A 57,671-nucleotide genomic window follows, 5' to 3' on the forward strand; every position below is an offset into this window, starting at 1 on the left:
TGTGGGTGCCGCACGTGAGCCTGGCCCGGCGGGTCCGCCCGGCCGACCGGGCCCGGGTGACGGACTTCCTGTCGGGACTGCGGGCCCGGCGCGGATGGCTGGTCGCGGCCCGCAGCTACGACACCGAAAGCCGTACCGTCACTCGTCTGTGACGGCCGGCAGTTCCTTCTCCACCGGCTCCAGGTCGGGTACCGGCGCGGGCAGCTCGATCGGACCGGGCCGGTCCTGACCGGGGTCCCGGCCGGATTCCTTCGCCGGCTCGCCGGGTGTCCCATGGCCCGGCGGTGCCGGTGGGCGGACGACCGGCGGCACCACCGCGCCGGCCGCCGGTTCCGAGGGTTGGGGCTCCGGCTCGATGCCCGGCGCCGCCGGCGGGCCGGACACGGCGGCGCTCGGACGGGTCCGCGCGGCGGGTGGTGCGGTGCGCACGACGATCGGGGTACCGGCGGCGCCCGGCAGGATGGTCGCCCCGGCGATCGCGATCGGCACGGGTACGCCGGGCGTCTCGACCATCCGGCTGGGTTCGCTGGCCGGCCCCACCCAGGACGGACCGTAGGTGGCGGCCACCGTGTACGTGGCGCGGTACCCGGCCGGCGCGTGGACGTCGGTGCACCGCGGTCCCGCGGCGGCCGGCACGTTGCAGGCGAGCTGGGCGACCGATCCGAGATGGCGGGTCACCAGGTACCGCTGGGCCGGCCGGTCCGGGGCGATCTCGACGGACGTCCAGGAGATGCGCGGCTGGGTGTGGCGGTACACCCGGGGCTTGGCGACCCGGGGAACCTTCCCGGCGTACACCGTGAAGGTTTCGGGCGGCGACCCGGTCGCCCAGCCGGTCAACCGGCCGACGCCGCCGCCGGCCGCCAGCGCCACCGCGACACCCAGCGCGAGCAGGAGCGGCTGCAGGAACCGGCGCCGCCCCGCCGGCCCGGCGGACCGGCCCCTCACCGGGCGTCCCGGGTGGCGTCGGCGTGCACGGCGAACGTGAAACCGGCCCGCTGGCAGTCGTCCACCACGGTGTTCGGCATGTGCAGGGCGACCGCTCCGGTCTCCCGTTCGGCCCCGGCCCCGATCCGGACCGGCAGGTCACCGGCGTACGCCCGGACGACCAGGTTGGCCGGCACCGGCGCGCAGCCCGGCCGGGTGGTGCTCACCAGGTCGGCGCGGACCGCGGTCACCAGCAGATCGAATCCGTACGGGTTCGTCATGGTCAGGGCGAGCCGGCGTTCGGCACCCGGATACAGGTCGTCCACCGGCGTGGACCGGACGGCGAACGTGTACTGCGCGGCGGTGCCCTGCCGGGCCACGAGCGTCATCGCGTCCTCCGCCGTTTCCCCGGGACGCAGCCCGGTGCCCCAGGCGGCCGCGCCGGCCAGTATCGCGCCGGCGGCCACCGTCCTCTGCCATCGATGCACGGTCACCGGCGGTCAGGTGGCCGCACTGACGCCGGTCGCCCGCACCGGAATCGTGAACGTGGCGCCCTGGCACGCCGAGTCGGAGTTGTTGGTCATCTTCAGCCCGTCCGGCACGGTGAAGACGCCGATCGTGTTCCGCGGTACCTCCCACGCCACCGGCAGCACCTCGGCGGCGATCACCACGCCGGTGGTCCGGCAGCCGCCCGCGCGATGGTCCGGGTCCGCGGACACCGCGCCGTCGCCGGCCACCACCGACGTGATCTTGATGGGGAAGTCGTTCTGGTTGGTGACCTCGACCGTCAGGTTCGTGGTGCCGCCGGGGTAGAGCGGCCGACTGTCGTCCGACCGGCCCTGCAGCTTGAGTTCGATCGCGGTCCCCGCCACGGCGACGCCGGTGCCGGCGCCGTTGAGTCTCCAGTACGCGTAGGCGGCGCCCGCGTTGACCAGCACGGCCGCCGCGGCGGCCAGGCTGAGGACCACCTTGCTGCGGCGGTCCAGCTTCCGCTTCCTCATGTTGCTCGCTTTCGGTTGCGGGTGGTCCGGCGCCGGCAGCGGCGGGACGACGCCGGTGCCCCCGCCTCGCCCCACCACCGTCATCAGGCGGCCGCGCTGACGGCGTCGAGGCGGACGTCGAACGTGAACGGGGCACCCTGGCACTCGTTCGCCGGGTCCGCCTTCATCTGCAGGGGACCGGCCCAGGTGATCGTCGCGATGGCCGGCGCGTCCTCGCTGCCGGCCGGCACGGTCGCGGCCGCCGCCGGTGGCAACGGTGCGGTGTTGACGACGTCGACGTTGTCGCCGGCCACGCAACCGGGCTTCGGCGAACTCAACCGGCTCAGTTCGATCCGGGTGATGCGGACCGGGAACCGGTTCCGGTTCTCCACCGTCAACCTGACCGCGGTCGGGTTGCCCGGGGTCAGGCCGCCCGGCGGCAGCCCGGCGCTGGTCACCTTGAGCGCCACCACCGAACCCGCGCGGGCCTCGGCGTTGCCGGACCCGGTGAGCGTCCACGCCGCCCAGGCGATCCCGGCGGCACCGACCGCGACGGCCGAGGACGCGACAATGGCGGTGGACCGTCTGGTGACTCGGCGCATGCGCGTGTTCCTCCTGCGAAGGCTAGGTGCGCCCCGGGTCCGTCGGGACCACGGCCCGGGGCGCGGGAAAGAGACGCGGCACCGTCCCGGTGGAGGCGGTTCGGTGCCGACACCACATTCCCCGACTTCGAACGGGCCTGAGATCGGGTGTCCGTGCGCCGTTTCGGGCGCATGCATCCGACCTTTGGGTCCGTCCGGGCTAACCCGCGCGGGGTAGACGTAGCACCGGAATGCGCGAGGGATCGATGTGCCGGTGAAGCATCGTTTCTTCACAGAACCGCCCCATCCGGCGCAAACGCGGTGCTACCACTTTCCTGCGGGCCGACCAAATGCGTCGTCGTCAAAGCCTTCGTACGTGGGGGCTCCGCCGACTGGCGGGCCGACGTCACCCCCGTCCGTGACCCTCACGGGCCCCGGTTCTCCGCACCGTCCGGCCGCCGGCGGACCGCCGGGTAAGGGCCAGGACGACACGGCCCGGGCCGGCAGGATTGCACCGGTCCGGGCGAGGCGCGGTCATGTGGAGGACAACCGCGCTTCACCAGAAGAAACGCGGTTGTGGGCGGGGCGGCGATCGGGCGTCCATCTGTGCTCGGACGGAATTCGATCAAGATCGGCCGGACGTCCGGGCGATCCCGTTCAGGTTCGCCCGTTCGTCCGATCAGTTCTTCTCGCTGTTGTACCTCTCGACGCTTTCCTTGAACGCCACCCGCTGGCATTCCTGCTCGTCGTCGTAGGCTTCGTTGGCGCTGGTGTTGTCGCCGTACATCAGCGCCACCGGGTCGCCGCCCACGGTCACCTTGTGGCCCTTGCCCTTCAGGCACTTGGCGGTGTCCCGGAGCCGGTCCACGTAGTCCGGGTTGGTCCGGGCCTCCCGCTCCATCCAGTTCTCCGGGTACAGGTGGTCGCACTTCTTCATGGCGGCCTTGCCCTTGGCGTCGTCCCTGATCCGCGGCTTCAGGCCGCTGTCCTTGGTGGCACCCTCGTCGCGCAGGCACTTCGCCCAGACCTCGACGTACCGCTCGAACTCCTCCTTGCCCTCGTCCGGGCGGACCACCGGGCGCTCCCGCGGCTCGGCCGACGGGGGCGCGGCCGACGTGGGGCTCGCGGTCTGCAGGGTGGCGACGTCCGTGTTCTTCTTCTCGGTCGGCTCGTCCGAGCAGCCGGCCAGCAGGGCCAGCGACAGCACGGTGCCGGCCATCGCGCCGAGGATCTTGATCCGCATGCGGTCACTCTCGAACAGAGTTGTCAGGAACACGTGAGGACGCCGGCTACTTCGAAGGTGTTCGAGATCGGCGTTCCCTCTCCGATATCACCCTTTCGTCCTATATTGCGGTGGACTGACAGCCGAGGAAGGGCGCGATATGGACTACGTCAAGCGCAGACGGTCGGCGGCCCTGGCTGCCGCGACCGTTCTGGCGGTGCTGGCGGGCCTCGGGGTGGCCGGCCAACCGGCGGCGGCCGCGGGCACGGTTTCCGTGGCGGGGAAGGCTGCGGCGGGCGGGCAGGCTGAGGCCGGTGCCCACGTGAAGGCCGAGCAGAAGGCCGAAAAGAAGGCCGAACGGAAGGCCGAACGGAAGGCTGCGGAGAAGGCGGCCAAGAAGGCTCAGAAGAAGGCCGCCAAGGCCGAGAAGAAGGCGGCGAAGAAGGCAGCCAAGAAGGCCGAGAAGGCAGCCAAGAAGGCGGCGGAGAAGGCGGCCAGGAAAGCTGCTAAGGCGGCGGCGAAGGCGGCGAAGGCGGAGAAGAAGGCCGCGCAGCGGTTGACGGCGGCGGCTGCCAAAGCGACCGCTGTCAAGCCCGCGCCCGCCAAGGCGCTGACGTCGAAAGCCGAGCCCGCGGTCGCCGAGCCCGCGGTCCCCGTGGTGTCCGCCCGGAACGGATTCGCGACCTACCTGCGGGCGGAATTCGCGAAGACCTCGATCCGCAACCCCGAGACGACGAACCTGGTCCTGACGATCCAGCGCATGCCGTTGATCTCCACCAGCGACGTCCCCGGCCTCGGCTTCACCGTCGACCTGCCCGACAACATGTGGATCGCCTCGGACGGCGCGGTCAAGACCTGCGCCGGTGACGTCAGCGCCGACGAGGGCAGCGGCCAGATCGTCGTGTCCAACGCCGAGCTGTTCTCCCAGCAGCAGCAGTGCACCATCACCGTCGCCGTGACGTCGCGCCACTCCGGCACGTACACCCTCGACAACAGCTGGGTGACCAACAGCGACGGCGACATCGGGGAAGGCATCACCACCGACACGCTCACCGTCCTGCCCCGCTACCCGAACCTGGTCGGCTGGTTCAAGGACGACGACATCCAGGTCGGCGAGACGTCGAGCCTGAGGCTCAGCCTGTACCGGTGGGACGACAACCTCTCCGTCGGCACGACCGGCGTCGCCTGGCGGCTGACGCTACCGGTGGGCCTGCAGGTCGCGTCGGTCGACGAGAACGAGTGCGGCGGCACCGTCACCGCCCCGGTGGGCGGCCGGCTCATCACCCTCACCGGCGGCACGCTTCCGGCCAACGAGCACCACTGCGAGGTACGGGTGGACGTGCTCGGTGCGGCCGGCGGCGAGTACTCCCTCCTGGACGGCTCACTGAGCCAGCTCGCCAACGTGGAAGCCGGATTCGGTGCCTGCCTCGCGTCGGTGCCGGTCGACTCACCCGCCGCGCAGGCGTCGTGCAACCCGCGCCTCGACGTCGCCAAGCTGGCCCAGACCATCACGTTCGCCCAGCCGGCACCGCGCAAGGTCGGCACCAGCACGCTGGCCGCCACGGCGTCGTCCGGCCTGACCGTGGGCTTCGTCGGCGCTCCCGCCAACGTCTGCACGGTCAGCGGCAACGTGCTGACCGTCCTGACCGAGGGCTCCTGCAAGGTCACCGCCGTCCAGGCCGGCAACGGACAGTACGAAGCGGCCGAACCGGTGGCGCAGGCGGTCGAGATCCTGCCCCGGCCGCCGGCGCCGCCCACGGTCGCCGGCACGCCCGGCGAATCCTCCATCCTGGTGACCTGGACGGCGCCGGCGGAGACGAGCGGAATCACCGACTACGTGGCCACCGCACGATCGGGCGCCATCGAGACGTCCTGCGCCACCACCACACTGAGCTGTGTGGTCGGGGCGGTGGCCGACCGCCCGTACACGTTGACGGTCGTGTCGCGCGGCCCGAACGGCACCTCCTTGGTGACCACCGGCGCCGGCACCGTGACCGCGACGGCGCCGGTGATCCCGCCGGCGCCGCCGGAAACCGATCTGGACCTGACCACCACGGACGGCCCGATCACCCGGGCCGAACCCGGCCAGGACATCACGTTCGTGGGTACCGGCTTCGCGCCGTTCTCCACCGTCCTGATCACCATCTACTCCGAGCCGGTGCTCCTCGGTACGGCGATCACCGACGCGGCCGGCGACTTCCGCAAACTCGTCACCGTGCCGGCGAACCTGGCCGCGGGTGCACACACCGCGGTGGCCCAGGGCGTGGCGCCGGACGGCACCGCGCGGGCGATGGCACTCGACATCACCGTCCAGGCGGACGGCGGGGGCGGCGGCCTGCCGGTCACCGGGCCCGGGGTGGCGACGCTGTTGCTGCTCGGTGTGGGTGCGGTGGTGAGCGGTGGGACGCTGGTGCTGGCCGGACGGCCGCGCCGGCGGGTTCTCGGATAACCGCGTAACGCACGGCGCGCCCCGGCTTTCGGCCGGGGCGCGCTGCGTTGGTGCCACACGTCTGCGGCGCCGTCAGCTCGCGGGGCCGATCCGATCTTGGCGGCGTGCGGGAAATCTCGGAGCGGGGTGGGAGATCTTGGAGCGGGGTGGGAGATCTTGGAGGCGTGGGCAGATCTTGGAGGGCCCGGGCCCCTCTGGGGGCGTTGCGGCTCCAAGGTTCGCCAGCGCCTCCAAGATCTCGACAGGACAAGGGCGCGTATTGGGGCAAAGTCGCGTGGCGGACCCGACCGTGAGTCGGGACAAAGCCGCGTTTCGGGCAGCGTAGGGGTCGCCGACTCGTCGTACCCGCGACCTTCGGCATCCGGGCCGGGTAGCCCGCTAGCACGGAGCCGTTCCCGCTGACCGAAGCCGTGCCGGCTGCCCGAACCGGGCCCGCCGGACGTCCGCCCTTGCGGACAACGGTGGCCGGATTCGGACGTCGCTCATGTCGCGCGCCATGAACCTCATGACCACCCCTGGGATGAAACGCGAAACGTAGTTGGGGCGACCGATTTGTGCCACGGAATTCCGTTCGTGGTGGCCGGCTGTGACGTCGGTTTACAGAAGTATCGGCGGACATCTACTGTCCTCGCATCGATCTGCTGCAACACGGGGGATGGCGTTGTTCGCCGATACACGCATGCGCTCTGTCCGGGTCCTCATTGGACCAATACTGGTATCGGCGTTGACAGCGTCGTCGCTGACCGTCGGCCCGCCCGCCGCGGCCGCACCGGCCGCACCGGCCGCGCTGCCACCCGCGGCCCGCACCGCCCCCGACGAGCGGTCCGCTCTGGCGCTGGCGAAGGCGTCCGACGAGCGGGTCGAGGTCCTCGACGAGCGCACCGAGGTCAGCCAGATGTTCGCCGAGCCGACCGGCCGCCTGACGTACGAGGCGACCGCGGTGCCGCAACGTGTCCGGCGGGGCGGGGACTCGTGGGCGGACGTGGACCTGAACCTGGCGCCCGGTCCCGACGGTGCTCTGCGGCCGCGGGCGTCGGTGTCGGACGTGCGGTTCTCGCCGGACGGATCCGGTCCGCTGGTCACCGCGGTGCGGCACGGTAAGACGTTGACGCTGACCTGGCCGGGGCGGGCGTTGCTGCCGCCGTCGGTGGACCGGGACACCGCGACGTACCCGGAAGTGCTGCCCGGGGTGGACCTGGCCGTGCGGGCCACGCCCACCGGCTTCTCGCACGTGCTCAAGGTGAAGACGGCGGCCGCGGCGGCAAACCCGGAGCTGCGCCGGATCACGTTCGAGCTGGGCGGAGACGCCCGGGTGCAGCGGCTGACCGGCGGCGCGCTCAGCGCGGTGGCCGACGGGGTGCTGGTGGCCAGCGCACCCGCTCCGGCGATGTGGGACTCCCAGGTTCCGCCGGTGGCGGCCCGCGCCGCCGCGCCGCGTGGTGCGCTCGGCGATCCGTCCAGCCCGTCGGCGCCGGGCGACGCCGCCCGGGTGGCCGAGGTGGAGACCGAGGTGACGCCCGCCGGTGATCTGGTGCTCAAGCCGGACGCCGGGATGCTGTCCGGGCAGGCGACGTTCCCGCTGTTCATCGATCCGGCCTGGAGCACCGGCAAGGCCCGCTGGGCGTACGCGACGAACAACAACAGCAACAACACCGACACCTCGGTCGCCCGGGTCGGGCGGGACCCGAACAGCAGCAAGGTGTACCGCTCGTTCTTCGAGTTCGCGACGAAGAAGCTGGCGGCCAAGCACATCGAGTCCGCGTACGTGCAGATGAAGATCGACCACTCGTACACCTGCGAGATGTCGTGGACGCACATGTACCGATCCGGTTCGCTGAGCGCCACGCCGCGCACCAAGTGGTCGACGAAGCTGCTCACCCGGGTGTCGGCCGCGGAGTCGCACGCCAACGAGGGACGCGGCTGCCCGGACTCGCCGCAGAACGACATGTGGGTCAACTTCACCGGCGGCGGGGTCACGTCGATGCTGGCGAACGCCGCGAGCAAGGGCAACGCGACGGTGACGGTCGGCTTCAGTGCCGGCAACGAGGACGGCGAGTACGAGACCGAGAAGAAGCGCTGGAAGAAGTTCCTGCCCGGCAACGCCAAGTTGATCGCCGACGTGGACGCCAAGCCGGGCAAGCCGAACTACGTACAGATCAACGGGGTGGCCTGCACCACGGCCGGGATCCGGATCGGCCTGACCAACCCGTACTTCTCGGCGAACTTCCCGGACGCCGACAAGAGCCAGTCGATCAGCGGCACCTGGGAATGGGGCGAGGTGACCGCGTCGGGCACCGTGGCCCTGAAGACCGCGCCGCCCCGGACGTCGGCCGCGGCGAACAGCAGGGCCACCACGGCGCGGGTGTCCGGTGCGGCCAACGGCAAGAGATATGCGGTACGCGTGCGGGGCACGGATCCCGCGCCGTACAACATTCCGACGGACTTCACCGACTGGTGCTACTTCACCGTCGACACCGCGGTTCCGGACATCACGGTGACGGAACTTTCGAAGCCGGCGGGGCCCGGTAAGCCCGGCGAATACCTGCTGGCGTCGAGGGCCACCGATACCGTCACCTTCCAGTACGGCTGGGAGGAGGTGCCGGAGTTCCAGGTTCCGGCAGGCACGGTGGCGGGCGTGGCGGGAAAGGCAGCGAAGGTGACGGTGACGGCACCGAGCTACGGCATCAACGTCCTCCACGCGCAGGCAATCGACTCCACGAAGAACAAGGGCTACGGCTCCTGGGAGACGAACGTCGGCCGGCCCACGCCCGCCGTGGCCCAGTGGGGGCTGGAGACTTACCCCGGGGTGAGTCAGGACGTCGCGCTGGCCGACAGCGCACCCGCGCTCGGCGGCGATTCGCCGTTGGCGCCGACGAACGTGGGTTGGGCCGGCAACGCGCGCATGGTGGGCGCACAGAGCGCCGCCTTCGGCGGCTCCTCGCATCTCACGACGACAGGTCCGGTTGTGGACACCATGCAGTCGTTCAGCGTGGCTGCGTGGGTACGCCTGGGCACGCTCCCCACGGCGGTCGACATGGTGGCGATGAGCCAGAACGGGGCGCAGATGTCGGGCTTCGTGCTGGGAACTCGCCTGATGGGCTCGCCGGCGACACCGCGGTGGGCGTTCACGATGAGGGACAGCGACCAGGCTGCGACCCCCGCTGCCACTGCATATGCCGCCTCCGCGCTCACCTCCTCCGATGTCGGCCGGTGGACCCATTTGGTCGGCGTCTACGACAAGGCGACGAAGCGGCTCAACCTGTACGTCAACGGCAAACTCGTCACGGAGACGGCCCGTACCGGGGGTCCCTGGGCGGCGAACGGATCACTCGTCGTCGGCCGCGGCCTCGCCAACGGCCAGCCGGCGAACTGGTTCAACGGCAACGTCGTCGACGCCCAGGTGTTCGACCGGGTACTCGTCGGCCACGACTTCACCGGTCAACTCGCGTCGGAGGAAACCTCGGAGGGCGCTGATCTGGCAGGAGCTTTCGAGCCGGTCCAGGTGGGCTCCTGGAACTTCAACCAGGCGGTGTCATGTGAAAACCCCATGATCGAATTCACCTGCGAAGCGATGGACAGCAGCACGTGGGGGCGTCGCTTGCAGCTGAGCCCGGGCGTCGCCATCGGGGGCAGCAGCACTCACGGATTGGGCGCCTGGCTCGACGATACGCACGACGTCGATCCCGGGCACCCGCTCTACGGCACGACAACCCGGGAGTACGCGATATCGCAGCACAACGCTGCCCCACCAGCCGAGTCGGCCCAATGGCAAGACGCGCCAGTGCTGCGAACCGACCGGTCCTTCACTGTGTCGACCTGGGTGCACGTCGACTCGATTGGCCGGACGATGACCGCGATCGCGCCGAAGGGCAACAAACAGTCACCGTTCTATCTCGGGACACGGCAGACGACGGTCAACGGAGCGACCGGTACCCACTTCGTAGCCATGACGGTTAGCGTCGATCAGGACCTCGGAGAGACCTACAGCGCTCTGATCGCGCCCACTCCGCTCGACATCGACGATGAGGGTTCCTGGTCCCTCCTGACGCTGGTCCACGACGCCGAAGCCAAGTCGCTCACCCTCTACGTGAACGGCAAGCGAGCGGCTCCGCCGAAGACCGGAGTCAGCATGTGGAATGCGAGCGGTCCCCTCCTCATCGGTGGTGCCTGGTACTCGGGTGACAACAACGCCGGGAACATGACCGACCGTTGGTTCGGGGGAATCGACGAGGTGCTCGTCTATCAGGGCGCCTTGACGGCCCCGCGCGTTTCGATGCTGTACGACGAGCAGGCGCCGCCCGAAGTGGACTGACCCGTCTCCCTCCTCACCCTTCCCGTGGCTGCCTGCTCCACCCGACTCGGAGAGAACGACCGATGACCCCTGCACACCAGCCGTCCTCGAAGTGCTTCCGCCTCCTTCTCAGCACCGCCCTCGTGACGACGCTCGCCGCGTCCTGCGTGGCTGTCACTCCGGCAGCGCAAGCCGATCCGGCCGATCCGGGCCTTGTGCCGCAGGTGGAGGAAATCGACTCGGACGGCGGTGAGGTCCGAGGCCTCGGGTGGCAGCCCAAGCCGATTCCGGAAACCGTGCTGCCCGCCCCGGTGTGGCCGAAGCCGGGGAAGGCCGCCGCGGTCGCGGTGTCACCGAAGGTACGTGCCGCGAGTGCGTCTGCCGCGGTGGAGACCGAAGTGATTGATCGGTCCTCGGTTCCGCCCCGATGGCAAGGCGGGGTGGTGGCCCGGTTGTCGGCTCCGTCGGCGAGCGCGGCGGCGGTGGCGATGAACTACAGCGGGTTCGAGCACGCGTACGGCGGAAGTTGGGCCTCGCGCCTCCGGCTGTGGCGGTTGCCGGAGTGCGCATTGACCACGCCGGACAAGGCCGGTTGTACGGCCACGCCCCTCCGTTCACGCAATGACGTGGCGGCGAAGACGGTCACCGCCGATGTCTCGGTTGCCGGTGCGTCGGCGCAGAGCCTTGCCCGGACCTCGGCCGGCACGCTGGTCGCACTGGCGGCGGATCCGGCCGGCGACTCGGGCGACTATTCGGCGACCTCGTTGTCGCCCTCGTCCACCTGGTCGGCGGGTGGCTCCACCGGAGGCTTCAACTGGTCGTATCCGATGCGCACTCCGCCGCCCATCGGCGGGTTGCAGCCCGAGGTGGCGCTGTCGTATTCGTCGGCCAGTGTCGACGGGCGGTCCTCTGCGACAAATAATCAGCCGTCCTGGGTCGGCGAGGGTTTCGACTACTCACCCGGCTTCATCGAACGCCAGTATGTGCCGTGCTCCGACGACAAGGCCGGATCGGACAACAACCCGGAGCGGACGGGCGACCTCTGCTGGCGCTCGGACAACGCCGTCATGTCCCTCGGCGGATCGAGCGCGGAACTGGTCTACCAGGAAGGCAAGGGCTGGCACGCCCGATCCGAGGGCGGCTCCACGATCGAGAAGCTGACCGGCGCCGGCAACGGCGACCACAACGGCGAACACTGGAAGGTCACCACCACCGACGGCACGCAGTACTTCTTCGGCCGTGACGACCTCCCGGGTCAGTCCGCGGACACGGCGTCGACCTGGACCGTCCCGGTCTACGGCAACCACGCGGGCGAACCCGGGCACGCGTCCACCTTCGCCGACTCCCGTGAGACGCAGGCATGGCGTTGGAACCTCGACTACGTCATCGATGTGCGAGGCAACACGATGTCGTACTGGTACGACAAGGAGACCAACCAGTACGCGGCCGAGGCGTCGGAGAGTAAGAACGTCTCGTATGTGCGGGGCGGCAGCCTGGCCCGGATCGACTACGGCACGTGGGACCGAGGCGCCGATGACCGATCGGTCACCCCGCTCGCACGCGTCGTCTTCGATCGCGCGAACCGGTGCCTGTCCGACTGCTCGGAGCACGACGGCTCGCACTGGCCGGACACCCCGTGGGACCAGGAGTGCAAAAGCGACGCCACCTCCTGCCAGGACTTCTCACCGACGTTCTGGTCGACCAAGCGCCTTACGAAGGTCACCACGAAGGTCTGGGACCTGAAGAAGTCACCCGCGGATTGGCAGGACGTCGACTCCTACAAGTTCGAGCACGGCTTCCCTTCTCCCGGCGACGGTCAGAAGGGCGGCTTGTGGCTCAAGTCGATCGTGCATGCCGGCCACGTGGGCGGCACGGTGACAATGCCTCCGGTGACATTGGAGCCGGTGGCCATGCCCAACCGGGTTCTGACCAAGACGAACACCACAAACAACTGGCAGCGGCTGTCGGACATCTACACCGAGACCGGTGCCCGCATCCAGGTCACGTACTCGCTTCCGGAGTGCACGTCGAAAGACCTGCCGTCGGCCCCGCACACCAACACCAAGCTGTGCTACCCGGTGATCGGCCCCGACCCGTACGACCTGGACGGTCCGGACATCACCGAGTGGTGGCACAAGTATGTAGTCCGGAAGATCTCTGAGACCGATGTGCAGCTCACCGGCGGGCATCAGGGACCAACCATCAACACCTACTACACCTACGAGGGCGATCCGGCCTGGCACTATGCCGACGACGACGGCCTCATCAAACCCAGGCGCAAGACGTGGAGTCAGTTCCGCGGCTACCGAACCGTCAAGGTCCAGGTCGGTGACACCAGTAAGACCCTGACCAAGACCACGTACTTGCGCGGCATGCATGGTGACCGCGAGGCGCCGAGCGGCGGCACCCGTGAGGTGACCGTGAATGCCTCGGTCGGCTCCGAGACCGTCTACGACCACGACGAGTTCGCGGGAATGGTGCGCGAAGAAGCGGTTTACAACGGCACCGAGGACAAGCCGGTCAGCAAGACCGTGAACGTGCCATGGCGGTCGGACGCAACCGCGTCGCGGACCATCAACGGCGACACTGTGACCGCCCGGTTTGTAGACACCGCGACCACCTACACCGGAACGGCGCTCGGCGTCGACGGCGCCCGGGGCTGGCGGGTCACCGGTAAGAAGACCACGTTCAACGACACTTACGGCACCGTCGACTCCGTCCAGGACAGCGGCGACACGTCGAAAAACGGTGATGAGAAATGTACGTCGTACCTCTATGCCCGTAACACCGACAGGAATGTCGTTACCCGGCCCAAGCGGGTGACGACCACAGCGCTGCCGTGCGGCACCCCGGCGACCAGCGCAGGCCATATGATCTCGGACCTCCGTACGTTCTACGACGGCGCAACGAGCATCGACACCGACCCGGTGCGGGGTGAGGCCACCCGAATCGACGGACTCAAGGATTGGACCGCGGCCGGCGGGACCACCTGGCTGACCTCGTCCACCGCGCGGTTCGACGCTTTCGGCAGGCAGACGCTCGCCACCGATCACAAGGGCAATGCCACCAGCACCAGCTTCGCTCCCAGTGCGGGCCTGGTCACGAAGATCACCGAGACGAACTCGCTCGACTGGACCACGGTTACCGGCATCACGCCGTACTGGGGCCTCCCGACCAAGGTGGAGGATCCCAACCAGCGGGTCACCGAGATCGGGTACGACGCTCTTGGCCGCACCGAGAAGGTGTGGGAGGTGGGCTGGGCGCGCCAGACCGCGGAGGGAACCGAGCGCCGGGCGTCGAAGCATTACAGCTACGTATACGCGCCGGACCGGAATGCCTATCCGTACGTCAGGACCGAGGCGCTCAACTCCGGCGGTGGCGTGGACGTCTCGTACCAGATCTTCGACGGTCTGCTGCGGGCGCGACAGGCGCAGAAGAGCGGAGTCGGTGGAGAGCGGGTGGTGACCGACACGCTGTACGACGCGTGGGGTCGTCCGGAGTTGACGTTCGGCGCGCACGTGGAGCGGGGAGAGCCATCCGGTGCGTTGTGGCAGGAACCGGAGTGGTCGGTTCCGACCCAGGACCGGACCATCTACGACCGGGCTGGGCGCGCGACAGAGGTCATTTTCCGCTCCGGTGACGGCGTCACGAACGTCGTGGACAAGTGGAAGACCACCACGGTGTACGAGGGTGACCGGACCACCGTGATCCCGCCGAAGGGCGGCACGACCACCACGACGGTGGTAGATGCCCAGGGCCGGACCGTGGAGGGACGGCAGTACACCACGGCGGCCGGTGCCAGCGGGGCGTTCGACGCCACCAAATACACCTACAACGCGAAGGACCAGCTCACCAAGGTGGTCGACGCGGGCCTGAACGAATGGACGTACACCTACGACATTCGAGGCCGACAGGTGGAGACCCACGACCCTGACAGAGGCAGGACAACTCTGGTCTACAACGACACCAACGAGTTGGTGCAAACCCGGGATGCCCGTGAGGAGACGCTGGCCTACACGTACGACTCGCTCGGCCGCAGAACAGCGGTCTACGACGACTCGGTCGCCGACGCCAACAAACGAGCGGAGTGGAAATACGACGTTACCGTCGGCAATATCAAGGTCCGTGGACAACGGACCGAGTCGATCCGCTATGACGGCGGCCATGCCTACAAATGGCAGGCCATCTCATTCACCGACCGGTACCAGACTCTCGCCGAACGCTGGATCATCCCGAGTGCCGAAACTGGACTGGCCGGCGCTCACTCCTACAGCTACGGCTACTCCCCCTACACGGGCGCCCCGACGACCATGTCGTACCCGACCGGCGGTGGCTTGGTCCCCGAGACCGTCACGACCCGCTACGACGAGGCGTCCGGACTTCCCACCAAGCTTGAGACCAACATGGTCAACATCGGCACCTACGTGACGGGCCGGACCTACAACGTCTACGGCGAACCCACCGTCACCAAACTCGGCATCGCCGGCGGCGTCTACACCCAGGAAGCCACTTCCTACGAGCGGGATACCCGTCGGGTACATCAAGTGAAGGTCGTGCCGGAGACAGCGGCGGGATCGGTGTCCGAGCGCACCTACAACTGGGAGCACAACGGCAACCTGCTGTCGATCGCCGACGCGCCAGCGGTCGGAGACCCCGACACCCAGTGTTTCGACTACGACAGCCAGCAGCGGCTCACGTCGGCGTGGACGCCCAAGGCCGGTATCACCTGCAGCACCGCACCTACGACGGCGAATCTGGGTGGTCCGGCGCCGTACTGGCTGGACTGGACGATCGACAAGGTCGGCAACCGTACCAAGGAGGTTTCGCACGGCTCGGGAGGTGACACGACGCGGTCCTTCACCTACCCGGCCTCGGGCGCCGGGGCCGTGCGCCCGCACGCCTTGACGACCACGACCACCACCGCGCCGGGCCAGTCGCTCGGCTCTACCGCGGCATTCGGTTACGACGCGACTGGAAACATGACCACCCGGCCCGGCCCGACCGCCGGCCAGACGCTGACGTGGGACGCCGAGGGCCGCCCAGTCAAGGTGGAGGAGAGCGGCCAGGCCATCACGAACCTGTTCGACGCCGACGGAAACCGTCTGCTCCGTCGGGACAGCAAGGGAACCACACTCTTCCTGCCGGGCCAGGAGATCCGCCGGACACTGACGGGCGGGACTACGGCGACGATGTCGGGCACCCGTTACTACTCGTTCGCGGGCGGTACGGTCGCCACCCGGACCATGCCGGGCACGCAGACACTGAGCTGGTTGTTCGGCGACCACCAAGGAACGCAGCACGTCAGCGTCAACGCGTACAGCCAGAAGGTCACCGTCCGCCGGCAGAGCCCGTACGGCGTTCCGCGGGGTGCCCAGGTGGCGTGGCCGACGATGAAGGGCTTCGTCAACGGTGACCTCGATCCGACGGGGCTGACCCATATCGGTGCGCGCGAATATGATCCCGTGCTGGGCCGGTTCATTTCTGTCGACCCGCTCATGAACCTGGAGGACGCGGAGTCCTGGAACGGCTACGCCTACGCTGACAACAATCCGATCGCCAAGTCCGACCCCAGCGGGCTCAGCTGCATCATGGACGACGGCAGCCAGTGCGGGCCAGCGCAACGCACCACGCCCAGCAAGGGCGATCTTCCCGGCGGGACCGTCAACCACGGCGGAAGCGGCGGCCAGAGCGGTGGCCGCGTCACGATCGAACAGGTGGTTCGAGACAAGAGGTACGCCTGTGATCGCAATGACCCGAACTGCTCGTCAAGCGCTACGCAGTGGTACCGCGATCAGACGTTCGCCCAGCTGCAACTTACTCAGCAAGTCGCCGTGCTGCGGCACGTTCTTTGCGGCAACGACCGCGAGCTGTGCAAAAGAATCCAGGAAGCGGAAGATGCTGCAGGCGTCGCGTTCTTTGCGGAGCTAACCGGCATCGCCGATGCCAAGGACTGTTATGACGGCTCGGTAAGTGGCTGTCTGTGGACGGCCATCGGGTTCGTCGGCCCAGGCAAGCTCAAGGCGCTGAAACTCGGCGACGACGTCATCGACCTCGTCCGTACAGGTCACGACAACCCGCTCAACGATCTCGTTGCGGCCTGTGCTCGAAAGAGTTTCGGCGAAGACACCCACGTCCTTCTGGCCGACGGCAGCACGAAGGCCATCAAGGACCTCCGTGTCGGTGACCTGGTCATGGCGGAGGACCCGGAAACCGGCGAACGTGGGCCTCGGAAGATCCTGCACGTCTGGGTCCACGACGACGATCTTTATGAACTCGACGTCAACGGCAGCCGGCTAGTCACCACCGAGGACCACCCGTTCTGGAACGAGACCGACCGGCGCTGGGAACGCGCGGACGAGTTGGACCGAGGCGATCGGCTCCGGGCCTCGACCGGTGGTGGCGCCATCGTCGGCGTGCTGACCGGCCCGCCTCGGGTGGCCGCGGCCTACAACCTGACGGTCGATGGCATCCACACGTACTATGTGCTCGCCGGCAACACCCCGGTGCTTGTGCATAACGATGACCCCAACTGGTTTCCAGACAGAGAACTGCCCCGTGCCCCTGGGGGGCATCCAATGCCAGACCCGGATGCTGCGGGATACGAACACACACAACTAGGTACTAAAAGCGGGCGGCGTGGCTCCTATCCACAAGCACGCGAATTCGATGCGCAAGGCCGACCTGTACGTGACATTGATTTTACTGATCATGGGCGGCCGGCGAATCACACCAATCCTCACGAGCATCCATATCTTGAGAACTCAACCGGAGGCACCCCCCAGCGGGGACCGGCTCAACCCATGAGGGCATGCTAATGGTGGAAACCAGATTCCCGGCATTCATGCCGGACGGGGCAGCGGTAACGCTCAAGCAGGTTTTGGACCAGGTGGGCGACCAGTCTTGGATTTGGAGGCTCCTGACTTTCGAGGCTACCTCCCTGGCCGACTCTGGCTTGGATGTAATCAATCTTGAGCGTAGGGCTGAGGGCGCTGAAGAAGGCATTGAGTTAAGCTCGACTAGCCTGGGAGAACTAGCCGGAAAAGTTGACCAAACTATCAATATCCACCTGGTCGCGTATGCGGCTTCCGGCGAAGCTGTATTCGTTGTGCAAGCTTTCGACAGCACTGAGTGGGAGGTCTCGGCCGAGGATTCCGACGCGGTAGCGGTTGGTGCATTCTCTCGAGTCCGCGAAGCTGCCCAAATTGGGGTATGGCGTCCCGGGCCGGGGGATGAATCCGTGGTCAACTCGGCTACGACGGAGGCGGGTGACGACTTCGGATAGTGACGGATGCCCCGCTCGGTCGGTGGTTGTCGGCCGGGGTTGCCGTCGGGATGCGCGTTACATCTAGGATTACCGATTCATCGATCCGGCCTGGAGCACCGGCAAGGCCCGCTGGGCGTACGCGACGAACAACAACAGCAACAACGCCAGGACTTCTCGCCGACGTTCTGGTCGACCAAGCGGCTGAAGAAGGTCACCACGCAGATCTGGGACCTCAGCAAGTCGCCGGCGGCCTGGCAGCCGGTCGACTCGTACACTTTCGAGCACGGTTTCCCATCACCTGGCGACGGTCAGAAGGGCGGCCTGTGGCTGAAGTCGATCGTGCATGCCGGTCACGTCGGCGGCACGGTGACCATGCCGCCGGTGACCCTGGAGGGCGAGCCCAAGCCGAACCGGGTGCTCACCAAGAACAACACCACCAACAACCTGCCCCGGCTCACGGACATCTACACCGAGACGGGCGCCCGCATTCAGGTGACGTACTCGGAACCCGAGTGCTCCGGCGCCAAGCCCGCCGACCCGGACAACAACACGAAGCTCTGCTATCCGGTCATCACCCCCGATCCGTACGACCGGGACGGCCCGGAGATCACCGAGTGGTGGCACAAGTACGTCGTCCGCAAGGTCTCCGAGAACGATGTCCAGCTGAGCGGCGGCCATCAGGCTCCCGCGATCAACACCTATTACACGTACGAAGGCGACCCGGCGTGGCACTACGCCGATGACGACGGTCTGATCAAGCCGAAACGCAAGACGTGGAACCAGTTCCGTGGTTACAAGACCGTCGCGGTGCAGGTCGGTGAGACCAGCAAGACCCTCACCAGGACGACGTACCTGCGGGGCATGCACGGTGACCGGGCGTCCTCGAGTGGCGGAACCCGCACGGTCACCGTCGGCGCGTCGGTGGGTTCGGAAACCGTGTACGACCACGACGAGTTCGCGGGCATGGTGCGCGAGGAGGTCGTCTACAACGGCACCGAGGACAAGCCGGTCAGCAAGACCGTCAACGTGCCGTGGCGCTCGTCGGAGACCGCGTCGCGCACCATCAACGGCGACACCGTCACGGCCCGATTCGTCGATGTCGCCGCCACCTACACCGGCACGGCTCTGGGGCCTCGGAAAGTCACCCACGTCTGGGTCCACGACGACGATCTCTACGAACTCGACGTCAACGGCAGCCGGCTCGTCACCACCGAGGACCACCCGTTCTGGAACGAGTCGGACCGTCGCTGGGAGCGCACCGACGAACTCGACCGGGATGATCGGCTGCGTACGTCGACGGGTGGCGGGGGCAAAAGTCGGCGACCTGACCGGCCCGGTACGGGTTGCTACGGCCTACAACCTCACCGTGGACGGCATCCACACGTACTGTGTGCTTGCCGGCGAAACGCCGGTTCTCGTGCACAATTGCGAGAAGGACCAAGGTGTCTACATTTTCAACGAAAAGGTCACCGGTCAGCCTTACGTTGGCCAGGCCGCAGGTTTCGATGATCGACTGGGGAAGCGCGCGCGGCGAGGAAGGCGCGATCCTGATGGCCACGTCCTCTGCATCCATGTCTGCGGTGATCAGGCTGCACGCGAAGCTGTGGAAGCGGATGTCATTGACCTGCTCGGCGGTAAGGAAAACCTAGCTAATGAGAGAAACTCGCCAGGCATGAAGAGAAGGGTTTCCTAAGCATGGATTCCGAAACATTCTGGAATCTCGTTGGATTGGTAGGTGGCTACCCGCCCTCGGACGAAGTTTCGTCTTTCGCTGGATTAGAAGCGGCGCTCATGGACTTAGATCGCGGCGAGATCCTCTCCTTCGAGGATAAGCTGGCGGAATGTCTGTATGTGCTGGATCGCAGATCTTTTGCAGATGTGCAAACCATCGATACCGGCAGGGCGCAGTCCAACGATTCGTTCCTTTACAACCGCTGTGCGGTGGTCGTTGCCGGTGAGGTTGCTTACAACGAGGTTCTGAGCAGTGTTCGCTCGTTTCAAGACTTCACGCATTCGCACGTTCCCAGCTCGGAAGGACTCCTCTACGTTGCGCAAAAGGCGTATGAGCGAGCTGTCGGCGAGCCGTGGCAACATAATTCACCGCATGACTACGAGACTGGCTCGAATGAAGAAGGTTGGACGTAGGGGAATTAGCTCAGATCTATCGAGAAGCGCGTCCGCCGTGGCCCTGAACGACGACGCCGGCCTGCCATCAGGATGACAGGGATTGACCGTTCACCTCACGGCATAGTCGCTCCCGGCATCCTTAAGGAGTGCAGCTAAGTCGGTAACGGCAGACTCGTCCTGGACGTTATACGCATCGAGCCCGAGTCCATGCGCGTGAAGCGTCCCCAGCTCTGAGTACGAATCTACCGTCCTCTAGACGCGCGTAAGTCCGACGTTCTCCTGAGTCGCTGGGCATGAAGGGCATCGATGATCGGTTTGTGAAGACTGACATCAACACCCTTCTGACCGCACTGTACGTGAGCGCGTTGAACCCGAGTCCCAAGGCGTGCAGCGTCCTCAGCACGAGCCCCACTTCTGCGGTGGCTTTGCCGGCCTCCAGGTCGGAGAGCCGACGACGGCCCACGCCGGCCTTGGCGGCAAGCTGCGCTTGCGTTTGACCGCGGTCTCGCCTGCTCTGGCGGATGACGAGACCAAGGTCCCGAGCGGTGGCGATTCTCATCAGCCACCTTTCATGTGCACGTACCCGTTCACAAAGCCCATGTGCACGTACGCGCACGCGAGGAGGCGCGGCCCATGACGGATGACGGGCCGGAAAGGTTGCGCTGAGCTGGGGCAACTTCCTCGGCCAGGCGCGCGTCCCTCCCTATGCAGCACCACTCCAAGGTGCGAGGGGAGAGCCATGTCCGTCCGTCGTTGCATCGCCGGTGCCGTCCTCGGGGCCATCACGCTCTCCGGTTGCGGCACGGCCGCCTCCGGCACCGTGGCACCGGTAGTGCCGTCGAAGTCGCCGGCGCGCTCGTCGCCGAAACCGAAGCCGAAACCGGTCCGCGTCACCTACCCGGCCGACGGCGGCGGCGCGTTCGCCGCCGCGAAGGGCGAGCGGGCGCCGCAGGGCCGGGGCCGGGTGCTGCGCTACCGGGTGCTGGTCGAGAAGGACATCAAGGGGATCAAGCCGGCCGCGTTCGCCTCCACCGTTCGCGCCACGTTGGCCGATTCGCGTGGGTGGACCGCGAGCGGCGATGTGTCGTTTCGCCGGGTGGGCCGTGACGAGGTGCGTGATTTCACGATCTACCTGGTGACGCCGGGGACGCGGGACGAGCTGTGCCAGGGCGGTCGGGACGGGTACACGTCGTGCCGCAACGGGGACCGGGTGGTGCTGAACGTGGCGCGCTGGGTGAAGGGTGTGCCGCGGTACGGCGCGCCGTTGTCGGTGTATCGGCAGTATCTGGTGAATCACGAGGTGGGGCACCGGCTGGGGAACGGGCACGAGAAGTGTCCGGACAAGGGTGGGCCGGCGCCGGTGATGCAGCAGCAGACGCTCGGCCTGCACGGGTGCCGGGCGAACCCGTGGCCGTACCTCGACGGCGAACGTCTCCGCGGCGCGTCGGGTGTGTATGACGATCCGGTTCCGGAGCCGGACCGCGGAGTCGCCTAGACGAATATCGAACAACTTGCACGAACCGGATAGACAGGTCCCCAACGATGTAAGGGGACGCGCATGCGCAAAATCGTTGCCGCCGTGACGCTCACGGCTGCGATCACCATAGGACTGGAAGCACCGGCGACCGCCGCACCACCGGACCCGGTTCCCCCGGTCCGGCTGACCGACGGCAACACGTTGACCTGGACCGCCCCGGAGCTGCTGATGGGCGACGCCCCGGTCGAGTTCTACGCCGGCAAGCAGAGCCTGGGCCGCGCCACCACCACCGACCACCGCACGTTCAGCCTGACGGTGCCCCGCCCGCCCAAGGCCGGCACGGTGCAGGTCCGGGCGGGCGGTAAGCGCCTGGACCGGCCGGAGTCCCGCCGGGGCCGGATCGCCGCCGTCGCACCGGCGCCCGCGCCGGCCGAGCCGGGTGACGTCGACCCGGGGTTGCCGGGCCCGTACCGGACGGTGAGCGGTGAGTACACGTTGGACAGTGTGCCGTTGCCCGGACTGGAGCGGCCGGTGGAGATGCAGGGCGTGGTGGTCGCTCCGCAGGGCGCCGAGGGCCCGCGGCCGTTCGCGCTGTTCCTGCACGGCATGCACGGCACCTGTTACCGGGTGGCGGAGCCGGAGGATGTCACCGGCGAGTGGCCGTGCCCGTCCGGGTTCGCGTCGGTGCCCAGCTACCGCGGTTACCTCGAGGCGCAGCAACTGCTCGCCTCCCAGGGGTACGTGACCGTGTCGATCTCGGCCAACGGGGTCAACTCGCTGGACGGCGACGAGGATGCCGGTGCGCAGTCCCGGTCGTCGCTCGTACGTCTGCATCTGGCGCGGTGGGCGCAGTGGGCGGCCGACGGCCGCGCGACCGCCCCGGACGTGGTCCGGCAGGCGCCGCCGGCGGACCTGTCCCGGGTGCTGCTGGTCGGGCACTCGCGCGGCGGTGAGGGTGTGAACCGGGCGGCGATGGACAGCCTGAGCCCGCCGCCGAAGGACCGGGACGGCTACGCCGGCGCGGTGGACTGGACGATCCGCGGCACGCTGATGATCGGGCCGACCATCTTCGGGCAGAACCCGGTGCCGGACGTGCCGTCGGTGACGATTCTGCCGGGATGTGACGGTGACGTCTCGGACCTGCAGGGCCAGGTGTACCTGGACGAGACCGTGGGCGTGAGCCGCGGCCGGGCTCTGCACAGCGCGGTGTTCATGGCCGGCGCGAACCACAACTTCTTCAATACCGAGTGGACGCCGGGACAGGCGGTGTCCGGCACGTCCGACGACACCGAGTGGCTGGAGGACGGGCCGTGTACGGCGGGCCGGCCGTTGCGGGTGACCGCGGCGCAGCAGCAGAAGGCCGGTGCCACCTACATCGCGGCGGCGGCGCGGGTGTTCGTGGACGGCGACGACCGGGTGCGGCCGCTGCTGGACGGCAGCGGGGTGCGGGCACCGTCGGCGGATCCGGTGCGGGTGCTGACCCAGGCCGTCGGCGGTAACCGTACGCCGCTGGTCGTGCCGGACCGGAACGTGCGGGTCGGCGGGTCCGGGCGGTTGTGCGACGAGGTCAGCGAGGACCGGGCGAAGGCCTGCATGGTGACCGAGTCGTGGGGTACGTCGCCGCACTTCGTGTCGCTGGAATATCTGCGGAACGAGCCGGGGCGACGGGCGGTGGCGATGCGGTGGACGGCGCCGGGACAGGCGGTCTCGATGCGTCCGGCGCGGCCGGTGCAGGTCAGCGGCGCGGTGACGATGCGGGTCGCCGTACCCGCGAATGCCCGTGGGGTTGAGTTCGGGGTGGCCGTGACCGACGACGCGGGGCGGCGCACCGAACTCGGCGAGGTGTCGGTGGACGGTGCGCCGACGCACAGCGCGGAGATGGCCTGGGCGCAGGAGGTCCGGGTGCCGCTGGACCGGGCGCAGTCGGTCGCCGAACTGGAGCTGGTGCCGCGGGGTGCGGCGGGTGAGGCCTGGCTGATCGACGCCTGGGGCTGGCAGCCGGGTACGCCGGCGCCGCGTCCGGTGGCGTTGCCGCGCGTCGACGTGGGCGGCATGAAGGTGCAGGAGGGCGACTCCGGCACGCGGACGTACCAGATTCCGGCGCGGGTCCGCGGGAACGGCTCCGGCCGGCTGCGGCTCTTCGTGCAGGACAGCGTGACCGGTACGGAGCGGTCCTGGGTGGAGACGGTGAACCCGGACACCCGCCGGATCGACGTGCCGGTCGAGGTGGCGGGCAACACCCGGTACGGCGGCTGGGCGCAGACGGCCGTGTTCGCGCGGGCGGAGCGGGGCCTGGTGATCGGCGACCACGTCGGGCTGGTGGACATCCGCGAGGACGATCCGGTGCCCACCGTGACGGTCGCGGCGGTGGCCGACACGGTGGCCGAGGGGGGCACCCTGACCTGGCGGTTCACCTTGTCCGGACCGGCCGACACGGGGCTCGCGGTCAACGCCAGAGCGGTACGCGGTCCGGGCGGTCCGCACCTGTCCAGCACGGACGTCGACCCGGACTGGTTCACCGAGATGACGTACGGCGAGGAGGTTCCGGAGCCGTCCCGGCCGCTGCACCAGACGGCGATCCAGCCGGCGGCGTGGTTCCCGGCGGGCACGGTGACGGCGGACGTCACCGTACCCACCGTCGCCGACGGCGTGTCCGAGCCGGACGAGAAGGTGCACTTCGAGCTCAGTCTGGGCGCCGGACGTGATTCGGTGGAGCTGGGCACGGTGGTGGGCACCGTGACGGACTGACCGCAGCTGGCGACCTGCAACAGCGGCGCGGACCGACGGTGGGCGGCGCGGCCATGGTTCCGGGGTTCACTGGGTGGCTGCCGCAAGGGTGAACGTGCGGGACGCGTCCGCGGTGCAGGTCGCCAGTTTCAGCTCCTGATCGACTGCGGTGGTGCCGTTCCACGTCCGTGCGCAGAGGCTCGCGCCCACATTGAGCAACGTGCCGTTGGCCCGCAGCACCCAGCGTTGACGCGCCGGTGGTGCGTCATAGGCGCAATCGGCGAGCACGATCCGGGTGCCGGCCGCGACCGATCCGTTCTCGGTGTCCAGGCACCTGCCGTAGAGTTCGAGCAGGCCGCTTCCGGACGCCGCGGGCCACCTGATGATCTCCTGGGCCTCGGTGACCCAGCACGCATTGACGCGGGGCGGAACCGTGTTGTCGTAGAACGGCGTCTCCACGCATCCCGACCCGCCGGCGAGCTGGTAGCGCCGAACCGTGGTGGCCCGGAACCCCGGGTAGATCGACAGTTGCATGGCGTTCCACAGGGCGTTCGTGGTGAGACCGGTCTGGTCCTCGAAGAACGCCGTGATGCTGGTGGTGGTGCGCGCCGCGAGGTTGAGGTCTCGCAGCAGGTCGGGCTTGTGGTAGGTCGTGGTCACGTACCGGAGCAGCCGCTCGGCCTCGGAGTACTTGTGCAGGTAGTGGTGCCACCGCTGTGGGGCGATCGGATCGAAGTCCTGGTAGAGGCTGTGGGTGGCGTACACGGCCACTCCTTCGGCGACCCACATGCACTCCGGGCACTGGTAGCCGGCTTGGATGAGGTGGGTGGCCTCGTGCAGGACTGTGCCGTTGAACTCCGGACGGTACGCAGGGTTGTCCAGGTAGTCCGGGTCGATGGTGACGGTCGTTCCGGAGGCTTCGGCGCCCCCGCCGCCGGTGTGAGCGACGACGAGATTCACGGTGGGACTGGCCGGGAACGGGGCCGCGTTCAGGGCATCGCTCAGCTTGGGATACCAGTCCTCGATCAGCGGGACGAACCCGTTGACGGTGGCCGCCTGGGTCGAGGTGAGGCCGGAGGTGTCCACCGTGACGACCGGCTTCGGCGTGGTGGTGTTCGAGTTCTGGGCCGGCAGGACGGCTGACTTCGTGGCGGTCGCCGTTCCCGGCTGGTTCGCGGAGTTCAGCGGCACGATCTGATAGGTAAAGGTTTGGCCCGCCGGGAGCGGAGTGATGTCGGTGAATCGGTCGACGTAGCGCACCACGTCGGCGACGGTCCCGCTCGGCGACCGCACCGGCAGGCCCGGATCGGTCACAGTGGCAATCTCCACATTGTTGCGCTTTATCTGGTAGCGGACCGGCCGTTCGGCGGGTGCGGGCTGCGGACGCCAGAGCAGGGCGATGCTGGGTCCGCCGGCGAGCACGGCGAACGCGGACGGGGCCGGCGGCAGGGCCAGTGCCGGTGATCCGGTCACCGCGACCGCCGTGCCGGTGACGGTGAGACTGAGCAGCAGGGACAAGACTGTGGCGGGGACGCGGCGGGACCGCGGCGCCGACGTGATTTCCACTGGAACACCCCTTCACGTGGTTGGTTTGTCGATCACCGGAACTCAGATGTTGACGCGGGGGCCGAGCACGCCGTTGATGTGCTCCACGTCGTAGACGACGACGCGGAAGTAGACCAGCGTGCCGGGGACGGCGTGACCCTCGTTGATGAAGAAGCTGTTGGTGAGGGTGGCCGCCCGGCCGTCGGCGCAGTTGTTGTCGCGAACGGCGTTCGCGCTGTACGTGCTGACACCGCTCGTCCACCACACCCGGAGGTTGACGAATGCTCCGCCGGACGCCGCCGAGCAGTCGGTGTCCCGGATGGAAAGGTCGTACCGGAAAGTCGTCCGCGCCGCGTTGACGCTGTACACCCTCGCGCTGCCGCATCCGATCCCGGCCGCGCAGAACGACGACGTGCCGGCGGCTCGCGCCGGTGCCGCCGGCACCGTGAGCGAGACGATCCCGACGAACACCGCGGCGATGGCCGGGGACACCTTTCCGGCGCCGGGCTTGCTGAACATCCGGTTGAGTGGCATGGATTGCTTTCCTTTCCGAGAACCGACATGTGGAACGGCGGGCTGAGCCGTTGCCGACGAGGATGACCGGCCACGGTGCTTCGTTTCGTTGTGTTTATGTTGTGGGCCATACCATCGACGCCGACCGCTGAGGAACGGGGACGCGGCGATGACGGTGGAGTTCCGGCTGCTGGGACCGGTCGAGGTGCACGCCGCCGGACGCCGGCTGGACACCGGCCAACCTCGCCAGCGCGCCGTGCTGGCCGCCCTGCTCGCCGACGCCGGGCGCGTGGTCACGGTCGGCGCGCTCATCGACCGGGTGTGGGGACAGGCGCCGCCGGCCGGTGCCCGTCGATCGCTTCAGGCCCACGTGACCCGGGTGCGCCGGATCCTGGATGAGGCGGGCCTTGGCGCGGCTCTGGTGAACCGCGCCAAGGGGTACGTCATCGACATAGATCCGGCGTCGGTGGACGTGCACCGCTTCCGTTCCGGGGTCGCCGCGGCACGCACGGCGGGGTCGGGACGGGCGCCGCTGCTGAACGAGGTCATCGACCTCTGGCAGGGTGAGCCGCTGACCGGCGTGGACACGGAATGGGCCGGCCGGGTTCGGCAGTCGTGGACGGATGAGTTCGTCGCCGCCGTGGTGGACTGGGCGCACGCCGAACTGCACCTCGGCAACGCCGCGACGGTGCTGCGCAGGCTTGCCGACTGCGCCGACCGGCACCCGTACGACGAGGCGCTGACCGCCGTTCGCATGCAGGCTTTGGCGGCCTGTGGCCGCGGGGCTGAGGCCCTCGATGCCTACCGAGTGATGCGGCAGCGTCTGATCGGCGATCTCGGCGCCGAACCCTCGCCGGCGCTGCGCGAAGTGCATCTCGCACTGCTCCGGGGTCCGTCCCGGCCGGCCGCGGTCCCGCGTCCACGGCAGGTTCCCGCGCAGCTACCGGCCGACGTCACCGACTTCGTCGGCCGCCACCAGGAACAGGCTGTCCTGGACGAGCTGCTCAGAGACACCCGAGAGCGCGGGGCGGTGCTCATCGCGGCGGTGTCCGGCACCGCCGGGGTCGGCAAGACCGCCTTCGTCACGCACTGGGCGCACCGCACCCGCCACCTGTTCCCGGATGGGCAGCTGTACGTCAATCTCCGCGGGTACGATCCCGGCCAGCCGATGGTTCCCGCCGATGCGCTGGCGTCGATGCTGAGTGCGCTGGGCGTCGCCGGCGCCGACATCCCGCTCGGGCTCGACGAGCGGGCGGCGCTCTATCGCACCCGGGTCAGCGAACGCCGGTTGCTCATCGTGCTGGACAACGCCGCCGATGCGGAGCAGGTGCGGCCGCTGTTGCCCGGCTCGGCGGCCTGCACGACGCTGGTGACCAGCCGCGATACCTTGGCCGGGCTGGTCGCCCTGTGCGGTGCCCACCGCCTGGTCCTGGACCGGCTGTCCCGCGCGGAGGCGGGTCAGCTCCTGGCCCGCCTGATCGGGTCGCGTGGCCGGAGCGATCCCGAAGCGGTCTCGGCGCTCGCGGAGCTGTGCGCGGACCTGCCGCTCGCTCTGCGGGTCGGCGCCGAGTTGGCCGTCACCCGTTCGGCCGTCCCGCTGGCCGCGCTGGTGGAGGACCTGCGCGAGCATCGGCATCTGCCGCGTCTGCTGACCGTCGGTGGAGATCCCCGAGCGGCCGTGCCCACCGTCTTCTCCTGGTCGCTGCGCGGGATGCCCGGCCCGACCACAGTCTTCTTCCGCCTGCTCGGCGCACATCCCGGGCCGCACTTCGGCGTCCACGATGCCGGCGCGCTGACCGCCACGCCGGCCGAGACGGCGCAGCACCATCTCGACACCCTGGCCCGTGCCCACCTCGTCCAGCCTGCGTCCGCCGGACGCTGGACCATGCATGACCTGTTGCGCTCGTACGCCGCGGGCCTCTCCGCCGATCCGGACTCCCACCGGCCGGCGTGGCACCGGCTGTACGAACACTATGCGGAGGTGGCAGCCGCTGCGATGAGCTGCTGGCTACCCGGCGAGACCCGCACCGGTACGCCGGTCGTCCCGCGCACGCATCCGGCCTTCCGTACCCCTGCGGCGGCACGCACCTGGCTGGACACCCACCGGGAGTGCCTCATCGCGGCGGCCGTGCACGCGACCCGCCACTCGTCCGATCTCGCCGTGCGGCTCAGCGCCGTCCTGTCCCGCTACCTGGAGATCGGCGGTCATTATCCGGACGGTCTCACCCTGCACGGCCTCGCGCTGGGCTGCGCCGACGCGATGGCCGACCCCCGCGGGCGAGCAAAGGCCCTCACCGAACTCGGCCTCGTCCACGTGCGACAGGGGCGCCACCGCATGGCCGCCGATCATCTGCTGCCCGCTCTCTGGCTGCACCGCGCGGCCGGCGACCACGCAGGAGCCGCCCGCACCCTCAACCACCTCGGTGTGGCGCGGGAACGGCAGGGCCGCTACCGACTCGCCACCCGTCACCTCCGCAACGCGCTCGCGCTGTGCCGCGACACCGGCGATCGGCATCGTGAGCGCCGGGTGCTCAACAACCTCGGCGTGGTCTGCGAACGGCTGGGCCGGCACGACGAGGCGGCCGAACACCTGACCCGCGCGCTGGAGCTGTGCGCCGACGACGTACCGGCGGAAGCCGCCGTCCGGGAGACTCTCGGGGTCGTCCACGGCCGGCTCGGCCGGTACCCCGAAGCGCTCGGCGGCCTGCGGCACGCGCTCGCGCTCTTCGGCGAGCTGGGCGACCGGTCCGGTCAGGCGTACGCCATCAACAACCTCGGAGTGATCCACCGCGCCCGGGGCGACCACTCCACCGCGGCCGCGCACCATCGGCGGGCCTTGATCGAGTTCCAGGCCCTCGGCGATCGCTGCGGCGAAGCGGAGGCCCACAACGCCCTCGGCGAGAGTTCCGGTATCGCCGGTCACCACGCCCGCGCCTCCGAACACCACCACGACGCACTCCGCGCCGCCACCCTGGCTGGAGAACGGTACGAACAGGCCCGTGCCCTCGCCGGCCTGGCCGTCGCCCACCGCCACCTCGGCACGGCAGGCTCCGGCCGGGCACACGCCGAGGCCGCCCGGCAGGTCTGTCGGGATCTCGGTATCGCGGTTCCGCACCGCGTTGCGGAAATGCTCAGCGGAGCACGGCCCTAGCTCTCGAGCAGCCTCGCCTCGCGTTCGAGGCCGGCCCGCAGGGGCGGCTCACCGTGGTCCCAGGCCAGGCCAGGACGGGCGCAGCAGTCGGGCGGCGTTCGGCTCGGCGTTCGCCGATCGGTGTTGGCCGGGGGTCGCCTGGCAGGTGAGGTCCCGTTTCGGGAGCACGCCGGTCGCCAGGTAGGTGTCCACCGCCTCGACCGCGCAGGGATTGCCGTCGTCGTAGACGCCGTGTGCGCGGCCCTGCTCGACCATGACCAGGCGGGATCCGCGTAGCGCCCGGTGCATTCCCTCGCCCATCGCGCCCGGAGTCTGCAGGTCCCACTCGCTCTGCACGACGAGCGCCGGGACTCTGTTGTCGATGCGCAGGTCGGGCTCGGCGCGGGGCAGCGACCAGAAGGCGCAGGCGTTGACGTTCGTCAGGAAGTCGCCGACGAGCGGATACCGGCGCAGGCTCGCGTTGATGTCGTCGAGGGCGCCCTGCCTGCCCCGCGGCCAGGTCGAGCTGTCGTTGCAGAGAATGGACCAGAACGGCGAGGTGAACGCGTCGTTCGGGAGGCTGTCCCCGGGGATTCCCAGTTCGTGCGGTTCGCCGCGCAAGGCCCGTTGCAGCTCTTCGAGGTACGCGACGCCGGCTTCCGGGCCGGTTATCGCCGCGTTCGCCATGTCGGATCGCGCGTGCTGTTCGACATAGTCCTGGCCGTCGATGACGATCGGCTGTCGGGCGACCTGATCGGCCAGGTCGCGGAAGGTCTTCTCGACCGCCTCAGGGCTGCTGCCGTAGTGGTAGGTGGCGTCGCGCTCGGCGGTCCACGCGGTGAACCGGGTGAAGGCTTCCGTGGCGGCCTCGGCCATCGCGTCGAAGACGCCGCGCCAGACCCGCGCGGGGTCGAGGTTGCTGTCCAGCACGATGCGGTCGGCACGGTCCGGGAACAGCTGCGTGTACGCGGCGCCCAGGTAGGTGCCGTACGAGACGCCGAAGTAGGAGATCTTCCGTTCGCCGAGGACGGCGCGGATCAGGTCCATGTCGCGCGCCGTGTTGCGGGTGGAGATCTGGCCCGCGTTCGGGGTGGCCGCGCACTTGGCCGCCACCGCTTGGGCGGTCGCCACGTCGTGGTCGAACCGCTCCGGCCGGTACGGCCTGCTCTGCACCGCCTCGTCGCCGGTGAGCCCGCAGCTCAGTGGGCTGCTCCGGCCGATACCGCGCGGGTCGAAGCCGAACAGGTCGTACTGGTCGAGGATCGCCTGGGGCAGCCGCTGCCCGCGCCAGTAGGGCGTGTCCAGCCCGGTCATGCCGGGGCCGCCGGGGTTGAGGAACAGCACGCCGCGGCGCTTGCCGGGGACGCTGGTGTCCAGCTTGGAGACGGCGATCTCCAGGGTGCCGGCGTGCGGCCGTCGATAGTCGATCGGCGCGTCGATGGTGGCGCATCGCAGCTCGGCGGGCAGGTCGTCACCGCAGGTCTGCCAGTCGAGTGGCTGCTTGGTGAGCCGGTCGGGCAGCGCGCCCGGCGCGGCAGGACGGGCGGTCTCGGCGTTCGCGTGCGGGGTCACCAGCAGCATCGCCGTCACGATCACCGCGACGCCGCCAAGACCGACGATCGCGGGTGTACGAACCGTTCGTTCCCGGGGAGCGCGCATGCCGGGATGGTAGGACGGACGCGCTACGGGTGCTCGGAGACCGCAACCCCGTAGCCCTGCGCCTGCAGGGTGAACAGCGCCGCGTACGGGCCGCCGGCCGCCATCAGCGTGTCGTGGTCGCCCTCCTCGGCGACCCGGCCGCCGGCCAGCACGATGATCCGGTCGGCGGCCCGGACGTTGGCCAGCCGGTGGCTGATCACCACCACGGTGCGGTCGGCGAACAGCGTCCGGACCGAGGCGAACAGGTCGTGTTCGGCGCGCGGGTCGAGGGCGGTGGCGGGCTCGTCGAGGATGATCAGTTCGGCGTCGCGGTGGAACGCGCGGGCCAGCGTGATGCGCTGCCACTGGCCGTCGGACAGGTCGCGGCCGCCCGCGTACTCGCTGCTCAGGATCGTGTCGTAGCCGTCCGGCAGGCGGCCGACGACGGTGTCGGCGCCGGCCGCCCGGGCAGAGCGAATCACGTCGGCGCGGTCGGAGTGGTGGCCGAGCGCGATGTTGTCGTGCGCGGACATGGCGTACCGGACGGCGTCCGGGAACACCACGGCGATCCGCCGGCGCAGCGCCTCGGGGTCGTAGCAGGCGAGGTCGGTGCCGTTCCAGGTGACCGTGCCGGCGGCGGGGGTGAGCAGGCCGGCGAGGAGCATCGCGAGGGTGGATTTCCCGGAGCCGTTCTCGCCGACCAGGCCGATGGTCTCGCCGCGGCGCAGCGTGAGGTGCACGCCGTCGAGGGCGGGGCGGGGCGCGCCCGGGTAGCGGTAGCCGAGGTGGTGGGCCTGCAGGACGGCGAGCCGGCCGGGCGGTGCCGCCGCCTGCGGCGGGCGCCCGGCGGCGGGAGCGAGGGCGCTGAACCGGTGCAGGTCGGTGAGGAAGTGCGCGTTCTCGAACAGCGCGGTGAGGGCGCCGAACGTCGCGTCGATCCGGGTGGCGAGCAGGCGCACGGCGAGCATGGCGGCGCCGGCGTCGGCGAGCGCGATCCGGTCGTGCACGAGCGCGAGCAGCAGCACCAGCATGGTGGCGGTGGCCACGCCGGCGTTGATCAGGCCGGCGAGGGCGGCCTGCCGTTGCCGGCGGCGGACCAGCGCGTGCAGGTCGCCGAGGTAGCGGTCGCAGAGTTCGTCGTAGCGGGCCCGGAACGGTGCCTGCAGCGCGAAGGCGCGTACCTCGGGAGCCTCGGCCCGGCCGAGCAGTACGGCACGCAGGTGCAGGCGCAGCCGGGCGGTGGTGCTCTGGCTGACCGCGAACCGGAACTCGGCCCATCCGCTGTGCCGGGAGACCAGGAGCAGCGGTACGCCGGTGACCGCCAGCAGTGGCACCAGCAGGGGGTGCAGGGCGGCCAGGGCCAGCGTCAGGCCGGCGATCGCGGCGGTTCCGCCGGCGAGCTGCATGACGTTGTGGGCGAGCTGCAGGGGCCGCTCCACGGCGTGCGTCTGGACCCGCTGCAGGTGGTCGAAGAAGGCGGGGTCGTCGAAGCGTTCCAGGTCCACCGTGGAGGTGACGTCGAGGATCTGGTCGTACGCGGTGCGCTGGGCCTGCTCGCCGAGGAGCCGGTGGTGCAGCGCGAGCAGGGGGGTGCACAGGCTGGCCGCGGCACCGCAGGCGGCCAGGACGGCGAGCGGGAGGACGACGTCGCGTACGCCGGACTCGCCCTGGTCGGCGGCGAGCACCCCGTGCAGCGCGGCGCGCCCGGCCAGCACCTGCGCGACCAGCAGCCCGGCCGAGAGCAGGTGCAGCGTGGCGACCAGCGCGCAGCGCCGCCGGTCGGCGCGGTGGAGGAGCACCACGGCGGCGCGGACGGTGCGGCACAGCTGGGTCAGCGACCGGACCGGACCGGCGGGAGTACGCACGTTCGTACAATAAGGTATTTATGGGATTTTCCGGACGACGATGGAGTGCGCGATGCTGACTTTGCAGCCCGACGCCGTGCAGTGGCATCTGGTCGAGGGCGAGGTGATGGCGCTCGACGTCGTGCGCCGGGAGTACTTCTCGGTCAACGGCAGCGGCGCCCTGCTGTGGCGGCTGCTCGCCGAGGGGACCTCGGACGTGCTGCTGGCCCGGGAGCTGAGCCGGGAGTACGGCCTGGCCGAGGCGACCGCCGAGGCGGACGTGGCGGACTTCCTGGCCGTTCTGCGCGAGCGCCGCCTGCTCGCCGACACCTAATCCGTCGCGCCGAGGAGCAGGCGGACCACCTCGGGCATGCAGTCGAACGTCTTCGGCCGGACCAGCCGGATCATCGGCAGGGCCGCCAGGGCGAGCGGCACCGCCAGGTTGCCGTCCACCGGCTGCGCGGTCCGGTGGGTGGCGACCAGCCCGAGCCGCTCCCGCGGCGGGACGGCGACCGCCCGCACGCGCTCGCCCCACTCCAGCACCACGGTCCGGACCACCGGCGCCTGCAGCACGCGGGGGGCCGGCAGGGTGAACCGGAACCGCCCGTCCGCGCGGACCTGGCGGCTGCGGTCGGTCAGCGCGAGGCGGGCGGCGGCGTCCGGGCGCAGGTCCAGGCAGCGTGGCCCGGCGTGGGCCAGGCCGTCGCGGACGTTGAGGTGGTCGTCGGTGAAGATGCCGAGTCCCTCCCGCAGGGCGAGCCAGGCCATCGTCGAGGTCTTGCCGCCGCCGCTGGGCGCCAGCACCGCCACCACCCCGTCGTCGGCGAGGACCGCGCCGGCGTGCAGCGTGTCGCCGCCCCGGCGCAGCGTGGCCGCGCAGGCGGCGAGCGCCAGCAGGGGGTGGATCATCCCGTCCGGGTCGGCGTACGCGGTGGGGCCGGTCCAGGTCACGCCGTCGCCGGCCGCCTGGACGTCGACCACCCAGTCGTCGCCGGAGAAGATCTCCTGCCAGCCGGGCTGCCGGGGCCGGACGGTGCCCACGCTGACCGCGAGCGCGGGCCAGCTTTCGGCGGCGTCGTTGAGGTAGCGGTGCCCGAACACCTGCGGGTCGAGCCGGTAGCCGTAGGCGCCGACGGGACGGGTGGCGATGTCGGTCATGGCTCTCCCACAGCTGATGGTTATTGGGGTATATCGTCCTTTTTGTCGGTAGCATACGTGGAAACCAGCCTCACCTGACTAAGGGGAAACACATGACACCGGTGTACGCGCCTCCGGCGCTCGCCCCGCTCGGCTCGCTGCGCAGCCTGACCCGAGGGTCCGGTCCCGAGGGCACCCCGATCATGATGTTGACGCCACCGTTCGCTCCGCGCCAGCGCCGTCCGTACCAGCCCCCGGCGATCGCGCCGCTCGGTTCGCTGACTTCGCTGACCAGGGGCGCCGGCCCGGACGGCGAGCTCGTCGTCGCGGCCACGGGGGGCGGGATCCCCGGCGGATTCGGCGCGGCCGACGTCGCTCCGGCCCTCTGACGAGAACGGGAGCAGGGTCGTGAGTGCACCGGCGACCGCCGCGAAGGTGGCGGCCGACAGCCGCCGGATCGACGAGGTGACCGCCGAGAGCGTCCGCGCACTGGACGCCGCCGGCATCCCCCAGCTGCTGCTGAAGGGACCCACCACGGCCCGCTGGCTGTACCGGCCCGGTGAACTGCGGCCGTACAGCGACACCGATCTGCTCGTCCCGGCGGCGCTGCACGAGCGGGCGCAGGCGGTCCTGGAGGACCGCGGCTTCGTCGACCGGTGGTCCGACTGCCACCCCGGCGTGACCGCCCCGCACGCGGTGACGCTCTACCGTCGGCGGGACGGCGGCACCGACACCGTCGACCTGCATCACACGCTCGGCCTGGTCACCGACCCGGACGCGCCGGTGTGGGACGTCCTGTCGCGGAATGCCGTCGACACCGTCGTCGGCGGCCAGCGGGTGCGGATGCCCGACGAGGCCGGCCGGTGCCTCGTCGTCGCGCTGCAGGGCGCCCAGGACGGACTGGCCGGCGCGAAGGCCCAGGAGGACCTGCGCCGGGCGCGGCGCACGGCCTGCCCGGCGGCCTGGGACGAGGCACTCGCCAGGGCCGGGAAACTCGGCGTCGAGCATCCGGTCCGGCTCGGTTGCCAGTTGGTCGGCGCCCCGCTGCCCGGCACAGCGCCGGACGGGAGCTGGGGCGAGACGCCGCTGGAACTCCGGCTGCGGCTGATCGGAGCGGCTCCCGGTGCGGGCAGCCTGGCCGCCCTGCGGCTGCACCGCGGCACGGCGCTGCTGGGCTACGTCGCCCGCCGGCTGCTGCCACCGCGGCGTTACATGACCGAGGTCTACGGCGCGCGGACCACTCCGGCGCTGTGCGGCGCCTACCTGCTCCGCCTGGTGACGCTCGCGTTGCGGACCCCGTACGCCGTGCGTGACCTGCGCCGGGTGGCCACCCCGCCGGAGGCCATGCGGGCGTCCGGGTCCCCCCGCTAGCGGGCGCGGGCGACCGCGTACCCGGGGTTGGTGGGACCGGGTCGTTCGGCCGCGAACTCGACCAGCTCGAACCCGCCCGCGGTCAGTTCGGCGGCCACCTCGGCCTCGGTGAACCGGTGCACGTAGGTGGGCGCCAGATCGTCGCCGACCTCGACGGCCGGCGCCCGGCGCAGCCGGCGCACGGGCCGGGCCACGGCGGCCACCAGCCCGGCCCGGCGCCCGTCGTCGGCGCGGGTGTAGAACGACGTCAGCAGCGGGGCGCCCGGCAGCAACCGCCGGCGCAGGCCGCCGAGCATCGAGACCCGCCGCTCCCGGCCGGTGATCAGCATGTACGCGCCCCAGCCGACGATCGCCCCGGCGTACGGGCCGCCGTCCGCGGGGGCCCGGTCGCGGCCGAGGTGGTGCAGTTCGGCGCCGGGGCAGTCGTGCCGGGCGAGCAGGTCGCGGCCGTAGCGCACGAGGGCCGGGTGGCACTCGTAGCCGACCGCCCGGTAGCCGAGGCGCGCCAGGGCGAGCGCCTCACGTCCGCCACCGGCGCCGAGCACGACCAGCGCGCCGCCGGTGGGGAAGTACTCGGCGACGGCCCGGCGTTCCCAGTCGAACAGGCCGCCCAGGTTGTGCGCGTCGGTCCGGTAGTTCGACCGGTGAACGTACTCGGCCTCGTCGAAAGCATGCAGGTCGTGGCGGTCGAGCAGGCCGAGCCACAGTCCGGTCTGGAGGATGTCACCGGCTCGCAGGCCGGTGCGGTAGAGCCGGGACCACCGCCGGTACGCCCGCGCCTTGAGGCTCATCCTGCGTCGCCAAAACCGCGCATATAGGACGTCATTGGTACATACTACGTTCGGGATCGAGCGGCGGGAGTGCGCGTTGGCCTTCGGAGCGGACTATTTCCGGGACGTCCGGCGGTTCGGTGTCGGGATCGGCATCAACCCCTCGGACTTCCACCCCGGTTACCTCGCCGACCCGGTGGACTTCCTCGAGATCACCGCGCCCAGCGTCCGGCACCGTGGGTCAGTGCCGTACCGGCTACAGCTGGCGTCCGGCACCGGCGGCGGGTTCGAGCGGCGCGGCATCCGCGAACTGGCCGGGTCCGCCCCCATCCTGGTGCACAGCACCAACATCAATCCGGTGTACGCGGACGCGCCGGCCGAGGCCGATCTTCGTCCGCTGCGCGAGCTGCTGGTGCTGGCGGACGCGCCGTGGGTGACCGAGGATCTCGGCGTCTGGCTGATGAGCGAGCGGCACGTCTACCCGCACTTCATGCCGCTGCCCCTGACCCGGGACACGCTGGCCGTGGCGACCGAGAACATCCGGTTCGTGCAGGACGTGCTCGGCGTGCCGTTCAACGCCGAGTTCCCGCCGATGACCTACGTCGTCGGCGACATGAACGCCTTCGAGTTCTTCGCCCGGCTCTGCGATGCCACGGGTTGCGGCATGTGCGTCGACGTCGGCCACGTCCTCAGCTACCAGCTGGCGCGGGGTGCGTCGGCGTCGGCCGACTTCCACCGCATCCCCTGGGACAACGTCACCGAGATCCATTTCGCCGGCGGTGCCATCGACCTCGTCCGGGAGGGTTTCGAGTATCACGACGAGCACGGCGATCTGGAGGTCGTGTCGATCTGCCTCGACCTGATCGACGAGATCGTCGGGACCGCGCCGAACCTGCGGGCGATCGCGCTGGAGGTGTTCGGTGCCCGGCTTCCGGGACGGGCGCTGGACCGGCTGCGCGCGGCGCGGGAACGGCCGGCGGTCGCGTCCTGGCTCGCCGGGACGGCCGCGGACGCGGCGGTGCCGGATCCGTCCGGGGGCCGGGAGCGGGTCCGCGCGTTGTCGGTGGCGATGTTCGACCTCCTGCACACCGACCAGCCGGTCTCCGGCAGCCGGATCGGCGGCGTGGCCGAGGTCTTCGCGGTCGGCGAGCAGCGGCGCTGGGACCGTGACCGGCAGGCCCGGCTGAAGGCGCTGGGCCGGAGCCTGGTGGCCTTCTACCCGGTCACCGCCGGCTGGATCCAGCGCCTCCGGGAATGGACCACCGAGCAGATGTACGGCCGGCTGATCGCCGCGGTCGACGGCACCGCCCCGCCGGGTGCCGAGACGGTGGCGGACGGACTGCGCCGGCTGGTCCCGGACGGCGGCGACACCCGGCTGCTGTACGAGCTGCTCGACGGCGAGACCTGGATGAACCAGTGCGCCAGCGGCCTCGCGGTGCCGCACAAGCGCCGCATCGGCATCGACCTCGACGCGGCCGCCGCGGCGCTGGCCGATCCCGCCGCCCGGCTCGAGTCGTTCGCCGCCCCGGACGAACTGATCTACCTGGGCGCCGGCGGGTTCGTCCGGCGCGGACCGACGGCCGTCCCGCCGGTCCAGGCCGCCGAACCGGCCGCGTGCGGTACGGCCCGCTGCTGCACCGGCGACTGAACGCGCCGCCGTGGCAGTCTGGGTCGCATGGATCAACCTGTGAACCTGAGCGCGGCGCTGGCCTCCTTCGACGAGGTCTACAGCCCGCGCATCGTGACCCGGGTCAACGACTACGACGTACGGATCGCGCACACCCGCGGCGACCACCTCTGGCACGTGCACGAGGACACCGACGAGTTCTTCCTCGCCCTGGACGGCGAGTTCTCCGTGGCGCTGCGCGACGCGGACGGCGCCGAGCGCACCGTCACGCTGCACGCCGGTGACGTGTTCGTGGTGCCGAAGGGCACCGAGCACAAGCCGTCGTCGACCGGCGGCGCGATCCTGATGTTCGAACCGACCGGCACGTCGACGACCGGGGACCGGCACGAGGGTGAGGTGCCCGCGCACGTGGACAGCACCACCGGTCATCAGCTCACCTGACCGAAACCGGCCCTCGATCCGTGAACCGGGCGGAGCCGTGGCACGTCTTTGCGGCATGCGGAGCAAACCGCAGTGACGTGACCGGAGGAGAGCGATCGTGGCCTATTCCCCCACCACGGAACGCCGCCCCGGCTGGTTGCGCGCCCTCTGGGAGCGGATTCTGCGCAGCGTGCGGCGGACGCGGGAGGCGCCGGAGCAGCCGTCGGCGCCGGACCCGGGCCTTCCCACCGGAAGTGCCGCCGTTCCCTCGGCCGCCCGGTCCGCCGTTCCCTCGGCTGCCCGGTCCCCGGAACTGCGCAATCCGTTCCAGGTGGACCGCGAGCCCGTGGCCGGGGCCGCCGTGGGCGGGTACGCCAGGGCACGCGGGCAGGCCGATCGCACGGCGTTCATGGCTCCCGCCTCGACCGGGCACCCGACCCTGGGCGGAACCGCGGACCCGGCCCTCGGCATCGACGTCGGCAGAAAGGCCCCGTCCACGGCCGAGGGGACCGTGCACGTCCGCGGTAACGGAAGGGTGTACAGCGAGGCGCAGTGGACCGGCCAGCGTAACGACGAGCAGATCACGACGGAGGTCCGCCGAAGCGCGATCGACCTCCAGTACGTCTCCCGGGACGGCTCCATCCTGGGACCGGAAGCGCTACGCGGTCTCGATCGAGAAGCCAGGAACGGCCTGACCCCGATCGACCTGAACCGGGTGCCCGTCGGGTTCGCAGCCCCGGACGGGAGAGTGTTCACCGCGGCGGAGACGCGCGGCGCCGATCTGGCGAGGAGCGGTCTGACGCCGGTCGACCTGAGCCGGACGAGCGTCGGGTACGCCGCTGCGGACGGGAGGATCTTCGGCGACGAAGCGGCGGACCGCACCCGGGTGCGCCTGGACCGCGACCAGAAGTACATCTCGGACGACGGGAGCATCTACCGCGGCGCGGAGGTCCGCCGAGTATCCTCCGACAGCGGCGGCGTGCGACCGCTCGACCACCCGATCAGCAGTGGCTTCGTGTCCTCGAACGCGCGCCTCTACACCCCGGAACAGGCCGCGGAACTGCGTGCTCGAGGGCAGGGCGACAATCTGCGAGAAGTGGACATGAACCGGATCGACCAAGGTTACGTCGCGCCGACCGGGCAGGTAATCGATCGGGGCGAACTGCCGGGTATGTCTCCCGCGGACCGTGCACAGTTGTCCCCGGTCGATCGGGGCCGGTTGAATGTCGGCTACGTTTCCCCGGGCGGGGTCATTTCGCCCACCAGACAGGCCGATTCGACGGCTATGGATATGAGCATGGTGCGGGTCGGCTACCTGTCTCCGCAGGGGCTCGTATACCCGTCGATGCCTCAGGAAAAGGGAATCGCCGCGCAGGTGACGCCGATCGATATGAACCGTTATGTGACCCCCGGATCGCAGCAGAACGTCGCGAAGGCAGCGAACGCGGCGGTCAGCCCGACCCCCGCGTGGGCGGGCCGGCAGCAGCCCGCCGTGGCGGCGAGTCGGGGGCCGGTGGCCGCGCCCGCCCGTCCGGCCAGCCCCGGTAGATGACGGTCCGGCGCTGTGGTCCGGGGTACGGCGCGTTCAGCGGTCGAACTCGCCGGCCGCGACACCGCCGAGGAAGGCCCGCCATTGCGCGGTGGTGAAGACCAGGATCTGCCCCTCCGGGTCCTTGGAGTCCCGGACGGCAACCACGTCGAGCAGGTTGTCCGCCACTTCGACGCAGTTGCCGGAGGACCCGGATCGGGTGCTCGTGCGCCACTGTGCGCGAGACAGGTCCATGCCGCACCCCTTTCGCTAGGTCGCCAGATCGGCCGAGATCCTGTTGAGCGTGTCCCGCGTTTCCTGCGGACCGAACGACAGCGCCTGCAGTTGCTCGTAAGCGGCAGAGTACGCCGATACCTCTGCCGGACGCTCCAGATATAGGGCGCCGGTCAACGTATCCACGTACACCATCTGATCCTCGGCGGCGTCCGGATACGGTTCCGGCAGCGGCGGAAAGTTGAGAATCACGAAGCTGCCGTCGAAACCGACCCCCGCGGCGTACGGCAGCAGCAGGATCTGGATGTTGGTCCGATGTGATTGGTCAATTAATCGGTCGATCTGAGCCTTCATCACGCCCGGCCCGCCGACCAGCCGCCGCGCCGCGCCCTCGTCGACCACCACCCGCAGCAGCGGCGGCTCGTCCGCGGTGAGCACGGCCTGGCGTTCCATCCGCAACGCGACCTGACGCTCCACCTCGTCGTCCCGCATCGGCACCGGCGCGCCCCGGAACGCCGCCCGCGCGTAGTCCTCGGTCTGCAGCAGACCCGGCACCATCTGGCACTCATAGGTCCGGATCGCCGAGGCCTCCGACTCCATGCCCACATAGGTGGTGAACCAGTCGGGGAGCACATCGGAGTACCGCTGCCACCAACCGCGCTGCTTCGCCTGCCGGGCGACCGCGATGACCGCCTCCGCCTGGTCGCCCGTCACTCCATAGAGGGACAGGAGTGCCCGTACGTCGTTGGGGTGTGGTCGTACCTCGGCGCTCTCGATCCGGGACAACCAGCTGGCGTCGTGGTCCACCCGCCGGGCCGCCTCGGCGGCCGGCAGGCCCGCGGAATCCCGCAGCCTGCGCAGCGTCAGGGCCAGTCGGCGCCGTCGGATCGTGGGACTCTGCCGGGAGGTCACGGCCCATCCTCCCGCGTGCACCGAGCGGTGAACAACAGCACGCGAGCGGGCAAGATCGATTCCGCATCATGAATTTCGCATCTTGCGAGTTTCATCGATGTCATGCGACGGTGGACTTACCGATCGTGCAGGTCCGGTCACGTCACCGAGGCGAGCGAGGCGACATGCAACTCCGGCGGAACGCGCCGCAGGCGGGACCCACCGGACCGGACGACCACCTGGCCGGGCGCCCCAGCTGGGACTGCCGGTCGTGCGGGCGCCCGTGGCCGTGCCACCCGGTCCGGGAACGCATGACGTCGGAGATGGACCGGGTGTCCCTGGCCATCTACATGTGGACCAACCTCGAGGAGGCCATCCACGACATCCCTCGCGGCCCGGTCTCCGACCTGTTCGACAGATTCATCCGATGGACCCATTGAGGTACGGGGTGCCGGCCGGTCCGCGGCAACGGACCGGCCTGCTCCGCCCGCCGTGTGGAGGCAGGGTGCGCTCTGCGCCGTAGGGCGACACGGGTCGGTCACCCGTGCCCGGGCGTGTGGAGGTGAGGTGCGCTCCGTGCCGTAAAGCGACACGCGTCGTCACGCTGCCCCAGCGTGTGGAGGTAGGGCAAGCGCCCGCACTCGGGAACGAAGGTGTGGCGCAGCCGAGGTGACCGGCAAGCGCCGGGGGGTGTCAGAAGCAGGTGGCGCAGACGCCGACCGGGCCGCCGGGCCGCACGGGCGGGTACACGCTGCCGGTGTATCCGCCGGCGACGACGTCCTTGGCCACCAGCGGTGCGTCCGGATTGAGCGCTTGCGTCCGGACGGTCGGGAAGTTGGAGCCGTTCTTGGTGATGGTCACCAGCGAGCAGACGGTGCGGACATTGTCGCCGGTCAGTACACAGACGCCGTACTCGCCGACCGACGCTCTCGGCAGGACGGCGGCGCCGAAGCCGCGCGTCGCGCCGGGCTCCGCGGACCGGAACAGCCGGATGTTGTATCCCGCGGCGGTGCCGGTCGTCTTGTCGGCCGAGTACGAGGCGATGCGGAATCCGCCCTGGCTGACCACGGGCGCGCACTGGGTGGCGCCGCCGAAGACGACGAACCAGGCACCGTCTTCGTCCAGTTCGGTCTCGGACAGGCTGGCGGTGGCGCACGGTGCCATGGCCCAGGGCTCCGGGTCCGCCTGCCGGGCGGTGGCGGGTGCGGCCCCGGCGAACAGGGTGGCCAGCGCCGCAACGAGCGTGACTAGACGGCTTTTCATCAGGGCTCCTGGGTGTTCCGGGTGGTCGACGGGGTGACATTCGGTAGCGGCACCGCACGGGCGGCGCCGAGGATCATGGCGAGCTGGAAGCGGTTGTCGACGCCGAGGCGGTCCATCAAGCCGCGCAGGGTGTAGACCACGGTGCGCCGACTCAGTCCGAGTTCGGTGGCCGCGGCCGCTTCACTGTGACCGGCGATGAGCAGGGACACGATGGCTCGTTCCCGGGCGCTGAGCATGACAGTCGGCACCTCGTGCTGGTGGGGGTCGCAGGCGGTACCCCAGAGCGTGTAGAAGAGTCCGGCCAGGTGGGCCACGGCATCCGGATCGGAGATCAGGAGCGCTCCGGCCTCGAAGTTCGCCGGATCAGCCGGGAACAGGGCCGCGCGCCGGTCGAAGACCATCAGTTTCAACGGCAACGACGCGGCTTCCCGGTACTCGCCCCCGGCGGGGAGCCGCTCCCCGTGGCTGCCGTCGCGGGGCGTCAGTCCGAGCAGGCGCACCCGGATGCCCCGCGACACCAGGGACCGGTCCAGCGGGGCGGCCGCCGCCGCCGCGTCCGCGCTGATCACGTCCTCGGTGTTGATGGCCAGGTGTTCGCCGCGTTCCGCGGCGACCAGCTCGGCGATCCGGGCCCGCGCGGCCGCCCGGGTCGGCAGCCGGCACACGGCGGTCGCGGGAATCCGTTCCAGGTGCAGGCTGGACACGGCGGCCACGTGCCGGCGGAGCTGCTCGCTCCACACCTGCGGCGCGCGCCGTTGCCGCAGCCCCGACACCACCTGGTCGGCGTCGACGGCGTGCCAGTATCGCGCACGTCCCTCGGCGCGGATTCGTACCGCACCGGCGGCCACCAACTCGTCCAGCGCCCGGCTGATCGGTGCGACCTCCACGCCGAGGTCCCGGGCCAGAAGCCGGGATGTGCTCGGCCCGAGCAGGGCCAGCGTGCGGTACGCCAGATCCGCGTGCGCCGACAGCCCCCATCCACCCAGCGACGGTACGACCACCGGGCCGGATCGCGGCCGGGTAGCCGTTTGCTGCACCACCATGTCTGCTGCCTCCCCCGTGACAACTCCGCGAAGTGAACCTTGTCCAGCCCGTCCGGCGCTAGCCCTTTCGGCGTTCCTTTGCGCACGTGCGCAACGCGGGCGGCCCGCGCGACCCCGGCGACGGTTGCGCGGGTGCGCAGCCGATCTGCGCGGGGGTCTCGACGGCGGCGGATCCGGGTGGCGCAATGACGTCGTCATCGAGCCGGATCAAGGTCCGCGGTGTCGCCTTCCCTTCGATCACCGGACGGTCCTGGTGCCGTCCGCGGGGAAACATGAGTAAGGAGAACGGATTCCGGATGAGACGCCTTGGTTCAGCACGTTCCATCGTGGCGGCGGTCGGCGCCGTCCTGGTGGCCATTGGGGGCATCGCCGCTCCGGCGAGCGCGGCGGTGCGGCCGCCGGCCGCGGTGCAGTCGGACCCCACCTCGATCGACGACAAGTACGAGGCCGCGGCGGTGCTCGGGTGGGTGCCGCGCGAGGAAGTCACGCTGTCGGACCGGAACTTCGTCACCGTGCTGTGGGAGAAGGCCTCCGAGCGGCACAACCCGGAGGTGAAGGAGGCGGCGCGGCGGGCGTTCAGCGATGCGACCGACGCCGAGGCGGCGTCGGCCCGCTTCATCACGGTGGGCATCTTCGAGGCGAACGACCGTGACGTCGCCCGGAAGGCGCTTCTCGCGGAGTTGAGCACGATCCGGCTACGCGCCGCCCAGGAGATCAACTGGGTGCCGGCCACCAACACTGAGCGCAACACGTTGCTGGATCAGACGCTGCAGAACTTCCTGCTGGACCTGTGGCGCCGGGCGGCGAACTGGCCGCAGGTCAAGGCCGCGGCGGAACCGTTGACCCGGGCCGAGGCGACCGACGACCAGCGTTTGGAGTTCCTGAAGACCGACCTGTTCGCGAAGGCGGAGGCGGATCGGCAGAACGAGATCGCCGAGGGCAACGCCGAGGAGGTGGCGGCTCAGCGTGCCGCTGCTCTGCGTTCGGCCAAGCAGAAGGCGGTCGCGGCCGCGTTGCGCCGCTCGGCGACGCCGTACGAGCTGGATGACCTGGATGACCGCGAGCTGATCTACACGTTCGCGACGGACAGCCCGGGCACACGGGTCAAGGCTGCTGCGACGGTGGCGTACGCCGACCCGTCCCCGGACGCCTGGCTGGCATTCATCTACACCGGTGTGCACCTGGCCAACAAGGTCGACCTGGACGAGCGGGATCTGGCCGATGCGCGCGCCAACGAGGTGCGGGTGCGCGACATCATGTACGCGGCCGAGGAGGACGGGTTCCTGCCCAACGTGGTGGCGGCGGCCAAGACGGCACTGGAAGGGGTGGCGCTGGCGCGCAGCCAGTTCCTGCTCGGCGGCCACGACACCGCCCGCGCCGCGGACATCATCAAACCGGCGGCCCATCGCACGGTGATGCTGCAGGCGGTCGGCTACAAGGCGTGCGTTGCCGAACCGCAGTGGTGGTTCGCCATTCAGAATTACGACGAACGGAACGCACGGCTGGATCCCTGCAACCAGAACCTGGCCACCCAGCTCTGGAGCCTGTTGCCCAATGGCGACGGACGATACCGGCTCCAAGGCAATCTGCTGGAAAACTGCCTCTACCCGGCCGTCGGGAAGGAGCAGCAGGACGGTGCCCCGATCGTCGGCCTAGGCTGCGGAGAGCGCGATACGGACCTTACCGTCTGGGAGTTGATGGACGCCGGGAACGGCACGGTGGAGATCCGCAACGTGAGCACGAACAAGGTGATGACCGTCGCGGCCGGGTCGAAGACCGGTTACCGGAACCTCGTGCAGGACCCGAACGGGCATCTGGCCACCCAGAAGTGGCGCCTGATCGATCCGACGCATCAGGCGACCGCGTCGAAGCCGCCGACAGGCTCTTTCCGGATCAAGAACGTCAAGGCTGGTCGATGCTTGCGGCCGGCCGGAGCCCTCGATACACCCGGCGAGGGCGGTCTCGCGCCCTACGCAAAGGTTGAGGTGCGCGACTGCGGGGACGGTCCCGAGCAGATCTGGGACGTCCTATCCGTCTCCGGCACTCGTTTCGAGCTGCGTAACCGGGCAACGCAATGGTGTCTCCTGGAGAATTCGTTCGCGCTGGAGACTGTTGGCCGGGAGGGGGCCGCGCAGAGTTACTGCGGCTACAGCGATTCGCAGTGGGCGGTCATGCATCGCGACGGCGGAGTCGCCCACCTCCGTTCCGCCGACAATGGCCTCTACCTGGCCACTCCGGTCGCCGAGACGGCGAACGGCACCGTCGTGACGCAGGCCGAGTACTCGACGTCCTCGAGCCAGAAGTGGCGCTTCGAGCCCGTCGCGGAAGGGTCGGTTGCGCCGGCCAAACTCTGGACGCCCCCATCCAGCGCTCCGCAATTCGCCGGAACTCAAATCCTGTATCAACCGGAATGCGCCCGGTCGATCGTCGGGTCTGGAGACGAGTGGCCAGTCCTCTGGCGCACGGATTGGGACAACGCCACCAGGGGCCTCATCCGTGACGACGACAGGTCGTGGCCCTACGGGGACTGGGCCAAGTTCGACGTCTGTGCGGTCGGAGCGGTGAGTAACAACAGCATCAAGATCACTATGAAGAACGCCGATACAAACGCCTTCGTGCGCGAGGCGACCACCACCGATCCCGACCGCATGCTGGTCGCGGACCAGACCAACGCGGAAAAGGCAGAACACTTCGTCCTGCAAGACCGGCTCGGGCCACAAAGGGGCTGTTCGGTCCTCCAATCGCTGTCCTCGAAGAAGTATGCGGCCAGAGATCTGTCGGCGACCGGGAGTTCGGCGAACGCCGTGCGCTTCTTCAAGGACGGCCCCACCGATGCTGGTACCTGCCTGGGCTTCTGGATCCCGTAGTTCGTCGACGGGCGGCGCGCACTAACCTGTGCGCCGCCCCCGATTGTGCAAATTTCTGATCGGCACCGATCGCCCTGTGACTCCGTCGTCGCAGGTGCCGGGCCGTCATTCGACCGTGGGCCCGGGAGGCATTCGGATGCGAAAGGTCAATCGCCGGAGATGGCTGGCAACGGCAATTCTGGCAACCGTGATGGTTCTCGGGACCGCGCCGTTCGCGGCGGTCGCTGCGGTCAGTGAGGCCGACCGCGAGCGGGTCCGCTGGCGTGCCCTGTCCGACGGCCGCTGGGAGGTCCGGACCGCGGCGGTGGTGGCGCTCAACAGCACCGCGGACAACGCCGTACCGGCGTTCCTGCGGACCGGTCTCTCCGCGGCCATCAGCCGGGCCAACGCCTTTGAGCGCGCCAACGTCGCCGAGATCCGGTACTGGCTGCGGATCTCCCCGGTGGACTCGGCCGTCCACATCGGCTGCGAGCGGGCGCTGGCCGCCACCCACGACGAGAAGCAGGACTTCATCGACACCGGGTTGGCCGTCGCTCAGGAGCTGGACGCCTCCGGGCAGTACGAGCACGACCGGGAGGTCGCCGCCCAGGCGCAGGAGGACCGGAACTTCGTGGCATCGCTGGCCGAGACCGATCCCGGTCCGCAGGTGCGGGCAGCGGCGGCCACCGCGATTTCTCGGGGTACGGACGCCGACATCGCCGACTTCTTCGACTACTACTGGACCGCCGGCGCGCGCCTGGACGACGAGGCGTACCGGCTCGCCATCAGTGACCTGGACCTGCGGGGCACCGCGGCGCTCGCCCGGTTGCGGGAGGCGGCGCTGGCGGCCGAGGCGGCCGAGGCGGGGGCCAGCGGCGAGGCGGCGGAGAAGCTGCGCGCCGAGACGCTCGCGGCGTGGCAGGCGGTCGCCACGGCAGCCGGCGGCACCAGCGAGAACTGGGCGGCCGAGCGGGACCGCGCCGCCGCGCAGGCGGCGAGGTGGCACGACGTGGCCGAGCACGCGCAAGGCGCCACCACCGAACAGGACTGGGCCGGCGTGCTCGCCCGGGCCGGCACGAACGCGAGTGCCTGGGAGGACGCGGTCCGCTGGGCGCAGGAACAGGCCGCCCGGTGGGCGCAGCTGGCCGACGAGGCTCGGGCCGAGGCGGTTGTCCGATGAGGACCGTGCCCGGGCGGTTCCTGCGCGTCGCGCTCGTTCTCCTGCTGAGCGTCACCCTCGCCGGAGTGGCCGCTCCGGCGCAGGCGGAACCGCAGTCCGCGGTCGCGGCCAGCGCCGTCGACTGGACCGACGACGAGGCGCAGTGGTACCGCGACAGCGTCGCCGACATCGCCGACTACGCCGCCGAGCCCGAGGTGCGGGAGGCGGCCGCGGCGGCACTGGCGGCCGGTACCACGACGGCCGTCGCAGACTTCGTCAGCACGGGCTGGGCCCGGGCCCGCGCCGCCGCGACCGCCCGCAAGAGCCGGGACCGCGCCCAGGTCACGACCTGGTCCACCGCCGGCGGGACGAACGTGCGGGCCGCGGCGAAGCGGGCGTTGCAGGCCGGTGACTACGCCATCGCCGAGTTCGTGGCGTACGGCCACGAGATCGCCGAGCGGCTGGACCGTCCGGTCGACGACTCACCCGCCGAGCAGGAGCGGATCTACCGGCGGGTCGAGCAGATGGTCATGCTCGGCGGCCCGACCGTGGTCGCCGAGGGCAGCACGGCGCTCGCGTCCGCCGACCCGGTGGTGATCGCCGACTTCTACACCGCCGGCTACCCGGCGGCGGCCCGCAAGGACTGGGACAACCGGGAGAAGGTCCGCCGGGCGGTCGAACAGCGGAACGAGAGCCTGGACGCGCTGACCGCCGACGCGTCCGCCGCGGCGACCGCGGCCACCGCCCGGAGGGAGATCATCCGGGCCAACATCGACGGCGTGCGGTACCTCGAGGAGGCGCTGCTCGCCATGCGGCAGGCGGCCGGTGCCGCCAACGAGGCCGATCAGATCTTCGAGCAGGACCGCGCACAGCGTCCGTCCGGGCAGCGCGGGCGCACCGCCCTGCTGGAGGCGCGCAAGTCCGTCGCGGTCACCCAGGCCGGCCGGGCCAGCCAGGCCGCGTTGCAGATGAACGCCGTCATCGCCCGGGTGCAGGTGGCCGTGGACGACCTGGAGAGTTCCGGGCAGTCCCACGGCCAGGACTGGGCGCAGGTCACCATGGCGGTGGGCCTGTCCGCCCAGGCCGCGGCGCACGCGGCCGGGACGGCGGGCGCCGCGGCGACCGCCACGCTGGCGGACAGCCTGGCGCTGGACGCGGACCAGAACGCGACCCTGCACGCCGAGAACGCGGCCCGGTGGCTCGCCGAGACGCGGTACCAGGAGCAGAAGGCCAAGGACCTCGCCGCGGTCGCCAAGGCACAGCAGAAGATCGCCGAAGACGCCGCCCGGCGCGCCGCGGAGCAGCGCGGAATCGCCGAGGCTGCCGCGGACGACGCGCGCCGGCACGCGAACAACGCCCGGACGCTGCGCGCCGACGCCCAACGGGCAGCCGCCAACGCGGTAGCCCGGGCCCAGGCCGCCGGGGCCGCGCAACTCGCGGCGAGTGACGCCGTCCGGCGGGAATCGGCGGCGATCGACCGCGCCAACCGGTCCGCCGCGGAGTTCCGGGCGGCCACGTCGGTCTGCTACCGGGCCGAGGACGAATACAACGCGATCACCCAGGCCCTGCAGCGGGCCCGGGACGAGGCGATCGCCGCGGGGAAGGACGCGGACGAGGCGACCCGGGACTTGCAGGTGCAGGCGGATCGCGCTCGTGGGGCGTACCAGGCCGCCCAGGGCTGGGCGAACCGGGCGCGGGCCGCCGCGGACGCGGCCCGGGGCGAGGCGCAGCGGGCCAGCGTGGCCGCGCAGCAGGCCCGCGGCGCGGCCCAGGCGGCGCAGCAGGAAGCGCTGACCGCCCGACGTGCGTCGGACACCGCCGGGCAGGCGGCCGTGGACGCCGTCCACGCCGCGGAGGCCGCCCGGATCGGTGCGGTGCAGACCGAGGCCGAGGCCAGCGCCGCCGTGCAGGAGGCCGGCCACGCCGTCGTCCAGGCCGACATCGCCGGTGACGCGGCCGGCAGCGCCGCGGCGCTGGCCGACCTCACGGTCGACCGGGCCGGCACCGCCAGCTACATCGCGTCGCGGTTCGCCGCCGTCAACGCGGACGCCCGCAGCGCGATGGCGGTCGCCAGCGAGGCCATCCTGGTCAGCGAGCAGGCGGCGGCGGCCGCGGCGAGGCGGGCCGCGGAGGCGAAGGTGGCCGCGGACCACGCCACCGAGCAGGCCGTCGCCGCGGTCGGCACGATCAAGCCGGCGTACGAGGCGGCGGCCGGCGCGATTCAGGCCGCGAACACCGCCATCGACGCCGCGAACAAGGCGTACGCGGCCGCCGCGAGAGCCACCGACGACGCCGACGGTGCCAGCAACGCCGCCGCCGACGCCACCCAGTGGGAGATGGCGGCCTGGCGGGACGCCAGCATCGCCGACCACTCCGCCAAGAACGCCACCAACGCGGCGGCCGCCGCGGGCCGGGCCTCGGCCAGCGTCGACCGCGCCTACGCATGGGCCAAGAACGCCACCGCCGGCATCCACACCCAGGCCACCAAGCTCGCCGAGGCCCTCACCGGGTTGACCGACGAGCGGGCCCGGCAGGAGGCGATCGCCCGCGAACAGCAGGAGTTCGAGGACAAGGTCGAAGCAGGCCTGTTGTCCTTCGCCAGTTGCGCGACGGCCAGCAGGGCGTGCGCGAAGTTCGTGGAACTGATCCGGCCCAGCCTGCGTACGGCCCTGGACGCCACCAAGAGCCACCTCGCGCTGCTCGGGAAGTGCTACACCGGGGACAACAACGCCTGCGCCGAGGCCCAGGCCAACGGCGACCAGGTCATCGACTTCTTCGTCCAGGTCGCCGCGGGCCTCTGGCAGGGCGCCAAGAACCTGGTCCTCGGCCTCAAGGCGATCGTGGACTGCACCAGCTGGGTCGTCGTGGGCTTCCACGGCGAGTACTTCCAGAACAACTGCGGCAAGGTCGTCGACGGCCTGGAAAAGATGCCGGAGATGCTCCGGGAGCACCCGCTCGAGCTGATCCACATCACCGAATGGCGGGAGAACCCGGGCAAGGCGCTGGGACTGATCCTGTTCGACGTCGCCACGTTCGCCATGCCCGGCGTCGGGCAGATCGGCGGGGCCCTGTCGAAGACCGCCGCCGGGATCAACAACCTGTTGCGCCTGGGTATCACCAAGCTGTCCGGCGGCATCGGCCGGATCGAGCGTTTCGCGGTCCGGGTCGCCGACGTACCCGGCGAGTCCTCCGGCCGGGTCGCCCAGATCCTCAACGTCGGACTGCGGATCGAGAACGGCACCGCGAAGTTCGACGAGGCCGTCGCGCTCATCGACAACGCCGTGTACAAGGTCGACTCGACGGCGGCGCGTATCGACGGCGTGGTCGACGACCTCGAAGGGGCCGTCGTCCACCTCCAGGACGGTGTGGTCACCGTCGAGAACGGCGTCGCCCGGATCAAGGATCTGGTCCTCAGGATCGATCGCGATGTCGACCTGCCGGACACCCCGCGCGCCTGCGGGCTAGCCAGGGTTCGGGCAGCCGCCGCGGCCGCGCCGATCCCGTGCAACGGCACCCAACCCGACGGCAGCTGGAGGCACAACGAGAGGGGCGTCGACCTCACGCTCGACGCGACGGCCAACCGAGTGGCCGACGACGTGCTCAACAGGGCACTGCGGGCCGAGCCGTCGATCTCGTCGCGAATCACGGAGCTGATCGGCTCCTTCCGCGGCGCCACTCTGGAGGGCTGGCGCTTCCGGCTGAAGGGCGAGAACTCCCTCAAGCGGAAGCTGGCCACGACGCTGGACGGCAACCGGGACAGGACACCCGAGGGTGTCCTGGCGAAGGTCGGCGACAACATTCGTTACACTGCGACCTTCCCCTTCGAGCAGTATGTGAGCGCAGTCGAAGAGGCCGTGAGCCTGATGAAGAGGCAAGGATTTGAGCTCGCCGCGCCGCCGCGGAACGGTTGGGCGGGAGCGATGGGACCGTACAAGGGTCTCAACCTGACCTGGCGTGACCCGGAGACCGGTCATCTTTTCGAACTGCAGTTCCACACACCCGAAAGCTTCAAAATCAACAAGGTGGAGCACCCGTTCTACGAGATAGGCCGGCTACCCGGCGAAGGCACGTTCCTCACGAAGGCAGAGGCGAACGCCGTCTCCAAGGGCTTGTGGGCGACCGTTCCCACCCCGCCCGGAGCGAAGGAATTCGTCTTCGCGTTGGGCGCGTGACTCATGTTGAGCCTCGGCCCACGCCATTACCTCGCGATCGTGGACGCCCAGCACACCGTCAAGGAGCCGCTCACCGTCGTCCGGGTCTTCGACGAGGCCGGAGCGGACGGCACCAGGGAGCTGTCCCGCGACGACGTGCTCTGGGTCCGGACCACGTTGCTCGATCGGATCGCGACCGGCGAAGTGCCGCTCCGCGCTGTGCCGATCACCGAGAAGCAGGCCCTGCGGATCCGCGAACGATGGGAACGCCGCATCTCCTACCGGTACTCCGTCGTGGTCGACGCGGACGACCCGACGGAGGAAACCCTCGGGGTGGTCCGGGAGTGGGATGCCTCGGCCGGGAATGCGGTGCACGAGGAGAGATACGTCGGATACCAGGTGCAGCAATGGCTCCCCAGCAACAAGCGGTGGGAATCCGAGTACGGGCGGGGCGACACCACGCCGCGGCTCATACCCACCGACGCGGCGACGGTGCACCAGTACATCAGCGCGCTGAAGGGCTGGTGAGGGCGATAGCGTGCCGTACCCCTGAGTAGGGGAGCCGTGGCGGTTGGTTACCAGTAGCATCTCGAACCACCATGTCACGTAGAGATCGAAGACCATGACTCTGGGCACCGGCATCGAGACGCCCGAGGGCCTCGCCGGGGCGCTGCGGTGGCTCCGGCGCCGCGAGGCGCGGCGCCGCGGGCGCGCCGAGCTGACCTACCGGGAGATCGCCGCCAAGACCGGCTGGTCGATCGGCAGCGTCGGGGCCTACCTCACGGGTACGGCGATCCCGCCCACCGACCGCTTCGACATCCTGGTCGCCCTGCTCGGCGCGACGCCCGTGGAGGGCGGTGCGCTGGCCACCGCCCGGGACCGGGTCGCCGAGGGCCGCCGCCGGCGACCGAAGACGTCGCTGGTTCCGGCCGCCGTGTCGTACGGCCGGAACCAGCTGCCGGCCGTCCTGTCCGGATTTACCGGGCGGGTCCACGAGCTGTCCGAGCTGGACCGGCTGATGGTGCAGCGGGCCGGGGCGGGACCGGTCGTGGTGGTCTCCGGCACGCCCGGCGTGGGCAAGACGACGCTGGTCGTGCACTGGGCGCACCGGGCCGCGTCCCGTTTCCCCGACGGCCAGCTCTTCGTCAACATGCGCGGGTTCGATCCCGACGCCGGGCCGGTCCCGCCGGACGACGCGATCCGCGCCTGCCTGCGCTCGCTGGACGTGCCGCCGCACCGGTTCCCGGTCGTCCCGGACGAACTCGCCGCCTTCTACCGGGCCGAACTGGCCGGCCGCCGCATCCTCGTCGTGGTCGACAACGCGCGCGATCCCGCCCAGGTACGGCCGCTGCTGCCGGGCACCGCGTCCGCCGCCGTCGTCGTCACCAGCCGGCACCAGCTGCCCGGACTCGTGGTCTCCCACGGCGCGCACCCGCTCGACCTCGACCTGATGTCCGACGAGGAGTCCCGGGAACTGCTCAGCGGGCGGCTGGGCGCGGCGCGGGTCGACGCGGAATCCGGCGCGGTGGACGCCATCATCGAACACAGCGCACGGCTGCCGCTGGCCCTGGCCGTCGCGGCCGCCCGGGCCCGCACCGATTCCCGGTTGACCCTGACCGACCTGGCCGGGGAGCTGGCCGAAGTGGGGCAACGCCTGAACGCCCTGGCCGTCGGCGACGCGCTGAGCGACGTACCGACGGTGTTCTCCTGGTCGTACCACGCGCTCAGCGAGCCCACCGCCGAGCTGTTCCAGATGCTCGGTCTGCACCCCGGTCCGGACATCTCGGCCGCCGCGGCGGTCAGCCTCGCCGGCCGGGAACCGGCCGCGACGGTGCGCGGCTTGGACGAGCTGGTGGAAGCCCACCTGATCAGCGAGCACGCACCCCGCCGGTACGCCCAGCACGACCTGCTCCGGGCGTACGCGGTCGGCGTCGCCGGCCGGCTCGACCCGGCGGTCCGGCGGGCCGCCGTCACCCGGGTGCTCGACCACTACGTGCACACCGCGCACGCCGCGGCCCGCCTGATCCACGAACGCCTCGACCCGATCCCGGTCCCACTCGCCGACCCGGCACCCGGCGCCCGCCCGGAGCACCTCGACGAGGCGAAGGAGGCGACGGCCTGGCTGACCGACGAGCGCCGGGTGCTGCTGGCCGCGATCCAGGACGCCGCGGGCGACGGCTTCGACCGGCACGCCTGGCAACTCACCTGGGCGGTGGACCGGACGCTGGACCTCGGGGGCCACTGGCACGACCTGGCCCAGGCCTGGCGTACCGCGCTCGGCGTCGCCGGACGGCTCGGAGCGCCGGGCGCGGAGGCACTCAGCCACCGCATGCTCGCCGTGGTCGAGACCCAACTCGGCCGGCACGAGGAGGCGTACGAGCACCACCACCGGGCGCTCGCGGAGTACCACCGGTCCGGAGACCAGCTGGGCGCGGCGCACACCCACCGCAGCCTGGCCAACCAGTACTGGCGCCAGGGACAGATCCCGGAGGCGGTGCACCACGGCGAACAAGCCCTCATCGGGTACGAGAACGTGGCGCACCCGCGCGGGCAGGCCTTCGCGCTCAACGACGTCGGCTGGTACCACGTCCTGCTCGGCGACCACGCCACGGCCCTGGCCCGATGCGAGCGGGCGCTGGTGCTCTTCACCGAACTCGGCGACCGGGTGGGCCAGGCACACACCTGGGACAGCCTCGCGTACGCCTCCCACCACCTGGGCGACCACCGGCGCGCGGTGGAGTGCTATCAGCAGGCGCTCGACCTGTTCCGCGAGATCGGCGACCGGTACGAGGAGGCGGCCACGCTCGCCCGCATCGGCGACACCCACCACGCCTCCGGGAAACCGGACCGTGCCGTCGCCGCCTGGGCCTCCGCCCGGAAGAGCCTCCGGGAACTCGGCCACCCCGACGCCGACGCGCTCGACCGGAAACTGCGGGACGCGAAGAGCGGGCGGTGAGGTGTCCCGTCCTCACCGCCCGCTGTACCCCCCCGGATCAGGTCACCGGTACATCCCCGCGGAGACCCCACTGCACCGTCGAGAACAGCCGCCAGTGCCAGTTGCCGTCGCTCGGCCGCCAGACCGCGATGTCCAGCAGGCCGTCACCGTTGACGTCGCCCACCGTCGGGGTGTCACCCGCCGTACCCCACTGGATGTTCCAGAAGAGCCGGGCGTACCACGTGCCGTCGGACGGGCGCCACACCGTCACGTCGGTCATGCCGTCGCCGTTGTAGTCCCCGGCCATCGGCACGTCGCCGGCCGTACCCCACTGGACGCTCCACAGGCCGCGCACGTGCCAGTTACCGTCGGACGGCCGGAACACCGCCACGTCGGCCATCCCGTCGCCGCTGTAGTCACCGGGCACCGGAATGTCCCCGGCCGCCCCCCACTGCACGGTCCACATGTTGCGCACGTACCAGTTGCCCTCGGACGGCCGGTACACCGCGTAGTCCGTCGTACCGTTGCGGTCGTAGTCACCGGCCACCGGAATGTCCCCGGCCACACCCCACTGCACGGTGGCGATGCCGTTGACGTACCAGGTGCCGTCCGACGGGCGCCACACCGCGTAGTCGGTGACGCCGTCGCCGTTGTAGTCGCCGGGCACCGGCTTGTCCCCGGACAGGCCCCACTGCACGGTGGCGATGTTGCGGACGTACCAGGTGCCGTCCGACGGGCGCCACACCGCGGTGTCGGAGACGCCGTCACCGTTGAAGTCGCCCTTGCTGTCGAAGGTGGAGTAGAGCAGCCGGTTCGGCGAGCCCGCCCCGCCGGAGGTGACCAGGTTCGGCGTGGTCCGGTTGACGATGAACGCACTGACCTGGGCCGGCGTCGCCGCCCGGTGCCGCTGCAGGTAGAGCGCGGCCATCCCGGCCACGTGCGGCGAGGCCATCGACGTACCCGTCCCCGTGGCCAGCGCGGTGTCGCTGCCCACGCCGGCCGAGACGATGTCGGTGCCGGGCGCGAACAGGTCGAGGCACGACCCGAAGTTCGAGGTGCTCCACCGCGCGTCGGTGGAACTCGTGTTGCCGACCGTGAGGACACCCGCCACCCGGGCCGGCGAGTTCAAGCACGCGTCGCGGCTCTCGTTGCCGGCCGCGACGGCGACGGACACGCCCGCGTTGAGGGTGCCCTGCACCGCCCTGTCCATCGCGTCCGTGGCGTCGCCGCCGAGACTCAGGTTCATCACGGCCGGGCGCTGAGCGTTGTTGGTGACCCAGTTGACGCCGGCGATGACGGTGGACGTGGCGATGGTCCGGGAACAGGCGTTGTTCACGTACCCGAAGACCCGGACCGCGTGGATGCGCACCCGGGGAGCGACCCCGACGGTGGCGCCCCCGACCGTGCCGGCGACGTGGGTGCCGTGCCCCAGGCAGTCGTCGCTGCGCCCGTCGCCGACCACGTTCGCGTCCAGCGTCGCCCGCCCGCCGAACTCGGAGTGGCTGGCCCGGATTCCCGAGTCCACCACGTACGCGTGCACGCCCTCACCGTTGGCGTTGGCCCAGTAGTGGCCGTCCAACGGCCGGTTGCGCTGATTGATCCGGTCCAGGCCCCAACTCGGCGCCGCCCCGGTGTCCACACTCATCAGGCTGTCCGGCTCGACGAACGCCACGTTCGGGTCGCGGCGGGTCTGTTCCAGCTCGGCCGCGGACAGCTCGGCCGCGAAACCGTTGAGGCCGCCGGTATAGCGCTGGCGGAGCGTCACCCCGCTGTCGCCGAGCCGGGTCTCCAGCGCCTTGCGGGCGGTACCGCTGACCTTGTTCTGGTAGACCACGATGTAGCTGCCGTCGATCGTCTTGCCGGCGACCGGCCGCAACGGCGCCAGGTCGCCGTCCGGAGCGGCCGAGGCGGGCGCGACGAGCGCGGTGGCCGCGGCGGCCGCGGCCACGGCGGCGACCAGCACCCGGGCCGGGGTAGTTCGTGAAGGCTGCATTCCGTTCCTCCCCTTGCTTACTGCGAGGGGATCGATGCTTGCAGTAATCGAAGGGCGTCACCTCAAGTCCTGGAATTCGCTGAACAACGCTGAACGGGCACCGCGGCCGCGGTGGGGGTGACCCCACCGCGGCCGGTCGTTCACCGACGAGGCTGGTGTCGGGTCAGCCGACGTTCATCCGGACGCCCAGTTCCGTCAGCGCCGGGTTGATGTCGCCGTACAGGAACAACGAACTGCACATGCCGGCGGACGGCTGGCCGTTGCACGGTCCCATGTTCTCCGGCTCGGTGAACATCATCGAGAAGAGTCCCCGAGCCTCGGCGGTGTCCCCGCGCGGGCCGGTCAGGGTGAACACCGGGGCCCCACTGTCGCCGCCGGTGACCGCGCCCCACCGGTCCTGCTGCTCGGCGGCCTGAAGGACCCGCGTCTTGCCGTCGATCGTGTACGACCCGCCGCCGATGTACTTGAGGTTGCACACGGTTCCGGTCTGCGCGCCGGACACGCACATGCGCTCTCCGCCGTGGCTGCGGCCCGCTCCGGTCACCGGGGTGGTGTACTGATTTCCGCCCCGTACCCCGTCTCCGTTGTAGATCGTCGAACCGCTGTTCGCGGCGATCAACTGGACGTCGTTGCGCACCGACACGGTCGGCTGGGAGGTTCCGATCGGAACGCCGGCGTCGGTGGTCCAGTTACCCGCGCCGCAGTGCTCGGCGGTCATCAGGTACCGGCGGCCGTCGTTGCCCGTGACGCCGAAGGAACTCGTACAGATGGAGTCGCCCCGCCTGATCTGCGCCCCGCCGCGGAACGGTGCGGTATCGGCCTGGCGGGTGGCGGACTTCAGCCGGGGCGACGCCACGGCGACGGTGTGTACGTCGCTGGAGACCTGCCCCTTCGTGCTGCTGACGTAGAGACCGGCACCGTCCAGCATCGGCCGCGCCGAGGTGACGCCCGGCTGGCCGGTCAGCCGCAGGGCCTCCCGCCACAGGTCGCTGCGCCGATATCTGCCCGGTAGGACATCCACCCGTACCCCATCGGCCGTCGCGTCGGCGACCACCTCGGACACCGCCGGGCTCAGCTCGCCGCGCCAGCGCAGCCGCACCGTCGACGCCTCCGCGTCCACCTCCAGGCCGGCGATGCCGGACTCCCCGTCTCGTGCCACGGCGTCCTCGATGCGGTCGGCGACGTCGCTCAGCGGCGCCTGGGCCGCCATGATCTGGCGCGCCTCGGACGTGGCGGTGGACGCCGCGTCCGGGGCGGCGGCCCGCGAGGTTCGCTCCTCCACACCGGCGAACGCGACTGTTCCGGCCGACATCGCCACAACACTGGCAAACGCCGCAGCTCCCACTAGCAGTGGCTTCCTACGAATAATCATGCGCGGGAGGGTAGTTACCGCCCGCCAGTCACAAATCGGTGTGGAACGGTCGCCAGTGACGGGTCGGCGCCCAGGCCGACCGTGAACCATCGCCAGCTTCCACACGTTCTCAGGGAACAATCCTATCCCCGTTGGAGGAAGAATGGCACCCACCGCCGGGACGGGCGGCAACCCCTACGACACCCCGGGCAGCCCCGGCGGGCAGTCTCCGGATGCCAT

40 protein-coding genes and 2 pseudogenes (2 of these 42 only partly in view) are annotated in these 57,671 nt (G+C 70.3%); 24 read left to right on the forward strand and 18 right to left on the reverse strand.

The window, feature by feature from the left end:
• Positions 1-152, forward strand: partial view of a 2'-5' RNA ligase family protein gene (locus LDL48_RS14680; protein ID WP_225255655.1) — the 3' portion only. The gene continues 328 nt to the left of window position 1, outside the view; the window shows 152 of its 480 coding nt (coding positions 329-480); its start codon lies off the left edge, out of view; the stop codon is at positions 150-152.
• Here LDL48_RS14680 and LDL48_RS14685 read toward each other — a convergent pair.
• From LDL48_RS14685 to LDL48_RS14705, 5 genes are all read right to left on the reverse strand, one after another.
• Complete coding sequence (locus LDL48_RS14685) at positions 139-945, reverse strand: hypothetical protein (protein ID WP_225255656.1); 807 nt, start codon at positions 943-945, stop codon at positions 139-141. The genes LDL48_RS14680 and LDL48_RS14685 overlap by 14 nt on opposite strands.
• On the reverse strand, positions 942-1,418 hold the full coding sequence (locus tag LDL48_RS14690; protein ID WP_225255657.1) for a hypothetical protein: 477 nt from the start codon (positions 1,416-1,418) through the stop codon (positions 942-944). Before LDL48_RS14690 ends, LDL48_RS14685 begins: the two co-directional genes overlap by 4 nt.
• 6 nt (positions 1,419-1,424) lie before the next feature.
• Positions 1,425-1,925, reverse strand: a complete 501-nt coding sequence (locus tag LDL48_RS14695) for a hypothetical protein (RefSeq protein ID WP_225255658.1) — start codon at positions 1,923-1,925, stop codon at positions 1,425-1,427.
• An 83-nt stretch (positions 1,926-2,008) separates the two neighbouring features.
• A complete protein-coding gene (locus tag LDL48_RS14700) occupies positions 2,009-2,506 on the reverse strand; it encodes a hypothetical protein (RefSeq protein ID WP_225255659.1) in 498 nt (165 codons plus the stop codon).
• Between the two features lie 658 nt (positions 2,507-3,164).
• Positions 3,165-3,728 carry a hypothetical protein gene (locus LDL48_RS14705; RefSeq protein ID WP_225255660.1) on the reverse strand — a complete coding sequence of 188 codons (564 nt, stop codon included), beginning with the start codon at positions 3,726-3,728 and terminating at the stop codon, positions 3,165-3,167.
• A 139-nt stretch (positions 3,729-3,867) separates the two neighbouring features.
• Between LDL48_RS14705 and LDL48_RS14710 the strand changes: the two genes are divergently transcribed.
• The 7 genes and pseudogenes from LDL48_RS14710 to LDL48_RS14740 all read left to right on the forward strand — a co-directional run bounded on the left by LDL48_RS14710 (position 3,868) and on the right by LDL48_RS14740 (position 19,856).
• On the forward strand, positions 3,868-6,156 hold the full coding sequence (locus LDL48_RS14710) for a DUF7933 domain-containing protein (protein WP_225255661.1): 2,289 nt from the start codon (positions 3,868-3,870) through the stop codon (positions 6,154-6,156).
• Between the two features lie 655 nt (positions 6,157-6,811).
• Positions 6,812-10,468: a LamG domain-containing protein gene (locus LDL48_RS14715; protein ID WP_225255662.1), complete on the forward strand. Its 3,657-nt coding sequence runs from the start codon at positions 6,812-6,814 to the stop codon at positions 10,466-10,468.
• 122 nt (positions 10,469-10,590) lie between these two features.
• Positions 10,591-17,262 carry a polymorphic toxin-type HINT domain-containing protein gene (locus LDL48_RS44510; RefSeq protein ID WP_225255663.1) on the forward strand — a complete coding sequence of 2,224 codons (6,672 nt, stop codon included), beginning with the start codon at positions 10,591-10,593 and terminating at the stop codon, positions 17,260-17,262.
• 614 nt (positions 17,263-17,876) lie between these two features.
• Positions 17,877-18,842 (forward strand): annotated as a pseudogene (locus LDL48_RS14725) (hypothetical protein); the annotation flags it as partial.
• Between the two features lie 145 nt (positions 18,843-18,987).
• A pseudogene (locus tag LDL48_RS45025) lies at positions 18,988-19,110 on the forward strand (hypothetical protein); the annotation flags it as partial.
• 106 nt (positions 19,111-19,216) lie between these two features.
• The gene (locus tag LDL48_RS14735; RefSeq protein WP_225255712.1) at positions 19,217-19,360 is read left to right on the forward strand and encodes a hypothetical protein; all 144 of its coding nucleotides are present in this window, start codon (positions 19,217-19,219) and stop codon (positions 19,358-19,360) included.
• A gap of 46 nt (positions 19,361-19,406) precedes the next feature.
• Entirely contained in the window at positions 19,407-19,856 is a 450-nt protein-coding gene (locus LDL48_RS14740; RefSeq protein WP_225255664.1) for a DUF4240 domain-containing protein, read from the forward strand.
• 166 nt (positions 19,857-20,022) lie between these two features.
• Here LDL48_RS14740 and LDL48_RS45030 read toward each other — a convergent pair whose 3' ends face one another.
• Positions 20,023-20,397 (reverse strand): helix-turn-helix domain-containing protein, encoded by a 375-nt coding sequence (locus LDL48_RS45030; protein WP_225255665.1) that lies wholly within the window; start codon positions 20,395-20,397, stop codon positions 20,023-20,025.
• Positions 20,398-20,577: 180 nt separating this feature from the next.
• On the opposite strand from LDL48_RS45030, the gene LDL48_RS14750 reads away from it, so the two are divergent.
• Together LDL48_RS14750 and LDL48_RS14755 are read left to right on the forward strand one after the other, a co-directional pair.
• Complete coding sequence (locus tag LDL48_RS14750) at positions 20,578-21,333, forward strand: DUF3152 domain-containing protein (RefSeq protein WP_225255666.1); 756 nt, start codon at positions 20,578-20,580, stop codon at positions 21,331-21,333.
• Between the two features lie 63 nt (positions 21,334-21,396).
• Entirely contained in the window at positions 21,397-24,063 is a 2,667-nt protein-coding gene (locus tag LDL48_RS14755) for a dienelactone hydrolase family protein (RefSeq protein ID WP_225255667.1), read from the forward strand.
• Positions 24,064-24,129: 66 nt separating this feature from the next.
• Here LDL48_RS14755 and LDL48_RS14760 read toward each other — a convergent pair whose 3' ends face one another.
• Positions 24,130-25,608, reverse strand: coding sequence for a basic secretory protein-like protein (locus LDL48_RS14760; protein ID WP_225255668.1), 1,479 nt, complete (start codon positions 25,606-25,608; stop codon positions 24,130-24,132).
• A gap of 42 nt (positions 25,609-25,650) precedes the next feature.
• Positions 25,651-26,121: a hypothetical protein gene (locus LDL48_RS14765; RefSeq protein ID WP_225255669.1), complete on the reverse strand. Its 471-nt coding sequence runs from the start codon at positions 26,119-26,121 to the stop codon at positions 25,651-25,653.
• A gap of 148 nt (positions 26,122-26,269) precedes the next feature.
• On the opposite strand from LDL48_RS14765, the gene LDL48_RS14770 reads away from it, so the two are divergent.
• Positions 26,270-29,251 carry an AfsR/SARP family transcriptional regulator gene (locus LDL48_RS14770; RefSeq protein ID WP_225255670.1) on the forward strand — a complete coding sequence of 994 codons (2,982 nt, stop codon included), beginning with the start codon at positions 26,270-26,272 and terminating at the stop codon, positions 29,249-29,251.
• A 48-nt stretch (positions 29,252-29,299) separates the two neighbouring features.
• On the opposite strand, the gene LDL48_RS14775 is transcribed toward LDL48_RS14770, so the two are convergent.
• Entirely contained in the window at positions 29,300-30,889 is a 1,590-nt protein-coding gene (locus LDL48_RS14775) for an alpha/beta hydrolase (RefSeq protein ID WP_225255671.1), read from the reverse strand.
• 23 nt (positions 30,890-30,912) lie between these two features.
• Positions 30,913-32,733: an ABC transporter ATP-binding protein gene (locus LDL48_RS44515; RefSeq protein WP_225255672.1), complete on the reverse strand. Its 1,821-nt coding sequence runs from the start codon at positions 32,731-32,733 to the stop codon at positions 30,913-30,915.
• Positions 32,734-32,785: 52 nt separating this feature from the next.
• On the opposite strand from LDL48_RS44515, the gene LDL48_RS14785 reads away from it, so the two are divergent.
• Positions 32,786-33,046: a PqqD family protein gene (locus LDL48_RS14785; RefSeq protein ID WP_225255673.1), complete on the forward strand. Its 261-nt coding sequence runs from the start codon at positions 32,786-32,788 to the stop codon at positions 33,044-33,046.
• On the opposite strand, the gene LDL48_RS14790 is transcribed toward LDL48_RS14785, so the two are convergent.
• Positions 33,043-33,870 (reverse strand): hypothetical protein, encoded by an 828-nt coding sequence (locus LDL48_RS14790; RefSeq protein ID WP_225255674.1) that lies wholly within the window; start codon positions 33,868-33,870, stop codon positions 33,043-33,045. The two genes, LDL48_RS14785 and LDL48_RS14790, sit on opposite strands and share 4 nt — an antisense overlap.
• 92 nt (positions 33,871-33,962) lie before the next feature.
• Between LDL48_RS14790 and LDL48_RS14795 the strand changes: the two genes are divergently transcribed.
• Both LDL48_RS14795 and LDL48_RS14800 read left to right on the forward strand, forming a co-directional pair.
• Positions 33,963-34,238: a hypothetical protein gene (locus LDL48_RS14795; protein WP_225255675.1), complete on the forward strand. Its 276-nt coding sequence runs from the start codon at positions 33,963-33,965 to the stop codon at positions 34,236-34,238.
• 19 nt (positions 34,239-34,257) lie between these two features.
• Positions 34,258-35,220 carry a nucleotidyltransferase family protein gene (locus LDL48_RS14800; protein WP_225255676.1) on the forward strand — a complete coding sequence of 321 codons (963 nt, stop codon included), beginning with the start codon at positions 34,258-34,260 and terminating at the stop codon, positions 35,218-35,220.
• Here LDL48_RS14800 and LDL48_RS14805 read toward each other — a convergent pair.
• Positions 35,217-36,011 carry a class I SAM-dependent methyltransferase gene (locus tag LDL48_RS14805; protein WP_225255677.1) on the reverse strand — a complete coding sequence of 265 codons (795 nt, stop codon included), beginning with the start codon at positions 36,009-36,011 and terminating at the stop codon, positions 35,217-35,219. The genes LDL48_RS14800 and LDL48_RS14805 overlap by 4 nt on opposite strands.
• A gap of 76 nt (positions 36,012-36,087) precedes the next feature.
• Here LDL48_RS14805 and LDL48_RS14810 point away from each other — a divergent pair, with 76 nt between their 5' ends.
• The 3 genes from LDL48_RS14810 to LDL48_RS14820 all read left to right on the forward strand — a co-directional run bounded on the left by LDL48_RS14810 (position 36,088) and on the right by LDL48_RS14820 (position 39,589).
• A complete protein-coding gene (locus LDL48_RS14810) occupies positions 36,088-37,638 on the forward strand; it encodes a multinuclear nonheme iron-dependent oxidase (RefSeq protein ID WP_225255678.1) in 1,551 nt (516 codons plus the stop codon).
• 27 nt (positions 37,639-37,665) lie between these two features.
• Positions 37,666-38,058 carry a cupin domain-containing protein gene (locus tag LDL48_RS14815; protein ID WP_225255679.1) on the forward strand — a complete coding sequence of 131 codons (393 nt, stop codon included), beginning with the start codon at positions 37,666-37,668 and terminating at the stop codon, positions 38,056-38,058.
• 97 nt (positions 38,059-38,155) lie between these two features.
• Positions 38,156-39,589, forward strand: a complete 1,434-nt coding sequence (locus tag LDL48_RS14820; protein WP_225255680.1) for a hypothetical protein — start codon at positions 38,156-38,158, stop codon at positions 39,587-39,589.
• A gap of 33 nt (positions 39,590-39,622) precedes the next feature.
• Here LDL48_RS14820 and LDL48_RS14825 read toward each other — a convergent pair whose 3' ends face one another.
• Both LDL48_RS14825 and LDL48_RS14830 read right to left on the reverse strand, forming a co-directional pair.
• Positions 39,623-39,820, reverse strand: coding sequence for a DUF397 domain-containing protein (locus tag LDL48_RS14825; protein ID WP_225255681.1), 198 nt, complete (start codon positions 39,818-39,820; stop codon positions 39,623-39,625).
• A 15-nt stretch (positions 39,821-39,835) separates the two neighbouring features.
• Positions 39,836-40,711 (reverse strand): helix-turn-helix domain-containing protein, encoded by an 876-nt coding sequence (locus LDL48_RS14830; protein ID WP_225255682.1) that lies wholly within the window; start codon positions 40,709-40,711, stop codon positions 39,836-39,838.
• Between the two features lie 164 nt (positions 40,712-40,875).
• On the opposite strand from LDL48_RS14830, the gene LDL48_RS14835 reads away from it, so the two are divergent.
• Positions 40,876-41,130 (forward strand): hypothetical protein, encoded by a 255-nt coding sequence (locus LDL48_RS14835; protein ID WP_225255683.1) that lies wholly within the window; start codon positions 40,876-40,878, stop codon positions 41,128-41,130.
• A 253-nt stretch (positions 41,131-41,383) separates the two neighbouring features.
• Here LDL48_RS14835 and LDL48_RS14840 read toward each other — a convergent pair whose 3' ends face one another.
• Positions 41,384-41,953: a hypothetical protein gene (locus LDL48_RS14840; protein ID WP_225255684.1), complete on the reverse strand. Its 570-nt coding sequence runs from the start codon at positions 41,951-41,953 to the stop codon at positions 41,384-41,386.
• A complete protein-coding gene (locus LDL48_RS14845) occupies positions 41,953-42,996 on the reverse strand; it encodes a LuxR C-terminal-related transcriptional regulator (protein WP_225255685.1) in 1,044 nt (347 codons plus the stop codon). The genes LDL48_RS14840 and LDL48_RS14845 overlap by 1 nt, the downstream gene beginning before the upstream one ends.
• Positions 42,997-43,082: 86 nt before the next feature.
• On the opposite strand from LDL48_RS14845, the gene LDL48_RS44520 reads away from it, so the two are divergent.
• The 5 genes from LDL48_RS44520 (at position 43,083) to LDL48_RS14870 (ending at position 54,108) form a co-directional block, all read left to right on the forward strand.
• Complete coding sequence (locus tag LDL48_RS44520; RefSeq protein ID WP_225255686.1) at positions 43,083-45,863, forward strand: RICIN domain-containing protein; 2,781 nt, start codon at positions 43,083-43,085, stop codon at positions 45,861-45,863.
• Positions 45,864-46,053: 190 nt separating this feature from the next.
• Positions 46,054-47,022, forward strand: coding sequence for a hypothetical protein (locus LDL48_RS14855; protein WP_225255710.1), 969 nt, complete (start codon positions 46,054-46,056; stop codon positions 47,020-47,022).
• Positions 47,019-51,173, forward strand: a complete 4,155-nt coding sequence (locus LDL48_RS14860) for an ALF repeat-containing protein (protein WP_225255687.1) — start codon at positions 47,019-47,021, stop codon at positions 51,171-51,173. Before LDL48_RS14855 ends, LDL48_RS14860 begins: the two co-directional genes overlap by 4 nt.
• 39 nt (positions 51,174-51,212) lie before the next feature.
• Positions 51,213-51,680, forward strand: a complete 468-nt coding sequence (locus LDL48_RS14865; RefSeq protein ID WP_225255688.1) for a hypothetical protein — start codon at positions 51,213-51,215, stop codon at positions 51,678-51,680.
• Positions 51,681-51,774: 94 nt separating this feature from the next.
• A complete protein-coding gene (locus LDL48_RS14870; RefSeq protein WP_225255689.1) occupies positions 51,775-54,108 on the forward strand; it encodes a tetratricopeptide repeat protein in 2,334 nt (777 codons plus the stop codon).
• Positions 54,109-54,145: 37 nt separating this feature from the next.
• Here LDL48_RS14870 and LDL48_RS14875 read toward each other — a convergent pair whose 3' ends face one another.
• Together LDL48_RS14875 and LDL48_RS14880 are read right to left on the reverse strand one after the other, a co-directional pair.
• Positions 54,146-56,080, reverse strand: coding sequence for a S8 family serine peptidase (locus tag LDL48_RS14875; protein WP_225255690.1), 1,935 nt, complete (start codon positions 56,078-56,080; stop codon positions 54,146-54,148).
• 163 nt (positions 56,081-56,243) lie between these two features.
• Positions 56,244-57,392: a chymotrypsin family serine protease gene (locus LDL48_RS14880; protein ID WP_225255691.1), complete on the reverse strand. Its 1,149-nt coding sequence runs from the start codon at positions 57,390-57,392 to the stop codon at positions 56,244-56,246.
• Positions 57,393-57,594: 202 nt separating this feature from the next.
• Between LDL48_RS14880 and LDL48_RS14885 the strand changes: the two genes are divergently transcribed.
• Positions 57,595-57,671, forward strand: the start of a protein-coding gene (locus LDL48_RS14885) for a hypothetical protein (RefSeq protein WP_225255692.1). 355 nt of this gene lie beyond the right edge of the window; only the first 77 of its 432 coding nucleotides appear in the window; it begins with the start codon at positions 57,595-57,597; its stop codon lies beyond the right edge, outside the window.

This window comes from Jidongwangia harbinensis, from assembly GCF_020216025.1.
Lineage (GTDB): Bacteria > Actinomycetota > Actinomycetes > Mycobacteriales > Micromonosporaceae > Actinoplanes > Actinoplanes harbinensis.

Bases quoted from the DNA above. Each gene is read 5' to 3' on its own strand.
- LDL48_RS14825 (WP_225255681.1), bottom strand. From the start codon at position 39,820: ATGGACCTGTCTCGCGCACAGTGGCGCACGAGCACCCGATCCGGGTCC.
- LDL48_RS14710 (WP_225255661.1), top strand. From the start codon at position 3,868: ATGGACTACGTCAAGCGCAGACGGTCGGCGGCCCTGGCTGCCGCGACC.
- LDL48_RS14740 (WP_225255664.1), top strand. From the start codon at position 19,407: ATGGATTCCGAAACATTCTGGAATCTCGTTGGATTGGTAGGTGGCTAC.
- LDL48_RS45030 (WP_225255665.1), bottom strand. From the start codon at position 20,397: ATGAGAATCGCCACCGCTCGGGACCTTGGTCTCGTCATCCGCCAGAGC.
- LDL48_RS14715 (WP_225255662.1), top strand. From the start codon at position 6,812: ATGGCGTTGTTCGCCGATACACGCATGCGCTCTGTCCGGGTCCTCATT.
- LDL48_RS14755 (WP_225255667.1), top strand. From the start codon at position 21,397: ATGCGCAAAATCGTTGCCGCCGTGACGCTCACGGCTGCGATCACCATA.
- LDL48_RS14785 (WP_225255673.1), top strand. From the start codon at position 32,786: ATGCTGACTTTGCAGCCCGACGCCGTGCAGTGGCATCTGGTCGAGGGC.
- LDL48_RS14705 (WP_225255660.1), bottom strand. From the start codon at position 3,728: ATGCGGATCAAGATCCTCGGCGCGATGGCCGGCACCGTGCTGTCGCTG.
- LDL48_RS14735 (WP_225255712.1), top strand. From the start codon at position 19,217: ATGATCGACTGGGGAAGCGCGCGCGGCGAGGAAGGCGCGATCCTGATG.
- LDL48_RS14750 (WP_225255666.1), top strand. From the start codon at position 20,578: ATGTCCGTCCGTCGTTGCATCGCCGGTGCCGTCCTCGGGGCCATCACG.
- LDL48_RS14870 (WP_225255689.1), top strand. From the start codon at position 51,775: ATGACTCTGGGCACCGGCATCGAGACGCCCGAGGGCCTCGCCGGGGCG.
- LDL48_RS14775 (WP_225255671.1), bottom strand. From the start codon at position 30,889: ATGCGCGCTCCCCGGGAACGAACGGTTCGTACACCCGCGATCGTCGGT.
- LDL48_RS14835 (WP_225255683.1), top strand. From the start codon at position 40,876: ATGCAACTCCGGCGGAACGCGCCGCAGGCGGGACCCACCGGACCGGAC.
- LDL48_RS14700 (WP_225255659.1), bottom strand. From the start codon at position 2,506: ATGCGCCGAGTCACCAGACGGTCCACCGCCATTGTCGCGTCCTCGGCC.
- LDL48_RS14880 (WP_225255691.1), bottom strand. From the start codon at position 57,392: ATGTCGGCCGGAACAGTCGCGTTCGCCGGTGTGGAGGAGCGAACCTCG.
- LDL48_RS14695 (WP_225255658.1), bottom strand. From the start codon at position 1,925: ATGAGGAAGCGGAAGCTGGACCGCCGCAGCAAGGTGGTCCTCAGCCTG.
- LDL48_RS14795 (WP_225255675.1), top strand. From the start codon at position 33,963: ATGACACCGGTGTACGCGCCTCCGGCGCTCGCCCCGCTCGGCTCGCTG.
- LDL48_RS14765 (WP_225255669.1), bottom strand. From the start codon at position 26,121: ATGCCACTCAACCGGATGTTCAGCAAGCCCGGCGCCGGAAAGGTGTCC.
- LDL48_RS14845 (WP_225255685.1), bottom strand. From the start codon at position 42,996: ATGGTGGTGCAGCAAACGGCTACCCGGCCGCGATCCGGCCCGGTGGTC.
- LDL48_RS14815 (WP_225255679.1), top strand. From the start codon at position 37,666: ATGGATCAACCTGTGAACCTGAGCGCGGCGCTGGCCTCCTTCGACGAG.
- LDL48_RS14790 (WP_225255674.1), bottom strand. From the start codon at position 33,870: ATGACCGACATCGCCACCCGTCCCGTCGGCGCCTACGGCTACCGGCTC.
- LDL48_RS14855 (WP_225255710.1), top strand. From the start codon at position 46,054: ATGGTTCTCGGGACCGCGCCGTTCGCGGCGGTCGCTGCGGTCAGTGAG.
- LDL48_RS14805 (WP_225255677.1), bottom strand. From the start codon at position 36,011: ATGAGCCTCAAGGCGCGGGCGTACCGGCGGTGGTCCCGGCTCTACCGC.
- LDL48_RS14840 (WP_225255684.1), bottom strand. From the start codon at position 41,953: ATGAAAAGCCGTCTAGTCACGCTCGTTGCGGCGCTGGCCACCCTGTTC.
- LDL48_RS14770 (WP_225255670.1), top strand. From the start codon at position 26,270: ATGACGGTGGAGTTCCGGCTGCTGGGACCGGTCGAGGTGCACGCCGCC.
- LDL48_RS14875 (WP_225255690.1), bottom strand. From the start codon at position 56,080: ATGCAGCCTTCACGAACTACCCCGGCCCGGGTGCTGGTCGCCGCCGTG.
- LDL48_RS14860 (WP_225255687.1), top strand. From the start codon at position 47,019: ATGAGGACCGTGCCCGGGCGGTTCCTGCGCGTCGCGCTCGTTCTCCTG.